Source organism: Streptomyces aureus (genome assembly GCF_000725495.1).
GTDB classification, from domain to species: Bacteria; Actinomycetota; Actinomycetes; order Streptomycetales; family Streptomycetaceae; genus Streptomyces; species Streptomyces aureus_B.
Window position 1 is genome coordinate 1 of record NZ_JNZD01000021.1, and the last position, 56730, is coordinate 56730.

General features: G+C 73.1%; 48 protein-coding genes and 1 pseudogene (1 of these 49 only partly in view). 33 read left to right on the top strand and 16 right to left on the bottom strand.

All coding sequences use genetic code 11. From position 1 onward, the window contains the following. Positions 1-104: 104 nt before the first annotated feature. Complete coding sequence (locus IO36_RS46930) at positions 105-461, bottom strand: YciI family protein (protein WP_051900889.1); 357 nt, start codon at positions 459-461, stop codon at positions 105-107. Positions 462-713: 252 nt separating this feature from the next. Here IO36_RS46930 and IO36_RS24145 point away from each other — a divergent pair, with 252 nt between their 5' ends. From IO36_RS24145 to IO36_RS24155, 3 genes are all read left to right on the top strand, one after another. Next, on the top strand, positions 714-1787 hold the full coding sequence (locus IO36_RS24145; RefSeq protein WP_051900890.1) for an enoyl-CoA hydratase/isomerase family protein: 1074 nt from the start codon (positions 714-716) through the stop codon (positions 1785-1787). Between the two features lie 251 nt (positions 1788-2038). Next, entirely contained in the window at positions 2039-2260 is a 222-nt protein-coding gene (locus tag IO36_RS24150; RefSeq protein ID WP_037622919.1) for a CbtB domain-containing protein, read from the top strand. A gap of 21 nt (positions 2261-2281) precedes the next feature. Further along, on the top strand, positions 2282-3040 hold the full coding sequence (locus tag IO36_RS24155; RefSeq protein WP_037622921.1) for a CbtA family protein: 759 nt from the start codon (positions 2282-2284) through the stop codon (positions 3038-3040). Between the two features lie 200 nt (positions 3041-3240). On the opposite strand, the gene meaB is transcribed toward IO36_RS24155, so the two are convergent. Genes meaB through IO36_RS24170 form a run of 3 tightly spaced genes read right to left on the bottom strand, consistent with a single transcriptional unit; the run spans position 3241 to position 8206 of the window. After that, complete coding sequence (gene meaB / locus IO36_RS24160) at positions 3241-4224, bottom strand: methylmalonyl Co-A mutase-associated GTPase MeaB (protein ID WP_037622922.1); 984 nt, start codon at positions 4222-4224, stop codon at positions 3241-3243. Beyond that, positions 4221-6395 carry a methylmalonyl-CoA mutase gene (scpA, locus tag IO36_RS24165; protein WP_037622923.1) on the bottom strand — a complete coding sequence of 725 codons (2175 nt, stop codon included), beginning with the start codon at positions 6393-6395 and terminating at the stop codon, positions 4221-4223. The genes meaB and scpA overlap by 4 nt, the downstream gene beginning before the upstream one ends. Next, positions 6395-8206, bottom strand: coding sequence for a methylmalonyl-CoA mutase family protein (locus IO36_RS24170; RefSeq protein WP_037622924.1), 1812 nt, complete (start codon positions 8204-8206; stop codon positions 6395-6397). Before IO36_RS24170 ends, scpA begins: the two co-directional genes overlap by 1 nt. Before the next feature lie 102 nt (positions 8207-8308). Here IO36_RS24170 and IO36_RS24175 point away from each other — a divergent pair, with 102 nt between their 5' ends. Further along, complete coding sequence (locus IO36_RS24175; protein ID WP_037622925.1) at positions 8309-8806, top strand: NUDIX hydrolase; 498 nt, start codon at positions 8309-8311, stop codon at positions 8804-8806. 126 nt (positions 8807-8932) lie between these two features. Here the strand turns inward: IO36_RS24175 and IO36_RS24180 are convergent, their stop codons facing one another. Both IO36_RS24180 and IO36_RS24185 read right to left on the bottom strand, forming a co-directional pair. Next, entirely contained in the window at positions 8933-13024 is a 4092-nt protein-coding gene (locus tag IO36_RS24180) for a bifunctional nitrate reductase/sulfite reductase flavoprotein subunit alpha (protein ID WP_107065798.1), read from the bottom strand. Positions 13025-13322: 298 nt separating this feature from the next. Continuing rightward, a complete protein-coding gene (locus IO36_RS24185; RefSeq protein ID WP_037622927.1) occupies positions 13323-14882 on the bottom strand; it encodes a hypothetical protein in 1560 nt (519 codons plus the stop codon). A 496-nt stretch (positions 14883-15378) separates the two neighbouring features. Here IO36_RS24185 and IO36_RS24190 point away from each other — a divergent pair, with 496 nt between their 5' ends. Continuing rightward, positions 15379-15582: a cold-shock protein gene (locus IO36_RS24190; protein ID WP_037622929.1), complete on the top strand. Its 204-nt coding sequence runs from the start codon at positions 15379-15381 to the stop codon at positions 15580-15582. Between the two features lie 816 nt (positions 15583-16398). Then, positions 16399-16956, top strand: coding sequence for a lamin tail domain-containing protein (locus tag IO36_RS24195; RefSeq protein WP_037622931.1), 558 nt, complete (start codon positions 16399-16401; stop codon positions 16954-16956). A 192-nt stretch (positions 16957-17148) separates the two neighbouring features. On the opposite strand, the gene IO36_RS24200 is transcribed toward IO36_RS24195, so the two are convergent. After that, positions 17149-18021 (bottom strand): UbiA family prenyltransferase, encoded by an 873-nt coding sequence (locus tag IO36_RS24200; RefSeq protein WP_037622933.1) that lies wholly within the window; start codon positions 18019-18021, stop codon positions 17149-17151. Between the two features lie 231 nt (positions 18022-18252). Between IO36_RS24200 and IO36_RS24205 the strand changes: the two genes are divergently transcribed. From IO36_RS24205 to IO36_RS24215, 3 genes are read left to right on the top strand one after another with little or no spacing between them, the layout of a single operon-like run. Then, complete coding sequence (locus IO36_RS24205) at positions 18253-19311, top strand: type III polyketide synthase (protein WP_037622934.1); 1059 nt, start codon at positions 18253-18255, stop codon at positions 19309-19311. Between the two features lie 40 nt (positions 19312-19351). Beyond that, complete coding sequence (locus IO36_RS24210; protein ID WP_037622935.1) at positions 19352-19885, top strand: isoprenylcysteine carboxyl methyltransferase family protein; 534 nt, start codon at positions 19352-19354, stop codon at positions 19883-19885. Then, on the top strand, positions 19882-20895 hold the full coding sequence (locus tag IO36_RS24215; protein ID WP_037622936.1) for an NAD(P)/FAD-dependent oxidoreductase: 1014 nt from the start codon (positions 19882-19884) through the stop codon (positions 20893-20895). Before IO36_RS24210 ends, IO36_RS24215 begins: the two co-directional genes overlap by 4 nt. Here IO36_RS24215 and IO36_RS46935 read toward each other — a convergent pair. Beyond that, positions 20867-21334 carry a hypothetical protein gene (locus tag IO36_RS46935; RefSeq protein ID WP_158997464.1) on the bottom strand — a complete coding sequence of 156 codons (468 nt, stop codon included), beginning with the start codon at positions 21332-21334 and terminating at the stop codon, positions 20867-20869. The genes IO36_RS24215 and IO36_RS46935 overlap by 29 nt on opposite strands. Positions 21335-22019: 685 nt before the next feature. Here IO36_RS46935 and IO36_RS24225 point away from each other — a divergent pair. The 6 genes and pseudogenes from IO36_RS24225 (at position 22020) to IO36_RS24245 (ending at position 24848) form a co-directional block, all read left to right on the top strand. Next, positions 22020-22364, top strand: coding sequence for a hypothetical protein (locus IO36_RS24225; RefSeq protein ID WP_037622939.1), 345 nt, complete (start codon positions 22020-22022; stop codon positions 22362-22364). Between the two features lie 50 nt (positions 22365-22414). Continuing rightward, positions 22415-22678: pseudogene (locus IO36_RS44800) on the top strand (LLM class F420-dependent oxidoreductase); the annotation flags it as partial. Between the two features lie 150 nt (positions 22679-22828). Next, the gene (locus IO36_RS24230; protein ID WP_051900935.1) at positions 22829-23257 is read left to right on the top strand and encodes a phage holin family protein; all 429 of its coding nucleotides are present in this window, start codon (positions 22829-22831) and stop codon (positions 23255-23257) included. Further along, positions 23254-23757 (top strand): DUF3618 domain-containing protein, encoded by a 504-nt coding sequence (locus IO36_RS24235; protein ID WP_037622940.1) that lies wholly within the window; start codon positions 23254-23256, stop codon positions 23755-23757. Before IO36_RS24230 ends, IO36_RS24235 begins: the two co-directional genes overlap by 4 nt. Before the next feature lie 207 nt (positions 23758-23964). After that, positions 23965-24291: a hypothetical protein gene (locus IO36_RS24240; RefSeq protein ID WP_037622941.1), complete on the top strand. Its 327-nt coding sequence runs from the start codon at positions 23965-23967 to the stop codon at positions 24289-24291. A 5-nt stretch (positions 24292-24296) separates the two neighbouring features. Then, entirely contained in the window at positions 24297-24848 is a 552-nt protein-coding gene (locus IO36_RS24245; RefSeq protein ID WP_051900892.1) for a DUF6328 family protein, read from the top strand. Between the two features lie 302 nt (positions 24849-25150). Here the strand turns inward: IO36_RS24245 and IO36_RS24250 are convergent, their stop codons facing one another. Further along, positions 25151-25939: an SAM-dependent methyltransferase gene (locus tag IO36_RS24250; protein ID WP_037622942.1), complete on the bottom strand. Its 789-nt coding sequence runs from the start codon at positions 25937-25939 to the stop codon at positions 25151-25153. 258 nt (positions 25940-26197) lie between these two features. Between IO36_RS24250 and IO36_RS24255 the strand changes: the two genes are divergently transcribed. From IO36_RS24255 to IO36_RS24265, 3 genes are all read left to right on the top strand, one after another. Continuing rightward, the gene (locus IO36_RS24255; protein ID WP_158997466.1) at positions 26198-27655 is read left to right on the top strand and encodes an MFS transporter; all 1458 of its coding nucleotides are present in this window, start codon (positions 26198-26200) and stop codon (positions 27653-27655) included. A gap of 207 nt (positions 27656-27862) precedes the next feature. After that, positions 27863-28630, top strand: a complete 768-nt coding sequence (locus tag IO36_RS24260) for an alpha/beta fold hydrolase (protein WP_037622943.1) — start codon at positions 27863-27865, stop codon at positions 28628-28630. Positions 28631-28856: 226 nt separating this feature from the next. After that, positions 28857-29813 (top strand): L,D-transpeptidase, encoded by a 957-nt coding sequence (locus tag IO36_RS24265; protein ID WP_037622944.1) that lies wholly within the window; start codon positions 28857-28859, stop codon positions 29811-29813. A gap of 99 nt (positions 29814-29912) precedes the next feature. On the opposite strand, the gene IO36_RS24270 is transcribed toward IO36_RS24265, so the two are convergent. After that, on the bottom strand, positions 29913-30794 hold the full coding sequence (locus tag IO36_RS24270) for a diacylglycerol kinase family protein (RefSeq protein WP_037622945.1): 882 nt from the start codon (positions 30792-30794) through the stop codon (positions 29913-29915). 258 nt (positions 30795-31052) lie between these two features. Continuing rightward, complete coding sequence (locus IO36_RS24275; RefSeq protein WP_037622948.1) at positions 31053-32642, bottom strand: FAD-binding oxidoreductase; 1590 nt, start codon at positions 32640-32642, stop codon at positions 31053-31055. A 74-nt stretch (positions 32643-32716) separates the two neighbouring features. Here IO36_RS24275 and IO36_RS24280 point away from each other — a divergent pair, with 74 nt between their 5' ends. The 4 genes from IO36_RS24280 to IO36_RS24300 all read left to right on the top strand — a co-directional run bounded on the left by IO36_RS24280 (position 32717) and on the right by IO36_RS24300 (position 37398). Then, the gene (locus tag IO36_RS24280; RefSeq protein WP_037622951.1) at positions 32717-33316 is read left to right on the top strand and encodes a TetR/AcrR family transcriptional regulator; all 600 of its coding nucleotides are present in this window, start codon (positions 32717-32719) and stop codon (positions 33314-33316) included. Then, a complete protein-coding gene (locus IO36_RS24285; protein WP_037622952.1) occupies positions 33313-34911 on the top strand; it encodes a glycerol-3-phosphate dehydrogenase/oxidase in 1599 nt (532 codons plus the stop codon). Before IO36_RS24280 ends, IO36_RS24285 begins: the two co-directional genes overlap by 4 nt. 790 nt (positions 34912-35701) lie before the next feature. Next, the gene (locus IO36_RS24295; RefSeq protein ID WP_078943404.1) at positions 35702-36454 is read left to right on the top strand and encodes a YoaK family protein; all 753 of its coding nucleotides are present in this window, start codon (positions 35702-35704) and stop codon (positions 36452-36454) included. 137 nt (positions 36455-36591) lie between these two features. After that, positions 36592-37398 carry a hypothetical protein gene (locus tag IO36_RS24300; RefSeq protein ID WP_158997468.1) on the top strand — a complete coding sequence of 269 codons (807 nt, stop codon included), beginning with the start codon at positions 36592-36594 and terminating at the stop codon, positions 37396-37398. 39 nt (positions 37399-37437) lie between these two features. Here the strand turns inward: IO36_RS24300 and IO36_RS24305 are convergent, their stop codons facing one another. Beyond that, positions 37438-38286, bottom strand: a complete 849-nt coding sequence (locus IO36_RS24305; RefSeq protein ID WP_051900895.1) for a YhjD/YihY/BrkB family envelope integrity protein — start codon at positions 38284-38286, stop codon at positions 37438-37440. 301 nt (positions 38287-38587) lie between these two features. After that, complete coding sequence (locus IO36_RS24310) at positions 38588-40345, bottom strand: arabinofuranosidase catalytic domain-containing protein (RefSeq protein ID WP_245173459.1); 1758 nt, start codon at positions 40343-40345, stop codon at positions 38588-38590. A gap of 628 nt (positions 40346-40973) precedes the next feature. Between IO36_RS24310 and IO36_RS24315 the strand changes: the two genes are divergently transcribed. From IO36_RS24315 to IO36_RS24345, 7 genes are read left to right on the top strand one after another with little or no spacing between them, the layout of a single operon-like run. Continuing rightward, the gene (locus IO36_RS24315; RefSeq protein ID WP_245173460.1) at positions 40974-43790 is read left to right on the top strand and encodes a phosphoenolpyruvate synthase; all 2817 of its coding nucleotides are present in this window, start codon (positions 40974-40976) and stop codon (positions 43788-43790) included. After that, positions 43787-45439 (top strand): nucleotidyltransferase family protein, encoded by a 1653-nt coding sequence (locus IO36_RS24320; RefSeq protein ID WP_037622960.1) that lies wholly within the window; start codon positions 43787-43789, stop codon positions 45437-45439. Before IO36_RS24315 ends, IO36_RS24320 begins: the two co-directional genes overlap by 4 nt. 53 nt (positions 45440-45492) lie before the next feature. Continuing rightward, positions 45493-46719 carry an SDR family oxidoreductase gene (locus IO36_RS24325; protein ID WP_078943406.1) on the top strand — a complete coding sequence of 409 codons (1227 nt, stop codon included), beginning with the start codon at positions 45493-45495 and terminating at the stop codon, positions 46717-46719. Further along, a complete protein-coding gene (locus tag IO36_RS24330; protein ID WP_037622961.1) occupies positions 46716-47660 on the top strand; it encodes a nucleoside-diphosphate kinase in 945 nt (314 codons plus the stop codon). The genes IO36_RS24325 and IO36_RS24330 overlap by 4 nt, the downstream gene beginning before the upstream one ends. 11 nt (positions 47661-47671) lie before the next feature. After that, a complete protein-coding gene (locus tag IO36_RS24335) occupies positions 47672-48652 on the top strand; it encodes a ScbA/BarX family gamma-butyrolactone biosynthesis protein (protein ID WP_051900896.1) in 981 nt (326 codons plus the stop codon). A 46-nt stretch (positions 48653-48698) separates the two neighbouring features. Further along, a complete protein-coding gene (locus tag IO36_RS24340; protein WP_037622962.1) occupies positions 48699-49601 on the top strand; it encodes a hypothetical protein in 903 nt (300 codons plus the stop codon). Then, complete coding sequence (locus tag IO36_RS24345; RefSeq protein WP_037622963.1) at positions 49598-50254, top strand: nitroreductase family protein; 657 nt, start codon at positions 49598-49600, stop codon at positions 50252-50254. The genes IO36_RS24340 and IO36_RS24345 overlap by 4 nt, the downstream gene beginning before the upstream one ends. Before the next feature lie 67 nt (positions 50255-50321). Here the strand turns inward: IO36_RS24345 and IO36_RS24350 are convergent, their stop codons facing one another. Then, positions 50322-51062 (bottom strand): DUF4142 domain-containing protein, encoded by a 741-nt coding sequence (locus IO36_RS24350; protein WP_037622965.1) that lies wholly within the window; start codon positions 51060-51062, stop codon positions 50322-50324. Positions 51063-51354: 292 nt separating this feature from the next. Between IO36_RS24350 and IO36_RS24355 the strand changes: the two genes are divergently transcribed. From IO36_RS24355 to IO36_RS24365, 3 genes are read left to right on the top strand one after another with little or no spacing between them, the layout of a single operon-like run. Next, positions 51355-52008: a TetR/AcrR family transcriptional regulator gene (locus IO36_RS24355; RefSeq protein WP_051900897.1), complete on the top strand. Its 654-nt coding sequence runs from the start codon at positions 51355-51357 to the stop codon at positions 52006-52008. After that, positions 52005-53372, top strand: a complete 1368-nt coding sequence (locus tag IO36_RS24360; RefSeq protein ID WP_037622966.1) for an MFS transporter — start codon at positions 52005-52007, stop codon at positions 53370-53372. The genes IO36_RS24355 and IO36_RS24360 overlap by 4 nt, the downstream gene beginning before the upstream one ends. After that, on the top strand, positions 53369-54871 hold the full coding sequence (locus IO36_RS24365; protein ID WP_051900898.1) for a pyridoxal phosphate-dependent decarboxylase family protein: 1503 nt from the start codon (positions 53369-53371) through the stop codon (positions 54869-54871). The genes IO36_RS24360 and IO36_RS24365 overlap by 4 nt, the downstream gene beginning before the upstream one ends. Positions 54872-55127: 256 nt before the next feature. Here IO36_RS24365 and IO36_RS47435 read toward each other — a convergent pair whose 3' ends face one another. Both IO36_RS47435 and IO36_RS24370 read right to left on the bottom strand, forming a co-directional pair. Next, the gene (locus IO36_RS47435) at positions 55128-55301 is read right to left on the bottom strand and encodes a hypothetical protein (protein WP_167347417.1); all 174 of its coding nucleotides are present in this window, start codon (positions 55299-55301) and stop codon (positions 55128-55130) included. Positions 55302-55330: 29 nt separating this feature from the next. Then, positions 55331-55687, bottom strand: coding sequence for a PRC-barrel domain-containing protein (locus IO36_RS24370; RefSeq protein ID WP_037623166.1), 357 nt, complete (start codon positions 55685-55687; stop codon positions 55331-55333). A gap of 119 nt (positions 55688-55806) precedes the next feature. On the opposite strand from IO36_RS24370, the gene IO36_RS46940 reads away from it, so the two are divergent. Further along, positions 55807-56730 carry the 5' portion of a hypothetical protein gene (locus IO36_RS46940; protein ID WP_037623167.1) on the top strand. Its footprint extends 348 nt past the window's final position, so 924 of the gene's 1272 nt are visible here — the first part of the coding sequence; it begins with the start codon at positions 55807-55809; the stop codon falls past the right edge of the window.

A 56730-nucleotide genomic window follows, 5' to 3' on the forward strand; every position in this document is an offset into this window, starting at 1 on the left:
TCCCCCGAGCTCTCGGCTCCGCTCGAGCAGGGGGCACCCCCATGACGCCGCGCGGCCCGCCCTTCGGGCGAACGACGGGACTTTCGCAACACGCCCTAGCCGCGCTACCGGGCGTCCATCCCGAAGACGTCGTGGATCGGACGCACCTCTGCCGCCACCACATGGAAGTCGATCACACGCTCGGCGATGGCGCGGGCCCGCTCGGGGCTCGCGCACTCGAGCACGTAGTAGGCGGTGAGGTGTTCGGTGGATCCGAGGAACGGCCCGTCGGCCGCGGCCGGTCCGTCCTCGCTCCGTCGCAGGGTCGTGGTGTCCCGCGGGTAGGCCAGCCCCGCCCCGTTCAGCAGCTCGCCCGAGCCCTCCAGATCCCGGTGGAGGTCCTCGTGCCGGCGGAACACCTCGGCACGCTGCTCCGCCGTCATCGACTCGGTCGCCGCGGGGTCGGCGTACATCAGCACCATGTATTTCACGGTTCCACCCTGGCACCGGCCACTGACATCCACACCGCCCGGGCGAGGCGCGCGGACCGATTCAGCCGTTCGACCGCCGCGGCCGTCGCCCCGCGGCCCGCCGAGGAGGCCTGACGCCGGTCCCCGGCCGCCCGGTGGGTACGGTGGCGGGGAGATCGCCGCGAGCGGCGGACACCTGACCGTGGAAGGAACCCCCGAGATCATGCGCGTCATCGTGGCCCGTCGGCGGACGGAGGCGTTCGGATGAACGGCACCGAGGCGACCGGCGCGGAGGAATCCGTCCTGCTGCGCACCGAAGGGCGGGCCGCCCACCTCGTCCTCAACCGGCCCAGGGCCCTGAACGCCCTGAACCACGCGATGGTGCGCCGGATCGACGAGGCCCTCACCGCCTGGGAGCACGACCCCGCCGTCGAGACCGTCGTCATCACCGGCGCCGGGGAGCGCGGACTGTGCGCGGGCGGCGACATCCGGGTCGTCCACGACGACGCGCGCGACGGCGACGGGACCGCGTCCGCCGCCTTCTGGCGCGACGAGTACCACCTCAACGCCCGGATCGCCCGCTACCCCAAGCCGTACGTGGCGGTCATGGACGGCATCGTGATGGGCGGCGGCGTCGGGATCTCCGCGCACGGCAGCGTCCGTGTCGTCACCGAACGCTCGCGCGTCGCCATGCCCGAGACCGGCATCGGCTTCGTCCCCGACGTCGGCGGCACGCGTCTGCTCGGCCTCGCCCCGGGCGAGCTCGGCACCCATCTCGCCCTCACGGGTGCCTCGATCGGCGCCGGGGACGCGCTGCTGTGCGGCCTCGCCGACCACTACGTGCCCTCGACCTCGCTGCCGCGGCTGCTGGCGGACCTCGCCGACCGGCCCGTGGCCGAGGCCCTGGCTGCGCACGCCCGGCCCGCGCCCCCGGCGGAGCTCGCGGAGCGGCGCGCGTGGATCGACGCCTGCTACGGCGCCGACACCGTCGAGGAGATCGTCCGGCTCCTGCTCGCGGCCGACGACCCGGCCGCCAAGGAGACGGCGGAGATCCTCCTCGGCAACTCGCCCACCGCCCTGAAGGTCACCCTGGCCTCCGTCCGTCGCGCCCGGCGGCTCGGCTCGCTGGAGCGGGTGCTGGACCAGGAGTACCGCGTGTCCTGCGCGGCCCTGTCCGCCCCCGACCTGGTGGAGGGCGTCCGCGCCCAGATCATCGACAAGGACCGGACCCCGCGCTGGTCCCCGGCCACGCTCGCCGAGGTCACCGACGCCGACGTCGAGCGCTTCTTCACCCCCCTCGGGACGCGTGAACTCGGCCTGTCCGACGGCACCTTCTGACCGACGCCGGGACCCGCCACCAGGGACGAGAGGAAGATCACCCCGGTCGGCGCGGTCTTGGCCAGGTACGCGGCACGCGGTACGGTCGGTCCGATATCGATGACGTCCAAACGGAAGCCGGCGGAAATCCGGCACGGTCGCGCCACTGTGAGCGGGACGCCCAGGACACCCCGGGCGCCCGTGAGTCAGACCCGTAGACGCCATCCTGTGCACCACCGAGATGGGACGCGAACTCCCGAGGAGGTCCTGCCATGGCGCAGACCGTCGCCCAGCCGACAGCCAACACCCCCGCCGTTCCCGCCACGCTGCCGCTGAAGGCGATCGCTCCGTGGGCGGTCTTCTTCGGCATCCTGATGCTCGTCCTGCTGTACTTCGTCGGCGCCGAACAGGGCGCCACCTCCGTCGTCTCCGGCGAGGACGTCCACGAGTGGGTGCACGACGCCCGCCACCTGCTCGGCTTCCCCTGCCACTGACCCGAGGGGACCGCGCACATCATGAACTCCGCAACGGTGAGAAACCTGCTCGTGCGGGGCATGCTCGCCGGCCTCGCGGCCGGTGTACTCGCCCTCGTCGTCGCCTACTTCCTCGGTGAACCGAGCGTCGACAGCGCCATCGGCTTCGAGGAGGCCCACGCCCACGCACACGGGCACGAGGTCGAACTCGTCTCCCGCAGCCTCCAGTCCACCGCCGGTCTCGCCACCGGCGTCCTGGTCTACGGCGTCTCGTTCGGCGGCATCGCCGCGCTCGCGTACTGCTTCGCGCTCGGCCGCGTGGGCCGCTTCGGCCCCCGCGCGACCGCGCTCCTGCTGTCCGGGACCGCGCTCGTGGCCGTGTACGTCGTGCCGTTCCTGAAGTACCCGGCCAACCCGCCGTCGGTCGGGGACCCCGACACCATCGGCAAGCGGACCGCCCTGTACTTCCTGATGATGGTCCTCAGCGTGCTGCTGGCCGTCGGCGCCACCATCCTCGGCAAGCGTCTCGCGGGGAGCCTCGGTACCTGGTACGCCACCGTCACCGCGGTGGCCGCCTTCGTCGTGGTCATCGGGGTGGCCTACCAGTTCCTGCCCGTCGTCAACGAGGTGCCCCGGGACTTCCCGGCCGCCCTGCTGTGGCGGTTCCGGCTCTCGGCCCTGGCCATCCAGACCGTCCTGTGGGCCGGATTCGGCCTGGTCTTCGGCGAGTTGGCCGAGCGCATGCTCAACCCCCGTCCCGCGAAGGCCCCTTCGGGCCGGTCGGTCCCGGCCGCGAACTGACCCTCGCGGCACGCGCACACGGCGAAGGGCCCCCGGACGATTCCGGGGGCCCTTCGCCGTACGCGGGGTTGACCGGGGTGGAGCTGTGGCCGCCCGAGCGTCGGCCGCCCGAGCGTCGGCCGCCCGAGCGTCGGCCGCCCGAATGCCGGCCGGACTGAGCGGTGGCCGGGCTCCGACCAGCCCTGCCACCGCCGTTCGCGTCAGCGGCTCTCGCCGCCGAAGACCTTCAGAATGCGCTCCGCCGCGAGCGTGGCCGTCAACGCGCCCTCGCGGACCTGCCGTTCGAGCTCGGGGGTGACGTCTCGTACCGCCCGGTCGGAGTGCAGCCGGCCGAGCAGCTCGTCCCGGACCATGTTCCAGGTCCAGTCCACCTGCTGGTCGCGGCGCTTCTCGGCGAGAGCGCCGGTCGAGTCGAGCAGCGTCCGGTGCTGTTCCAGACGCTCCCACACGGTGTCCAGACCGGCCGACTCGCGGGCGCTGCAACTGAGCACCGGCGGCGTCCAGACGGCGTCCTTGCCGTGCATCAGCCGCAGCGCGCCGGACAGTTCACGCGCCGCCGACTGCGCGTCGCGCTCGTGCGGGCCGTCCGCCTTGTTGACCGCGATCACGTCCGCGAGCTCCAGGACGCCCTTCTTGATGCCCTGCAACTGGTCCCCGGTACGGGCCAGCGTGAGCAGCAGGAAGGAATCGACCATGTTGGCGACCGCCGTCTCGGACTGGCCGACGCCGACCGTCTCCACCAGCACCACGTCGTAGCCGGCCGCCTCCATCACCACGATCGACTCGCGGGTCGCCTTCGCCACCCCGCCGAGCGTGCCGGCGGTGGGGGAGGGGCGGATGAACGCGGCCGGGTCCACCGCGAGCCGCTCCATCCGGGTCTTGTCCCCGAGGATGGAGCCGCCCGTACGGCTGGACGACGGGTCGACGGCGAGCACCGCGACCCGGTGCCCGAGCGAGGTCAGCATCGTGCCGAACGCGTCGATGAAGGTCGACTTGCCCACGCCCGGCACCCCGCTGACGCCGATCCGCCGGGCCTTCCCGCTGTGCGGGAGCAGCTCGGTCAGCAACTCCTGCGCCAGCGCCCGGTGCTGGGGCCGGGTGGACTCGACGAGCGTGATGGCGCGGGCGATCAGCGCGCGCTTCCCGTCGAGCACACCCTTGACATAGGTGTCGAGCTGGATCACAGGTCGTGCCCGAGGTCGGCAGAGAGCCGCTGGACGAGGTCGTACGCCGCGTCCGGGATCACCGTCCCCGGCGGGAAGACCGCGGCCGCGCCCATCTCCAGCAGCGTCGGCACGTCCTGCGGCGGGATGACCCCGCCGACCACGATCATGATGTCCTCACGCCCCTCCGCCGCCAGCTCCTCGCGCAGCGCCGGTACGAGGGTGAGGTGTCCGGCGGCCAGCGACGAGACGCCCACGATGTGCACGTCCGCCTCGACCGCCTGCCGGGCGACCTCGCCCGGCGTCTGGAACAGCGGGCCCACGTCGACGTCGAAGCCCAGGTCGGCGAAGGCGGTCGCGATCACCTTCTGGCCGCGGTCGTGACCGTCCTGGCCCATCTTGGCCACCAGGATGCGCGGGCGCCGGCCCTCGGCCTCCTCGAACGCGTCCACCAGCGCGCGGGTGCGGTCCACGGACGGGGACTCCCCTGCCTCGTTGCGGTACACCCCGGAGATCGTACGGATCTGGCCCGCGTGGCGGCCGTAGACCTTCTCCAGGGCGTCGGAGATCTCGCCGACGGTGGCCTTCGCGCGGGCCGCGCGCACCGCCAGCTCCAGCAGGTTGCCCTCACCGGCCGCTGCCCGCGTCAGGTCCTCCAGCGCGGCCCGGACCTCCTGGCCGTCGCGCTCGGCCCGCAGCCGGCGCAGCTTCTCGATCTGCTGCGCGCGCACCGAGGAGTTGTCGACCTTGAGCACGTCGATCTGCTCGTCGGACTCCACGCGGTACTTGTTGACGCCGATGACCGGCTGGCGGCCGGAGTCGATACGGGCCTGGGTGCGGGCCGCCGCCTCCTCGATCCGCAGCTTCGGGATGCCGGCGTCGATGGCCTGCGCCATGCCGCCCGCCGCCTCGACCTCCTCGATGTGCTGCCAGGCACGCCGGGCGAGGTCGTAGGTCAGCTTCTCCAGGTACGCGCTGCCGCCCCAGGGGTCGATGACCCGGGTCGTACCCGACTCCTGCTGGATCAGCAGCTGCGTGTTGCGGGCGATCCGCGCGGAGAAGTCGGTGGGCAGGGCGAGCGCCTCGTCCAGCGCGTTGGTGTGCAGCGACTGGGTGTGGCCCTGCGTGGCGGCCATGGCCTCCACACAGGTGCGCGTGACGTTGTTGAACACGTCCTGCGCGGTCAGCGACCAGCCCGACGTCTGCGAATGCGTGCGCAGGGAAAGGGACTTGGAGTTCTTCGGGTCGAACTGCTTCACCATCTTCGCCCACAGCAGGCGCGCCGCCCGCATCTTGGCGATCTCCATGAAGAAGTTCATGCCGATCGCCCAGAAGAACGAGAGCCGGGGCGCGAACGCGTCCACGTCCAGGCCCGCCTCGCGGCCCGCCCGGATGTACTCCACACCGTCCGCGAGGGTGTACGCCAGTTCCAGGTCGGCCGTCGCGCCCGCCTCCTGGATGTGGTAGCCGGAGATGGAGATGGAGTTGTACCGCGGCATCCGCTGCGAGGTGTACGCGAAGATGTCGGAGATGATCCGCATCGACGGCTTCGGCGGATAGATGTAGGTGTTGCGGACCATGAACTCCTTCAGAATGTCGTTCTGAATGGTTCCGGCCAGCTTCTCCGGCGGTACGCCCTGCTCCTCGGCCGCCACGATGTACAGCGCGAGGACGGGCAGCACGGCGCCGTTCATCGTCATCGACACGGTCATCTTGTCCAGCGGGATGCCGTCGAACAGCTGCCGCATGTCGTAGATGGAGTCGATGGCCACGCCCGCCATGCCGACGTCGCCGGTCACCCGGGGGTGGTCGCTGTCGTAGCCGCGGTGCGTGGGCAGGTCGAAGGCGATCGACAGACCCTTCTGGCCCGCGGCGAGGTTGCGGCGGTAGAAGGCGTTGGACTCCTCGGCCGTGGAGAAGCCCGCGTACTGGCGGATGGTCCAGGGCTGGTTGACGTACATCGTCGGGTACGGGCCGCGAAGGTACGGCGCCACGCCCGGGTACGTCTCCAGGAAGTCCAGGCCCTCCGTGTCACGGCCGGTGTACAGCGGCTTGACCGCGATGCCCTCCGGGGTCTCCCAGAACGTGTCGCCGGTGCCCGTCGCCCGTGCGGCGGCGGCCTTCCACGCGTCGGCACTGCCTTCGGCGGTGGGTGTCCCCAGGTCGATCCCGGAGAAGTCGGGGATTCCCATCAGGAGGACACTCCCATGCGGTCGAGGGTGGCGGAGAGGACGGCGACGGCGTCGCAGCCCGCGAAGACGTAGGAGTCGACCCCGGCGTACTGCGCGGGGCGGCCGGCCAGGAACACGTGCCGGGCGCCGGCCGCCGCGAGGGCCTCGGCCGTGCTCACGGCCTGCTCCTCGTACAGCGCGTCGCTGGAGCACAGGACGGCCTCGGTGGCCCCGCTGTCCTCGAACGAGCCCTCCGTGACCGGCTCGATGCCGCCGGCCTGGAACAGGTTCGCGACGAAGGTGCTGCGCGCGGTGTGCGCGGCGGCGGAGCCGATCGTGGCCAGGTAGATCCGGGGGCGGGCTCCGGTGGCGGCGAGATGCGCGTCGGAACGGGCCCGCAGCGCCTCGTACGCCTCGTCGCGGCGCACCCGCGGCAGTCCGCCGGACGGTGCCTCGGGAGCGGGCTCGCGCTCCACCGGACGCTCCGCCAGGTGCGGGAACTCGCTGACGCCGGTGATCGGTTCGCGCCGCTTGGCGAGCTTCACCGAGCGGGCCGCCCAGGTGCCCGCGAGGTCGCGCGCCAGCCGGCCCGAGCGCAGGACCGCGGCCTGGCCGCCGTCCCGCTCGATGCCCTGGAAGAACTCCCAGCCCGCGTGGGCGAGTTCGTCGGTCAGCCGCTCCACGTACCAGGAGCCGCCCGCCGGGTCGATCACCCGGGACAGGTGCGACTCCTCGATGAGGATCGTCGAGGTGTTGCGGGCGATGCGCCGTGCGAAGGCGTCCGGCAGACCGAGGGCGTGGTCGAAGGGCAGGACGGTGACGGAGTCGGCGCCGCCGACCCCGGCCGCGAGCGTCGCGATGGTCGCGCGGAGCATGTTCACCCACGGGTCGCGGCGCGACATCATCACCGGCGAGGTCACCGCGTGCTGCACCTGCGCACCGGCACCCGGCGCGCCGCACACCTCGGCGACCCGCGCCCACAGCCGGCGCGCGGCGCGCAGCTTGGCGATCGTCAGGAACTGGTCGGCGGTCGCCGCGTAGCGGAACTCCAGCTGCGCGCAGGCCTGTTCGACGGACAGTCCGGCCTCGGTCAGCTCGCGCAGATAGGCGACACCGGTCGCCAGGGAGGCGCCCAGCTCCTGCGCGGCCGATCCGCCGGCCTCGTGGTACGGGAGCGCGTCGACGGTCAGCGCCCGCAGTCCGGGGTACTCGGCGGCGCACCGCAGGGCGAGCGGGACGACCGTCGCGACGTCCGTCGCGGTGCCGGTCCGGGCCTCGTGGCCGAGCGGGTCCGCGCCCAGGTTGCCTCGTACGGCCTCGGCCGCGACGCCGCGCGCCGCGTACAGCCGCAGCAGTTCCTCCGCGGCCGCCTCGACGTCACGTCCCGCGTCTAGCACGACGGGGGCCAGATCGAGGTAGACGCCGTCCAGGACCTTTTCGAGCGAGGAGAGCGGGATGCCGCCCTCGCCGACACCGAGCCACAGCGACGTGACGCCGTTCTCCAGGTCGCCGAGGACCAGGGCGTTGTCCGCCGCCGTGTGCCGCTGCCGTACGTCCCAGCCGCCCGTGGTGTTGCCCTCGGGCCTGCTGCCCCGGACGAAGGGGGCGAAGCCGGGGAAACCGGTCTCGGCGGCCGCGTCGCTCACGGTGTACAGGGGCCTGGTGGCGAGCCCGTCCTCGAGCACCGTGGAGAGCGCGTCCTCGGCGGCGGCGCCGGAGGCGTCCTTGCCCGATTTGCGCAGCACGCCTTCTACCAGGAGCTGCCACTGGTCATGGGTCGCGGAAGGGAACTCGGCGGCCAGCGCGAGCCCGTCGTTGGGCAGGACTGTCATGCTCGGATGCTAGGTCAGAGTGACGGGGCGACAGCAGGGGAACCGCCTGTGACCTTGACCTCTATGCAGCGGTGATCCAGATCTCTCTGCCAGTCTGACCTCATGCGGATACCCAGGCAGGCAGCGAGAGTCGCGGTGCTGGACCCGGACGGCGCCGTCTTCATGTTCCGGTACGACAACGAGGAGGTCGGCGTCCACTGGGCGCTGCCCGGCGGCGGACTGGACCCGGGCGAGACCCCGTACCGGGCGGCGTTGCGCGAGGTGCGCGAGGAAACCGGCTGGACGGACATCGAACCCGGCGGCACCGCCCTGTGCTTCTGGGAGCACGACTTCACCCGCGCCGGGGTCCCGGTGCGACAGTACGAGCACATCTTCCTCGCGTACGGGCCGCGCCGGGTGCCCGCCGGCGAACTGGGCGCGTTCCAGGCGGCCGAAGGCATTCTCGGGGGCCGGTGGTGGTCGCCGGGCGATCTGGCGGACGCGGCGGAGCCGCTGTGGCCGCCCCGGCTTCCGGAACTGCTGGCCGCCGTACGGCGGGACGGCCCGCCCACGACACCCGTCGACCTCGGCTTCACCCCGAACGGCGGCCTCGCGCCCTGATCGGCAGCAGGCAGCAGGCAGCAGGCAGCAGGCAGCAGGCAGCAGGGAGGGGGGCCGGGGAGCTGCGATCCGGGCGGCGGGCGCTCGCCCCGGGATCCCCGCTCCCGGGGCGGCGGCCCGGCCGGCTCAGTACACGTCGCGGACGTACCGCCGCTCGGCCGTGAGCTGCTTGAGGAAGGCGGTCGCGCTGTCCGGGCTGTGGCCGCCATGGGTGACGGCGATGTCCCGCAGCGCCTGGTCGACGTCCTTGGCCATACGGGACGCGTCGCCGCACACGTAGAAGTGCGCGCCGTCCCTGAGCCAGGACCACAGCTGGGGGCCGTGCTCACGCATCCGGTCCTGGACGTAGACCTTGGCCCGCTGGTCGCGGGAGAAGGCCGTGTCCAGGCGGCTGAGGGTGCCGTCGGCGAGGTAGGCGTCCAGTTCGTCCTCGTAGTAGAAGTCGGTGGCCCGGTGCTGTTCGCCGAAGAACAGCCAGTTGGGCGCCCGGTGGCCGAGCGCGCGCCGCTCGTCCAGGAACCCGATGAAGGGCGCGATCCCCGTGCCCGGTCCCACCATCACCATGGGTGTGGCGGGGTCGGCCGGCGGCCGGAACCGCGGGGCGGACTGGACGAAGACCGGTACCGGGGTGCCCAGGGGCGCGTCCGCGAGGAACGGCGAGCAGACGCCCTGGCGCGGGCGTCCGCCGGGGTTCTCGTAGCGGACGACGGAGACCGTCAGCGAGACGAGCCCGGGGTCGGTCAGCGGGCTGGACGATATGGAGTACAGCCGGGGCTGGAGCGGCCTCAGCACCTCGGCCCACTCCTGGGCGCCGGCCCGGACCGGGTGCTCGGCGAGGAGGTCGACCGCCTGGCGGCCCCAGGACCAGCGGGCCAGTTCGTCCTTGTTGTCGGGGCGCAGGAGCTTCTTCAGCACCCGGTCGTGGGTGCGTTCGGCGACGAAGCGCAGCAGCGCGGGCGTGATCCGGGTGATGTCCAGATGCCGGTGCAGGGCGTCGTGGAAGGTCACCTCCCCGCCCCCGTCCAGGAGGACGGTGCCGTCCGGCGCGAGCCCGGTCGTGGCCAGCCATTCCGTCACGAGCCCGGGGGAGTTGACAGGGCGTACGCCGAGGGCGTCGCCGGCCTGGTAGACGAGCGGGGTCTCGCTGTCCCGGGCGTCGAAGGTGAAGCGCCGGACCTCCTTGCCCGCGCCGGGCAGGCTGAGCAGCTGGTTCCCGGCCAGCGTGGCGGCGACCGGGCCCGGCTTCTTCGGCGACGCGATGGCCGGGGACACCGGGGGAGCGGACGTGGGCGGCTCAGCGGGCCCCGTCGACGCGGCCGCTTCTTCGCCATCGGTCAGCGAGGCGAGGACCTGGTCCAGCCAGGCCGTCGCGGAGGGCTCGTAGTCGGGTTCGCAGTCCGCGCGCGGGGCGAGCCGTACGCCGCCCAGTTCCCCGAGACGCTGGTCGAGGCGGCGGCCGTGACCGCAGAAGTCGTCGTACGAGGAGTCGCCGAACGCCAGGACCGCATAGCGGAGCCCGTCCAGGCGGGGTGTGTCGGGCGCGGCCAGGGCGTCCCAGAATCCGGAGCCGTTGTCGGGGGATTCGCCGTCGCCGAAGGTGCTGGTGATCAGCAGGACGTCGGCGCCCGCGGGCAGTTCCCCCGGGTGGGCGTCGTGCATGCCGACCAGGGTGGCCCGGTGCCCCGTGGTGGTGAGCCGGTCGGCGGCGGCCGTGGCGAACTCCTCGGCGTTGCCCGTCTGCGAGGCCCACAGGACGACGACCTCGCGGACCGGACCGGCGGGTGCCGGGGCCGGGAGGGGCGCTCCGGGAACCGTTCGGGAGTACAGGCCGGCGAGCACCCCGTTCACCCACAGGGCGTGCTCGGGGCTGAAGGGGGCGCCCGGCGGCAGCACCGGCACGCCCGGAGCGCCCGGTTCGATGCCGGCCAGGAAGCCGACCAGGTACTGGCGCTCGTGCTCGGCCAGCACCGGCGGCGGTGCCGGCCGGAGCCCGAAGACATCGGCGGCGCCCGCCGGCACGGCGGCGGCCAGGGCCGGCTCCCCGGACACGACGGCCACCGGGACGGCGGCACCCGCGCCGGACCCGGTCCCGGAGGCCGCCCCGGCCGTGGCCGGTGCCGTGACGGACACCGCGGTCGTCACCCGGGTCAGGGACACCGCGCAGACCTTGAACTCCGGCTGGAAGGACAGCGGGTCGACGGCGTCACTGGTGACCGCGTTGACACTCAGGTACTCGCCGAACAGGTCGTTCCAGTGGAAGGGCGCGAAACAGCAGCCCGGCCGCACCCGGTCGGTCACCACCGCGGGCAGCACCGCCCGGCCGCGCCGCGAGGCCACCTCCACCGAGTCGCCCTCGGCGATCCCGAGCGCGGCCGCGTCCTCGGGGTGCAGTTCCACGAACGGCCCCGGGTTGAGCTTGTTGAGCTTGGCGACCCTGCCCGTCTTGGTGAGGGTGTGCCACTGGTGCTGCACCCGCCCGGTGTTGAGGACGTACGGGTAGTCGTCGTCCGGCATCTCGGAGGGAGGCAGGTGCGGGCGGGCGTGGAACACCGCGCGGCCGCTCGCCGTGGGGAAGACCGGACCCGCGCCGCTCTCGTCCACATACCGGATCGGGTTGCGGTCGGGGCCGTCCTCGCTCGCGGACGGCCACTGCACCGGGGTCGAGCGCAGCCTCTCGTAGCTGACGCCCCGCAGGTCGTAGCCGGTCCTCGGGTTGTGGGCGCGCTTGATCTCCTCGAAGACGTCCTCCGCGCTGTCGTACGAGAAGCCCTGCTCGTAGCCCATGGCGCGGGCGACGGCGGCGATGATCCGCCAGTCGGCCGTCGCCTCCCCCGGCGGGTCCACCGCGGGCCGGGCGAGGGTCACGTTGCGCTCGCTGTTGACGAGCACGCCCTCGGTCTCGGTCCACAGCGCGCCCGGCAGGACGACGTCCGCGTACGCGTTGGTCTCCGTCTCGGCGAACACGTCCTGGGCGACGACGAACTCGGCCCGTTCCAGCCCCTCGATCACGGTCCTGCGGTTCGCCACGGAGGCGACCGGGTTGGTGCAGATGATCCAGCAGGCCTTGATGTCCCCGTCGGCCATCCTGCGGAACATCTCGACCGTGCCCTGGCCGGACCCGTCCTCGCGCAGGGTCCCCGGGGCCAGCTCCCACAGGTCCTCGACGAAGGCGCGGTCCTCGGCGGCCAGCACGGACCGCTGGCCGGGCAGCCCCGGGCCCATGTACCCCATCTCCCGGCCGCCCATGGCGTTCGGCTGGCCGGTCAGCGAGAACGGACCGCTGCCGGTCCGGCAGATCGCCCCGGTCGCCAGGTGCAGGTTGACGAGCGCGTTGGTGTTCCAGGTGCCGTGCGTGGACTGGTTGAGGCCCATCGTCCAGGAGCTCATCCACTCCCCGGCCTCGCCGATGAGCCGGGCGGCCTCGCGCAGGTCCTCCTCCGGGACGCCCGTGATGCCGGCGACCGCTGCGGGCGCGTAGTCGGCCAGGAACTCCGGCATCGCCTCCCAGCCCTCGGTGTGCGCGGCGATGAACGCGGGGTCGGTGTGACCGTTCTCGTGCAGCAGGTGCAGCAGGCCGTTGAGGAGCGCCAGGTCCGTTCCCGGCCGGACCGGCAGGAACAGGTCGGCCTTGTCGGCGGTCGCGGTGCGCCGCGGGTCGACGACGATCAGCTTGGCGCCGCCCGACTTGACCCGGTCCATCATCCGCAGGAACAGGATGGGATGGCAGTCGGCCATGTTGGAGCCGATCACCAGGAAGACGTCGGCGTGCTCGAAGTCCTGGTACGAGCCGGGCGGGCCGTCCGCGCCGAGGGACAGCTTGTATCCGGTGCCCGCGCTGGCCATGCACAGCCGGGAGTTCGACTCGATCTGGTTGGTGCCGACGAACCCCTTGGCCAGCTTGTTCGCCAGGTACTGGGCCTCCAGGCTCATCTGGCCGGACACGTAGAACGCGAACGCGTCCGGACCGTGCTCGTCGATGACCGCCCGCAGCCGCCGGGCCGTCTCGGCGATCGCGGTGTCCAGCGGGGCCGGCCCGGCCTCCGCTCCCCGTTCGGTCCGCACCAGGGCCGAGGTCAGCCGGCCGGGGGCGGCGAGCATGTCGGCCGTCGTCGCGCCCTTGGTGCACAGGCGCCCGAAGTTGGCGGGGTGCGCCTTGTCGCCGGACGCCTTCAGGACCGTACGCCGTCCGTCGGGCCCCATGCCGATGTCGAGGACCATCCCGCAACCGACACCGCAGTACGAGCAGACCGTCCGCACCTGCTGGGTGGTCGTGGTCACGAGCGGCCCTCCGTGTGATCGGTACCTTTCCCCACCGACGCTACGGAGGCCCGATTACGCGGTTGTCACGCCCCTCGATCACCGGGGGTTACGCGCTCCACACACCGCCGCCCCGAGCCCTGTGAGGTGCGGCCGCCGCGGCCTGGCCTGCGCCGATGGCACGGAACGCCGACACCCGCGGTGCCGGGGCACCGCGGGTGTCGTGTCGCGGACGGTGACGGGCCGCCCCGTCTTCGCCTCAGTACCCGAGGCTCGACGTCGTGTAGGCGCACTCGGTGTAGATGTAGCCCGGCGACAGCTTGGCGGTGTCAGAGGCCGGGGTCTTCCCGAGGCCGGACTGGGACTTGTGCACGAAGTAGGTCGTGCCGACCGGCAGGTGGATGGTCCGCTGCGGGTAGTGCTTGCCGCTGTCGCTGCACGGCTTGAAGCCGATCCCGAGGGTGCTGCCGAGCGAGTACGAGGTGCACTTCGCGCAGCCCTTGAGGGTGAAGCTCCCGGTCACCGGTCCGGTGTACATCACCGTGATGTCGTCCGGGCTGTCGTTCTTGACCGTGACGGCGATGCTGCCGCCCGAGGCCGTGGTCGGCAGGTGCTTGCCGGCCGCGGGCACGGTCTGCGCGACCTCCGCGGCGATGGCGATCTTCTGGGCGCGGGCCCGGTTCTTGTGGTGCGGGTTGTTCTTGGCGAAGTCGGTCATGGTGGTGACGGCGTCGCTGAACTTCTTGTCCTTGTACTGGTCGACACCGCAGTCGTAGGCACCCGAACGCGCGTTGTCCGAGGCCCGGTCGGCGTCCTTGCCGAGGGCGTCGGCCACCCCGGCCTGTTCCCCGGGCAGTCCGCGGACCTGGGTCTCGAGACCGTCGAGCCGCTGCACGGCGGTACAGGGGTCGTCGCCGCGCACGGACTTGACCGCCTTGTCGACCGCGCTCTTGACCGCGGGCTCGACCTTCCCCGTCTGCGGGGACTCGGGGAACGTGGACAGGAGCTCGCCGAACTGCGCGGACCACCCCGCGCTTCCTTCGCTCAGCGAGTCCGCTCCGCAGGAGTAGAGCGACGTCGCCAGCCGGTCGTCCGGCCAGCCGACGAGGTCCCCGAGCTCCTTCTTGCCGATCGTGCCCGGCACCGTGCGCAGGTAGGTCAGGGGCGGTACGGCGGCGCAGTAGTCCTTGCGGGCGTAGGGAGCGGCGACGGTCTCGTAGTAGGTCCTGAGCCGGTCGGGCACCTGGCGTGCGGCGCGGGAGCCCGGGTGGTCGTCGGCGAGGGCGTCGTAGGCGGTCAGGGCGCGGCGGTAGCCGGCCTCGGCCGCGGTGAAGTCCTGCTTCCCGGACGTCGCGACCAGCTTGTCGGCGCGGTCGAGCCGGTCCAGGAGCATCTGTTCCGTGGCCTCGTCGCGCGCTCCGTCGTAGAGCACGACTCCCGCGGCGGGCACGGCCAGCAGGACGACGCCGAGCACGGCCGCGATCAAGGCGCTCGGGAGCCAGGACAGGCTGGTGCGCAGGCCCACGGACGCGCCGTGCGCGGCGGTGAGCGCCACGAACACCAGGTAGAGCACCACCGCGGTACCGGGAACCCCGTCGGGGTCCGCCGGAAGGGCCACCACGAGCAGGATCGCCGTCGCCACCCAGCACAGGGCCATGAGCCCCCAGCGGCGCACGACGGCGTAACCGAGCCCGAGCCCGCTGAGGTTCAGCAGGGCCACCGCGAGGGCCCGCCATCCATTGGCGGGCGCGGGTGGCGGAGCGCTCGGCATCGGCGGCACGGCGAAGCCGTCAGGTGCGCGTTGTGGATCCCAGGACATGACGGTTCCCCCCGTCGATCACGCCCGAACTGGTTCAGGTTGTCAGCGTACGGACAGTCAGCTGCCTGCGACAGTCGGATTGTCGACCGACTGTGTTTCCCCGATCACATCGGCCACAGAAACACCGCAGGCAGCACCGGCGGGGAACTGGGCGACCGTCAGGTGTCGTCCGTGGTCCGTTCCGGTGGCGTCCTGACGGGTGGTTCGTGACGGTGAGCCAGGGTACGGCCATGCCTCGAACACCGCGCGGTTACGGGGGCCACGCCCCGATCCCGGTGGGTCCTGGGGCGTGTGTGCCGGAAGTGCCGCTCCACCTGTCGGCCCTCGCTCTCTGGTGAGAGGCGCTCTCGGCGTGTAACGTCGCCGACAGATGTCGTGGTTCGCAGTACCTGCCCGCGCCGTGGTGCGGGCGTTTTGCTGTGCAGTGCCCGAGGACCAGGACGACTACCTCCGGGTTCGCGCGGTGCGGACCCGTCATCGAGTGAGAGGCACTGGCATGGCCAGCGGAACTGTCAAGTGGTTCAACGCCGAAAAGGGCTTCGGTTTCATCGCGCAGGACGGCGGCGGCCCCGACGTCTTCGCCCACTACTCCAACATCAACGCCACTGGCTTCCGTGAGCTCCAGGAGGGCCAGGCCGTGACGTTCGACATCACCCAGGGGCAGAAGGGCCCGCAGGCGGAGAACATCACCCCCGCCTGACCTTCGCGTCACGTCCGTACGGCGCCTCGACGACCTTTCGTCGTCGTGGCGCCGTGCGGGACGGTGGACCGAGCGTCCGCCGACGTCCCAAGAGCGTTCCAGGGGACTGTTGCTGACGGTGCGTCAGTGCTGTTTCCTCGCCCCTGACGGGGTGCGTACCTTCCTTCCGGCGTCACCCGCGCCGATGTCTCCGGCGGCCGAGTGCCGCCGTTCTTCGTTGATGGCACCCGGTCTTCCCTGTGGCGCCTCGTCGATGCGTCCGAGCCCCTTTGGTTCGTTGCTGTGTACCGGCACGGCCCCTCGCGCCGGATCCCGACTGCGGGTGCGTCGTGGTGGCGAGGGCATGTGATGTACCGGCACGGCCCCTCGCGCCGGATCTCGGGTGCCGGTGAATCGTGGTGCCCGCCTCTCGTTGATTCCGTGGCCCGTGTCCCCTTGCCGCTCCGTCGGGAACGGCCCTCTGCATCGGCCGTTTTGGAGCGGAGGGGCGTTACTCACTTTCGGGTGACCCGCCGTTGCGCTGCATTGACGCGCGAGATGACCTCGTATGCCCAGAATCCTTGTGGAGTACGGGAGTTGGTGATCGTGATCCATCGATCATCATCTTTGGGTGATTAAAGGGCTGATACAAGCATCCGTAACCGACATGTCCGTAATTGGTAACAGCGGGCTGGTGTCGCCCGTCATGGGTGGGGATGTGCGGCAAGTTATGAGTCCTCGGCCACCGGGCCGGGACTCGCACAGGGTCGCACCGTGCGGGCTCCCCGAAAGGGGCGCCCACGGGGTGTGCCGGCTCTCGAACCTTGAGGAGCTTTCATGTCCGTTTCCACGTCTGTCACTGCCCGCCGCCTGGTGGCCGCCGCCCTCGCGGCCGGCGCCCTGGTCGGCTCGGCGTCCGTGTCCGCCTCGGCCGCGGAGCCCCGCTTCGAGCGCTCCCACGTCGAGATCAGCCGGGTCCAGGCCGACGCGCCGGGCTTTGACGACCGCTCCGCCCGTTCCCTGAACGCGGAGTGGGTGGAAATCACCAACTCGGGCCGTCGTGGTCTCAACCTGGACGGCTGGACGCTGTCGGACCGGCAGGGCAACCACTACACCTTCAACCACTACCGCCTGGCCGGCCGTTCCACCGTCCGCGTGCACACCGGCTTCGGCCGCGACACCAGCCGTGACCTCTACCAGGACCGTCGCAACGAGGTGTGGGACAACCGCTCCGACGAGGCCACCCTGCGTACCGAGCGCGGCCGCTACGTGGACAGCGTCTCCTGGGGCCGGCGTCACGACCGTGGCGACCACCGCCGTGACGACAACCGTCGTGGCGACCACCGCCGTGACGACCACCGCCGTGACGACCACCGCGGTCACATCGGCGGCTGAACTGCCCCTGAAGGCACGTTGGTTCAGGGCCGGATGACGGCGGATGCCCTGCCGAGGGCCGGGCACCGCCGAACCCTGTGATCACTCGGTTCACCGGACAACCACGCCGAGAAGGGCCCGCACCGCACGGTGCGGGTCCTTCGTGTGTGCGGGCCCACCTCACGCGGCGGGCCCGCGCCGTCTCCGGGGGTCTCAGCCGAGGTTCGACAAGGTGCCGCCCAGCAGCAGGGTCACGTCCACCACGGCCACGACGACGGCCGTGGCGAACGCCAGCCGCTCCCTGCGCCGCCCCAGCACCGCCCCGGTCACCGCCACCAGGAGGGCCAGGGCCAGCGCCGTCGTCCCGCGCCGGTCGGGAGGCCCCGGGGGACCGAGCGTCAACAGCGCGGACGCCAGCACCAGGGGCACCGGCAGCAGCAGCCGCGTACGGTCCGGGCCCAGCCGCTGCGGCCACCCTCGTACCCCTGTCGCCAGATCACCGCGGATGTCCGGGAGCACATCGCCGAGATGGGCTCCGACCCCCAGCAGTGCCCCGGCGCCGAGCACCCACCAGTGCGGCCAGGGACTTCCGGGCAGCCCGAGCGTCACGAACGCGGGGAGCGCGGCGAACCCGATCGCGTAGGGCGCCCAGGACCACCGTGTGGCCTTGAGCTTCAGGTTGTACGCCCAGCCCGCGCCGACCGCGGCCAGGTGGACGGCGCCGGCCGCCAGGCCGTTGAGGAGCGAGAGGGGCACACACAGGGCCAGGGCCGTATACGCGGCGGTCCACACCTGACCCGCCCCGACCAGGCCGTCGACGACCGGCTTGCCGGGGCGGCCCAGCGCGATGTCCCGCCCCGCGTCGAACGCGTCGTTGCACCAGCCGACCGACAACTGCCCGGTGAGCACGGCGGCCCAGGCCAGGACGCATCCACCGGTGCCGCGGCCGCCGATCACGGCCAGCGCCGCCGTCAGCGTCGTGACGGCCACGACCGGCCCCGGATGGCACGACCGGGCGAGACCGGCCACCGCACCGCTGCCACGCCCAGCCGGTTCACCGGCCGTCGTGTGCTCGGGGATACCCACCCGGCGATGGTAGGAGGCCCCGGCCCACCGGCGCGGGCGCGCCACGGGCCGGACCGCCGGACGGGGTAACCCGCCGCCACGTACCGCCGGACGACGATCCCCGCCGCACGGGCCGCCGGACGTGCGCAGCCGCTGCCTCAGGCCGCCGGACGGGGGATCCCTGGTGGCGGAGTGCCGGTGCGGGGAAGGGCTGTGGGGCAGCCCACCCCAGTCGGTTCGGACGGGAGCCCTATGACGCGGATCGCCGCCGTTCACGGAACCCTCGCGCCGCACCGCTACGACCAGTCCGCCATCACGGACATGGTGGCCCGCAGATGTCTGCCCCGGGGCGCCGACCGCCACGCCCTCGACCGGCTGCACCGCGCCGCGACGGTCCGCGCCCGCCATCTGACGCTGCCGCTCGACCAGTACGAGGCCCTGGACGGGTTCGGCGCAGCGAACGACGTGTTCGTCCGTACCGCGACGGACATGGGCGCGAAGGCCGTCCGGGAGGCGCTGCGTCTCGCCGGACTCACCCCGGCCGACGTGGACCTGCTCGTCTTCACCTCCGTCACCGGCATCGCCGCGCCCTCCGTCGACGCCCGGGTCGCCGGGCGTCTCGGACTGCGGCCCGACGTCCGGCGCGTGCCGATGTTCGGCCTGGGCTGTGCCGGGGGAGCCGCGGGCCTGTCCCGCGTCCACGACTATCTGCTGGGCCGGCCCGATCAGGTGGCGGTGCTGCTGTCGGTGGAGCTGTGCTCGCTCACCTTCCAGCGCGACGACCCCTCCCCGGCCAACCTCGTCGCCACCGGCCTGTTCGGCGACGGCGCCGCCGCGGTCGTGGTCCGTGGATCCGCCCGCCCCGGCGACATCCCGGGCCCCACCATCGTGGACACGCGCAGCCGGCTGTACCCCGGCACCGGACGCATCCTCGGCTGGGAGATCGGGGACTCGGGCTTCCAGGTCGTACTGGATCCCGGCATCCCGGACGTCGTGCGCCGTCATCTCGCCGACGACGTAAGGGGGTTCCTGGACGGACACGGGCTGAAGCCGAAGGACGTGAGCGCGTGGGTGTGCCACCCCGGCGGGCCCCAGATCCTGGACGCCGTCGGCGAGGCGCTCGAGCTGCCGGACGCGGCCCTCGACATCAGCCGGCGTCATCTGGCCGAGGTGGGCAACCTCTCCTCGTCGTCCGTGCTGCACCTGCTGCGGGACACCCTCGCCGACCGCCGCCCGCCCGGCGGCACCCCGGGCCTGCTCCTCGCGATGGGGCCCGGCTTCGCCTGCGAACTGGTGCTGCTGCGCTGGTAGGCGGTCCGGCGCACGACATGGAACGGTGGGAGCGGGACACATGGACTGGTACGCACTGCTGGTGGCCGCCGTCGCCGCCGAACGGGTGGGGGAACTCGTCGTCGCCCGCCGCAACGAACGGTGGAGCCGGGCGCGCGGCGCGACCGAGGCGGGCCGGGGCCACTACCCGGTCATGGTCGCCCTGCACACCGCTCTGCTGGTCGGCTGTCTGGCCGAGGTCCGGCTGGCCGACCGGCCCTTCCTGCCCGTGCTCGGCTGGTCGATGCTGGCCGTGCTCGCGGGCGCCCAGGCGCTGCGCTGGTGGTGCATCACCACCCTCGGGCACCGCTGGAACACCCGGGTGATCGTCGTACCCGGTCTGCCCCTGGTGGCCCGGGGCCCCTACAGGCTGCTGCGCCATCCCAACTACGTGGCTGTCGTCGCCGAGGGCTTGGCCCTCCCGCTCGTGCACACCGCCTGGGTCACGGCGGCGCTGTTCACGCTCGCCGACGCCGCCCTGCTCACCGTCCGGATCCGGTGCGAGAACCGGGCGCTCGCGGGTGCCGCGTCCTCGCTCGGGTCCGTCCCGGCGTGATCGACGTCCTGGTGGCCGGTGGCGGCCCGGCCGGTCTGGCCGCCGCGATCCACAGCACGCTGGCCGGCCTCGAGGCGGTGGTCGTCGAGCCGCGGACCGCGCCCGTGGACAAGGCCTGCGGCGAGGGCGTCATGCCCAGCGGCGTCGCCGGGCTGCGGGCCCTCGGCGTCGAGGCCGCGGGCAGGGAACTGCGGGGCATCCGGTACGTGGACGGCACCGCCCGCGCCGAGGCGTCCTTCCGCGGCCCCCGCGGCCTGGGCATCCGCCGCACCGAGCTGCACCGCGCCCTGCACGAGCGCGCGCTCGGCCTCGGCGTACGGATCGTGCCGGGCAAGGTGGGGGAGGTGCGCCAGACCGCCGGGTCGGTCACTGCGGCGGGCATCACGGCACGCTGGCTGATCGCCGCCGACGGCCTGCACTCCGCCGTCCGCCGGGGCCTCGGCCTCGAACGGCCCGGAGCCGCGCACCGGCGTTACGGACTGCGCCGCCACTACCGGGTCGAGCCCTGGACGGACTTCGTCGAGGTCCACTGGTCCGGGCACGGCGAGGCCTATGTGACACCCGTCGCCGACGACCTGGTCGGGGTGGCGGTCCTCAGCCGGGTGCGCCGGGGATACGACGAGCACCTGGACGCCTTCCCGGACCTCACTGCCCGGCTGCGCGGGGCCGGGGCCACGGAGGTGCGCGGCGCCGGACCGCTGCTCCAGCGGGCGCGGCGCAGGGTCGCCGGACGCGTCCTGCTCGTCGGTGACGCCGCGGGCTATGTCGACGCCCTCACCGGAGAGGGGATCGCGCTCGGGCTGGCGACGGCGGAGGCGGCGGTGCGGTGTCTCGCGGCGGGGCGGGCGCCGGAGTACGAACGGGCCTGGGCCCGTCTGACCCGGCGTCACCGGCTGCTGACCGGAACCCTGCTCGCCGCGAGCCGCCGCCCCGCCACCGCCCGCCTGATCGTCCCGGCGGCCTCCCGACTGCCCCCGGTGTTCACGGCGGCGGTACGGGCGCTGCAGTAGCGGAGGGGACGGCTGGTGTCGGTGAAGGGGTGGTCAGGCGCACGGGTGCCGGCGAAGCGGCGGTCGGGAGCGGTGGGACCGCTGACGTGGTGATCGGGACCGCTGGTGCCGGTGAAGTGGCCGACGGGAACGCCGGAACAGGCGACCCGGTGGCCGGGACCACCCGCCGTGCCGCCACCGCCGCGCCCGCGACCGCGACCGCGCCCGCCAGGGTGCAGCCCAGCCCGACGAACAGTTTCAGCGGGTCGACGGTGCTGATGAGCACGAGCCACAGCGCCGACAGGGACACCTGCCACACGAGGATCTCGGCGACCGTCGTGCCCAGCCGTCGCGCTCTCATTCCGGCGTCACGGCGCTGTCCGCCGAAGGGGATGGAGTCGTCGCCCGCAAGGTGGCCTCCGCGTGCTCGTCGTGGTCGTGGGGGCAGGGCCAGGCTCATCCAGGGCCCTGCGCGGCTGCGGGCATGCACCACCCGGAAGGAGGCGTGCCCCCTGGGAACCGGCGGTGGAGGAGCCCGCACGCGACCGCCGGGGCCGGGGAGGACGCGGGGCGGGTCCCGTGATCACCTGCATCATCACGAACGAGAGGGGTACTTGCGCGTCACGCCACACCCGCGCGAGGAAATGAGGTCGCCGTGAGCGAGCCGCGCCCGCACGGCCCCGGGACCGGAGCAGGGCCGATGCCCAAACCCATACCGAGGGATCCGCCCGATCAGCAGGCGACGCCGGACGAGGACCCCTGGGACGTCGTCGCTGTACCCGGGCAGTCGCCCACGGGCTCCGCACCGGGACCGAAGCGCCCTGGCGCGGACGGCGAGGCCGGGGAACCGGATGAGCCCGACGCGGAAGCCCTCGATACGGAGGCGCCCGACGGGGAGGTCCCCGATGCGGAGGCCCCGGACACGGAGGCCCCGGACACGGAGGTCCCCGACACCGACGAGGCCGGCACCGGCCGCAGAAGCGCCCCGCACTCCGGAAGCCCCCGTCCTGAGGACCCTGTGCCGGACGAACCGACGGCCTGACCCCGGGCCGCGCCGTGCGCGCCCCGGCCGGTGGTGGCCCCCCGCCGCCTCCCCGCGGGACGCGAAGTACACCGTCGTACCTCAGCGGAATGGAGAGTGACCCGTGGTCACCGTGTCCCTCACCGGAACGTCCCGGCAGGACGCCGCCACCGTGTTCGGCGTCCTGAGGACGGCGTTCCCCACCGACCCGCCCTTCGAGGACGTGCCACAGGAGCCGCCGGGCGGCCGCGCCCCGGTCTGGACGGCGGAGATCGCGCCCGCCGACGACCGCATCCCGACCGGTCCGGCACCGCTGGCGGGCCCGGTGAGCGCGACGCTCCAGGGCGGCTGTCTGGCCGTCGACCTCCTGCGCGCGGCCCTGAACGGCGCGTTCGCGGTGCAGGAGCGGGGCACGGCCACGGGAGACCGGGAGAAGGAGGTCGACCTGCGGCTCGGGGCCAAGCGATAGCCGGGACGAAGGGTGGAAGGAGAGCGACATGGTGCGGATCGGGTACACGCCGCTGGTTCGGCGGCGGCCGGCCGGTCAACTCCGAACTGCCGGGCCCCGCCGCCTTCGAGAGCGCCACCCGGTTCGTGCGCCCCGAGGACGTGGCCGCCTCCATCCCCTGCGGCGACGACGTGGAGAGCGTCGTCGAGGCCGTACGGGCCTTCACCGACGCCGGGTTCACCGAGGTCGCGCTCGTCCAGATCGGCGGCGACCACCAGGAACCCTTCACGGACTGGGCCGAGAAGGAGCTGCTTCCCGCCCTGCGTGAGCTGTGAGAGGGCGATGTCGTCGGCGTCGGCCGCTCCGGAACATGAACCGCCCTGGAACGCCCGGTTCGGGGTACCCGGTCCACAGTGATGGCCGGAGCACACCGAAGTGCCCGGCCCGACGCGGAACACGGGCAGGAGGTGATCACCGTGTCGGAAGTGCGGACCCGGTCCGACGGATCGGCCGGGCGGACGCGGGAGACCGGGCCGGATCAGGTAGGTGAGCTGGTCCAGCGGGCCTCGCAGCAGCTGACCGAGCTGGTCAGGGCCGAACTCCGGCTGGCACAGGCGGAGATGAGGGAGAAGGGCAGGCGCTACGGCAAGAGCGGCGGCCTGTTCGGCGGCGCGGGACTGGTCGGCTTCCTGATGCTCCAGGCGCTCGTGGCCACCGCGATCGCCGCGCTGGCCGTGGCGCTGCCGGTGTGGGCCGCGGCGCTGATCGTCACGGTGGCGCTGGGCGCGGTCGCGGCGGTCATGGCGCTGACCGGGAAGAGGCAGGCCGGCCGCGCCGCCCCGCCCAAGCCGGAGCAGGCGATCGAGAACGTGAAGGCCGATGTCGCCGAGATCAAGAGGAGTGCCCACCGATGAGCGAGCCGTCCGACGCCGGTCACACGGCCCCGACGCCCGGCGAGATGCGCGAACAGGTCGAGCGGACCCGCGCCGAGCTGGGGGAGACCGTCCAGGCACTGGCGGACAAGGCCGATGTGAAGGCACGCGCCAAGGAAAAGGGCGCCGAGGTGAAGGAGAGGACCGTGGAGGTCACCGAGCAGGCCAGGGAGAAGACCGCCGACGTGGCCGGGCAGGCCGCGGCCAAGGCGGGGGAACTGAAGGACAGGGCCGCCAAGGCGGCGCACGCGGTCCAGGGCAAGGTGCCCGACCCGGTCAAGGACAGGGCGGCCCAGGCCGCGCAGCAGGTGCGGGGCAAGGCCGCGCAGGCCGGTGACCTGTGGCAGGAGAAGGCACCGGAGCCCCTGCGGCAGCAGGCGGCCCACGGGGCGCGCCTGGCACGCGAGAACCGGTCGCTGGTCCTGGTCGCCGCGGGTACGGCCGCCGTGATCTGGCTGGCGGTCCGCCACCGCAAGGGGTGAACGGGCGCCGGGTGCGGCACCGCCGGCCCTTCAGGGACGGCGGTGCCGCGCGAAGGCCGTGAGGCAGGACCGCAGGGCGCGTCATGGTGCCGGCCTCGACGGACCACCGGCCGTAGGGGGCGTAATTCCGGGCGAACCGTGAGCTCGTGGAGCATCGGGGGTACTCGATGTCCCACGGACCGGCCACGACCCGAAGGAGGTCGCACCATGCCCGCAGGATCGAACGAGAAGCGCGAGCGGCAGTACGAGCACATCAAGGAGAGCGCGCGGGACCGGGGCGAGTCCGTGAAGCGTGCCGAGGAGATCGCGGCGCGCACCGTGAACAAGGAACGGGCCAGGGCGGGGGAGTCCGAGACGGCGAGCAAGGCGTCCCTGCGGGACCCCAAGTCGGCCTCGCAGCGGGGCGGCGAACGCTCGCACTCGGGGGCCCAGGGTCCCACCAAGGACCAGTTGTACGAAGAAGCCAGGAAGCGCGACATCCACGGCCGCTCGTCCATGAGCAAGCAGCAGCTGAAGAACGCGCTGGACCGCTGAGCGCCGTGCCGTCCGAAGAGGGACCGCCGAAGCGGGGCGGCAGCGCGGCCGACGGCCGGGACGAGTCGCCCGAGGAGCGGGCCGACCGCAAGTGGGGCGACCTGCTCCAGGAGATCCGCGTGGCCCAGACGGGCGTGCAGATCCTGTTCGGGTTCCTGCTGACCGTCGTCTTCCAGCCGTCCTACCGCCGCCTGTCCGAGGCGGACCAGACGCTGTACATGGTGACGATCGTCCTCGGGGCCACGGCCATCGGCGCACTGGTCGCCCCCGTGGCGTTCCACCGCATCGTGACCGGCCGCTACATCAAGCCGGAGGCCGTCGTGTGGGCGTCCCGGCTGACCTTGCTGGGACTGCTGCTCCTGCTGCTCACGATGACCTCCTCCCTGCTGCTGGTGCTGCGCACGGCCACCCACGACGACTCCTACGTGCCCTGGATCGTCGCGGGCGTGGCCGGGCTGTACATCCTGTTCTGGCTCGTCATCCCGGCGGCGCTGCGGATGCGGGCGGCGGGCCGCACGGGACGCGGCTCCGCCGCGGACGACGGCGGAGCGGACTGACCGGACCGGGACGCCTTGGTCTCAGCGGTTGCGGATGGCGCTGGTGGTGAAGAAGCCGGTGGCTGCGGCGGCGACGAGGGCACAGACGGAAAACAGCATGGTTCGACGCACGGGACGTCCTCTCTGACGGAGCGTGAGCTGGTGTCCTGCACAACGCCGCTCATGCCGTCGGGGGCTCGCCGCCGCCCGATACGCCACCCGCATGGACGCGAAACGCCTACGCGATACGCGGCGCCGGGACGTACCGTCCGTACGCCGGTGGCGCGGCGCGGAGACGCCCGCGCCGCGTTCTCCGGCGCGTGTCAGCGCACGCGTGCCACCGCCGCGTAGATGCCGCTGTCCTCCTGCGCCGGGGCCGGTGCCCCCTGGAACCACTCCGTCGCCGTGACCAGGCCGGGGGAGACGAGGTCGAGGCCGTCGAAGAAGCGCTCCACCTCCGCCCGGGCGCGGAAGCCGAGCTGGATGCCCCCCTTCGCGTACTCGGCGGTGACCTGCGCGGACAGCTCCGGGAAGAGGTCGGAGGAGGCGTGCGACAGCACCAGGTAGCTGCCCGAGGGCAGCGTCTCGACCAGGTTCGCCACGATGGAGTGGGCGTCCTGCTCGTCGGGGATGAAGTGCATCAGGGCGATCAGCGACAGGGCGATGGGACGGCCGAAGTCCAGTACGTGCCGGGCGTGTTCGACGATCTCCTGCGGCCGGCGCACATCGGCCTGGATGTAGTCGGTGACGCCCTCCGGCCGGCTGACCAGGAGCGCCTCGGCGTGACGGAGCACGATCGGGTCGTTGTCGGTGTAGACGACCTTCGCCGAGGGCGTGATGCCCTGGACGATCTGGTGCAGGTTGGGCTGGGTCGGGATGCCGGTGCCTATGTCCAGGAACTGGTCGATGCCCTGCTCGGCGAGCCAGGCGGACGCCCGGTGCATGAACTCGCGGTTCTGCCGGGCCGCGTCCCGGGCCTCGGGCGGCAGCTTCTCCGCGACCGCCTCGTCGACCGGGTAGTTGTCCTTGCCGCCCAGCAGCCAGTCGTAGACCCGCGCGGGGTGCGCCTTGCTGGTGTCGAGCGGCGGAAACGACTGTCGGTCGATCGTCATGCTAGCTCCCATCGCACCACGCGAACGCGGGCAGGCCAAATGTTCGATCATCCTACTCGGGCAGGTCATGTGGTGGGCGCGGTACGGGAGTTGAGGAGCGCGTCGATGCCCCCGCGCGGCCGTCCCGAGGGCGCTGACGTGCGAAGGCGGGCCCGGGGCCGTTTCCGGGGCCGAGCGGCCGGGCGGGTTCCGGTTGCGGGCCTCCCCGGGCGCACGCACGCTGGCTGGAGGGGTGACCCGTGGCAGGGGATGGTCGTGGTGAGCGGATCCGCAGGCCGGACGACCCCCCTGTTCTCGCGCCGGGACCGCGCCGTCATCGCCGCCGCCTCGATCGCCGTGCTGCTGGTCGAGCTGGACTGGTTCGCGCTGAATCTGATGCTGCCCGTGATCGCCCGCGATTTCGGCACCCCCGCCACCGACCTGCAGTGGCTGGTGAGCGGCTACATGCTCACCCTGGGCGCCCTGATGATCGTCGGCGGGAGGGCCGCCGACCTCTACGGCCGAAGACGGGTCATCGTCGTCGGACTGACCGGCTTCGCCGTGATGTCGGTGGTGTGCAGCGCCGCGCAGAACGCGGCCTGGCTCACCGTGGGACGGGTGGTCCAGGGCATGACCGCCGCCCTGGTCCTGCCGATCGCGGTGGCCGTGGTGACCGCGCACTTCCGTGACGCCCGGCAGGGCAGGGCCGTCGGAACGGTCCTCGCCTTCAGCGCGGTCGGCACCGCGCTCGGCCCCTTCGTCGGCGGCTCGTTCGCCGAGCTCGTCAGCTGGCGCGCGGTCTTCCTGCTGAACGTGCCCTTCTGTCTGCTGGCCGTCGTCCTGACCCTGCGGTACGTGACGGAATCGCGGGACGAGACCGCAGCGCGCGGCATGGACCTGCCCGGTGCCGTCACCCTGGCCGTCGCCCTGACCGCCGTGATGCTCGGCGTCGACCAGGGATCGGACTGGGGCTGGGACTCGGCGGCCACCGTGGCGTGCTTCACCGTGGGCGTGGTGATGCTGGGCCTGTTCGTCCTGGTCGAGCGGCGGGCGGCGGAACCCCTGATCGATCTGTCCCTGCTGCACAACCGGCCGTTCGTGACCGTGACCGTGGCCGGGACGGTGTCGAACATCGTGTACTGCCTGGTCGCGGTGCTCGCGGCGCTGTATCTGGAGCAGGCGCGCGGACTGTCGCCGCTGGAGTCGGGCGTGGTGTTCCTGGCGCTGTCGGCGGGCGTCGGCGCGGCGAGCTACTGGTCGGGGCACCTGGCGCACCGGTGGCGGGCGGAGGTGCTGATGGCGGTGGGCCTGCTGCTGAGCGGGGTGGCGCTCGCCGCGCTGACCTGGGCGCGCCCGCTGCCGCTCTACGCCGCCGTGTTCGCCGTGGTGGGAGCGGGCGTCGGGCTGGGCTGGGCGCTCACCAACGCGGCGACCCAGTCGTACGTGTCCGCCGGGCGGCTGGCGGCGGCCTCGGGACTGGTGCTGACCTCGCTGGTGCTGTGGGGCGCGGTCGCCGTGACGGTGGCCGCCACCGTGCTGGAGGAGATCAGCGGCTCCACCGGCGCCGCCGCGTCCGACGGCTCGGCGATCGACGGGGTGCTGCGGGTGGCCGCCGCGCTCGCCGTGGCCGGTGCCGTCGCCCTCGTGCCGCTCGTCCGCTCGGGCCGGGGCACTCTTGTACGAGGACCCGCGAGGGCCCCGGAGGAGGTCGACGTGGCTCCCCGCGGCCGCTCGTAGCACCGTCGTGGCGAGGCCGCGGAAAACCGGCGGCGGTCCGCGGCGGGCGCTGATAGCTTTCTCGCGTCCGTGACACCGCCCGAGGAGGTGAGACCCGTGAACGCTGTACCGACGTGGGTGCTCCCCCTTGTGATCACGGCCGGACGACCGACATAGGTGTCGCCGGGAGCGCCTCGACCATCAGGCACTCCCGAAGGGCAACACCTCATGCACTCTCTTCAGTTCACCCACCGCTCGTCCTCGGACGGCGTCACCGAACGCGACTTCGTCGTGGACGGTGTCCCCGGCGTCCTCTGGTCGCCCTCCTCCGGCGCGGACCGTGCGCCGCTCGTGCTGATGGGGCACGGCGGCGGCAACCACAAGAAGCATCCGGCGATGGCCGGCCGCGCGCGCCTGCTGGTGACCGGCTGCGGCTTCCACGTCGCCGTCCTCGACGCCCCCGGCCACGGTGACCGGCCCCGCTCGGAGCACGACGAGCGCGAGATCGCCGAACTGTTCCGGGCCAGGGAGGCGGGCGAGCCCGAGGGCCCGGTCGTCGTCCGCTACAACGACCATCTGGCGCGTATCGCCGTACCCGAGCTGCGGGCGGCCCTGGACGCGCTCCAGGAGCTCCCGGAGATCGGCCCGGACGGGCCGGTCGGGTACTTCGGCCTCAACATGGGCACCGCGATCGGTGTCCCGTTCGTGGCCGCCGAACCCAGGATCACCGCGGCCGTCCTCGGACAGCACTGGCCCGACCGGCTGGCCGAGAAGGCGAAGGAGATCACCGTCCCGGTCGAGTACGCCATGCAGTGGGACGACGAGCACATCCCCCGCGAGGCCGCGCTCGCCCTGTTCGACGCCTTCGCCTCGAAGGAGAAGACGCTGCACGCCAACTCCGGCCGGCACAAGGAACTGCCCCGGTTCGAGGCCGACAGCGCGGTCCGCTTCCTCGCCCGGCATCTGGTCCGGCCCGGCGAGACCTCCGGCGCCTGAGGCGGCCTGATGTGACGGGGTGTCGGCGCCCGGCCCGGACGCCGGGCGCGGGCACCCCGGCGTGTAATCCCGCTCCGAACGGGCAGACGACGTCTCCCGAGTCGGGTTTTGAACTGCGCTTTACACATCCGCTGCAACCGTGCGGCGGCGCCCGCAGTCCAAAAGAGAAGTGAGGCAGGCACGATTGTGAGCCGGGGTAAAAGTGAAGCGACGTAGCGGGATATCGATGGCACTCGTCATGACGGCGGTGCTGGCGGGGGCCAGTGCCTGTGGCGGGGGTACGACGCCTAAGGCGAGTTCGGACGACGGGAAGGGCGGGTCGAAGAAGCCGGCGGCCAGCGCCAAGCCGACTCCGACGAAGCCCGCCGGGCCGCCGATGCTGTTGGAGACGATCACGCCGCAGACCGGCGCCACGGTCGGCGTCGCGATGCCGATCTCGGTGATCTTCACCAACCCGGTGGGGCAGAAGGCCCGTGCCGACGTCGAGAAGCACATGAAGGTCACCAGCTCCCAGCCGATGACGGGGGCCTGGCACTGGTTCGGTGACCGGCGCGCCGACTGGCGGCCCAAGTCGTACTGGGCGACCGGCACCAAGGTGAAGATCACCGCCGACCTGAAGGGTGTCTCCAACGGCAACGGCCGTTACGGCACCCGGTCCTACGTGCACGACTTCACCGTCGGTGACGACGTCCGCGCGGACGTGTCCGTCACCGGTCACACGATGAAGGTCACGAAGAACGGCGCGCCCGTGAAGACGCTGTCGATCAACGCGGGCAGCGCCGAATACCCGACGTGGAACGGCGTGATGGCGGTGATCGACAAGCAGGAGAAGGTCCACATGACCTCGTGCAGCGTCGGCATCAGCTGCAACAAGGGCGACGCGAACTACTACGACCTGACCCTTCCCTGGGACGTGCACCTGACCCAGTCCGGGACCTACGTCCACTACTCGACCGGTGACCCGAACCCGGGCAGCGGCAGCGCCCGTGGCTCGCACGGCTGTGTCCACCTGTCGATGTCCGACGCCAAGTGGTTCTACGGCCAGGTCAAGCAGGGCGACCCGGTGTCCGTCACCGGCTCCCCGCGCGCGAAGGCCTCGGCCGACAACGGCTACGCCTCGTTCAACCTGAGCTGGGACCAGTGGCTGGCGGGCAGCGCGAGCGGCGAGACCACCGCGGGCTGACCGGCGGCGGTACGCCGGGGACGGGCTGTCCAGGGCCTGTCCGGCACTCCGCGTCGTCGCCCGATGGGCGGACGGGAGTGGTCGGACAGGCCCTTCGGCTCAGCAGAGCATGGACAGATCGCCCGGCCGTACCCGGGCCGTGACGGGGAGGGTGGCCTCGACCTCCCCGTCGGCCCCGTAGGGCACGGGCCGGTCCGCCTCGATGCGGATCTCCCGGCCCCGCAGGATGACCACTTCCGGCCGGGCGGTGTGCGCTCCGGTCTTGAGCTCGTTCATGAGGGTGAAGAACAGCCGGCGCGGGGCCTCGCGGATCATGACGACGTCCAGCAGGCCGTCGTCCGTCAGGGCCGCGGGCGCGATGATGCGCCCCGAGCCGTAGAACGCGGAGTTCGCGGCCACGACGGTGTAGCCCCGGTGCAGGTGCTCCTGCCCGTCGACCGTGACGCGGTAGGACACCGGACGCCAGCCGGTGACCGCGCGCAGACCTCCCGCGTAGTACGAGGCCGCACCGCGCAGCACGCGCGCCTGGTTGGCGTGCCGATTGGCGAGCGCGTCGACGCCCGCGTACACGCTGCCGAGCACCACGGTGCGCGGGTGGACCGCCGACTCGACCTCGATCGTGTCGACGCGGCGGGGCTCGTGGCGCAGCAGGACGCGGGTCAGGTCCTCGGGGGCGGTGGGCAGCCGCAGCGCGCGGGCGAAGTCGTTGCCGCGGCCGGCCGGGACCAGTCCCAGCACGGTGTCCGTGCCGCTGAGGGCGCCGCCGATCCCGCCCGCGATGCCGTCGCCGCCCACGGCCAGGACGATCCGGCCCCGCTCGCCGGCGCGGCGCGCCAGTTCCTGCGCGTGGGCCAGGCTGCGGCTGTACTCGGTCTCCAGCCCGGCTCCGGCCTCCCGCAGCAGCCGGGCGACGGGGAGCAGCGCGGCCGCCCCGGTGGAGCCGCCCGCGGTGGGATTGACGACGGCGGTGAACTGTCGCATCGGAGTGCCTCCGGGCAGTGACGGTGGGACGGAGCGGGACAGGACGGGGGCGGGGCGCCCGATCGGGGCGCCGCCCCGGGACGTGCGCGGCGGCGGACCGGCCCGCCGCCGCGGTGGAAGGTGCGGACCGAGCCGGGCCTCGGGAGGGGGTGCGGTTCGGACCTGCCTCGCGAGAGCGTGCGGTTCGGACCGGCCCCGCGGGTAGCGTGCGCGGCCACGGATCGGACCGGCCCCGCGGAGCGGCGTGCGCGGTCGGATTCAGTCGACCGGGAGCAGGATTCCGGGGTTGAGGACGCCGTCGGGGTCCAGGCGGCGCTTGACGGCCCGCAGGGCCTCGACGCCGAGCGGTCCCGCCTCGCGGAGATACCAGTCGCGGTGGTCCGTGCCCACGCCGTGGTGGTGGCTGATGGTCCCGCCCGCGTTCAGCACGGCCTCGTTGGCGGCTTCCTTGGCCGGTGTCCAGTGGGCCACGGCGTCCTCGCCCTGGGCGGAGACCACCGTGAAGTAGAGCGAGGCGCCGTTCTCGTAGACGTGCGAGATGTGGCACATGACCAGCGGCGGGGTTCCCGCGGCGGTCAGCGTGTCGGTCAGCGCGGTACGCACGGCGGCGTACAGCTCGGGGACGCGGGACCAGAAGGTCGCGGTCTCCAGGGTCTCCGCGAAAGCCCCGGCGTCGAGGAGCGCGTCGCGCAGATAGGGCGCCGAGTAGCGGCCGTGCGCCCAGCGTTCGCCGGGCTCGGCGCCCAGATACGTACCCCCGGCGGCGCGCAGCACCGCCGCCGCCTCCTCGCGGCGGCGCGCGGTCTCCTCCTCGGTCCCCTCGTACCCGGCGATCGCCGTGCAGCCGGCCGCCGCCGCGGCGTCGGCCGCGCCGATGGCGTCGGGCTGGGCGAGTCCGACGAACGTCTCGGTCTCGTCGGACAGCCGCAGCACCGTGGGGCGCGGGCCGTCCTGGGCGAGCCGGCGCAGTGCGGTCGCGCCCTCCTCGAACGAGGCGAACCGCCAGCCCTCGTAGACCCGTGTCCGGGGCAGCGGCCTGATCCGCACGGTGACGGAGGTGATGACGCCGAAGGCGCCCTCGGAGCCGAGGATCAGCTGCCGCAGGTCGGGGCCGGCCGCCGAGCGGGGGGCCCGGCCCGTGTCCAGGGTGCCCTCCGGGGTCGCGACCGTCAGACCGAGGACCATCTCGTCGAACCGGCCGTATCCGGCGGAGGCCTGGCCACTGGAACGGGCGGCGGCGAACCCGCCGATGGTGGCCCATTCGTAGGACTGCGGGAAGTGGCCGAGGGTGAAGCCGTACTCGGCCAGCAGGGCCTCCGCGTCGGGTGCGCGCAGGCCCGGCTGGAGCGTCGCGGTCCGCGAGACGGGGTCGATGGCGAGCATCGCGTTCATCCGGCGCAGATCGAGGGCGACGAAGGCGCTGCGCTCCGGGGCGAGGCCGCCGACGACGGAGGTGCCGCCCCCGAACGGGACGACGGCGAGGCCGTGTTCGGCGCACACGCGCAGGACGGCGAGCACCTCGTCGTGGGTCGCGGGCAGCACCACGGCCGCGGGGGCGTCCCCCGCGTCGCCGCCGCGGATCCGCAGCAGATCGGGTGTGGACTTCCCGCGGGTGTGCCGGATCCGGCTCTCCGCGTCGGTGCGCACGTGCGCCGCGTCGCCGACCGCGTCCGCGAGCGCGCGCAGGGCGTCGGCCGGCGCGGGCTCGGCGAGGGGGATCTCGTCGAGGGCGTGCGGGGCGGTGTCCAGCGGCTTCACCCCGAGCAGGTCCCGCAGCAGGCCGGTCACCGCGTCGGGCAGCGGTGCCGCCTTCGCCGGGTCGCCCCAGCCACTCCACAGCATGTCCATGAACGTAGTCCTCATCGGTCGGTTCGCGACGCGCCGGCTCCCGCACGGCCGCTCAGGGCGTTACACTGTGACACATGGTGCCCATTCGTCACAACCATCCGGACGGGGACCCCGTCCTCGACGCCGTACGCGACTGTGTCCTGGCGGTCGGAGTCCGGCGAACCACCCTGACCGACGTGGCCCGCCGCGCCGGTGTCTCCCGCATGACGCTCTACCGGCGCTGGCCCGACGTGCGCTCGCTGGTCGGCGACCTGATGACCCGTGAATGGATCGACGTGGCGACCCGCGCCATGCCGGAGCCGCAGCCGGACGGGCACGCGCGGACCCTGATCGTGGACGGACTCGTGGCCGGGGTGGAGGGCTTCAGGGCCCACCCCCTCTTCCGCAAGATCATCGACGTCGACCCCGAACTCCTGCTCCCCTACGTCCTCGACCGCCGCGGAGCCAGCCAGGAAGCCCTCCTGGAACTCCTCGCCGACGCCCTCGAGCAGGGGCACACCGACGGCTCGGTGCGGCTCGCCCCCACGCGCCGCCAGGCCCGCTCCGTGCTGCTCGTGGTGCAGTCGTTCACCCTGTCGCTGCGCACCATGACCGACGAGGACGACCCCGAACTGACCAGCACCGCCTTTCTCGACGAGCTGCGCACCCTTCTGGAGAGGACCCTCACGCCATGAGTCCCACGAGCAGTCCGTCCGGCCCGGCCGCCCCGGCGCCCGGATCCTCGCTCTCCGCCGCCCGCCGCCGCCGTGAACTCGCCGAGGCGATCGGCGGCGACACCGTGGACGTGCTGGTCGTCGGACTCGGCGCCACCGGTGCCGGCGTCGCCCTGGACGCCGCCGCGCGCGGACTGAGCGTCGTCGCCGTCGACGCCCACGACCTCGCCTTCGGCACCTCGCGCTGGAGTTCCAAGCTGATCCACGGCGGACTGCGCTACCTCGCCTCCGGGCAGCTCGACGTCGCCCACGAGAGCGCGGTCGAACGCGGTGTCCTCATGGAGCGCACCGCCCCCCACCTCGTACGGGCCCAGCCCTTCGTGCTGCCGCTGACCCCGCTCGTCTCCCGCGGTCAGGCATCCCTGGCCTGGGCCGGATTCCGGGCCGGGGACACCCTGCGGCTCGCCGCCCGCACTTCCCGCGCCACCCTGCCCGCGCCGCGCCGCCTCTCCGCGGTGGAGGCCCGGCACCTGGCGCCCTCGGTGCGTCCCGCGGGGCTGCGCGGCGGACTGCTGTCCTGGGACGGCAAGGTGACCGACGACGCCCGGCTCGTCACCGCGCTCGCCCGCACCGCCGCCGCCCACGGCGCGAAGATCCTCACCCGGGTCAGGGTGCTCGGGACCGGCGGGGCCGTCGCCCGCGTACGCGACGAGCTCACCGGGGAACAGGGCGAGATCAGGGCCCGCGCGGTCGTCAACGCCACCGGGGTGTGGGCGGGCGACCTGGTCGACGGCATCCGCATCCGCCCCTCGCGCGGAACCCATCTGGTGCTGCGCTCCGACCTGTTCGGGCCGCTGCCCGCCGGACTGCACATCCCGATCCCGGGCGAGACCAACCGGTTCGTCCTCGTCCTCCCGCAGGACGACGGCCGCGTGTACGTCGGACTGACCGACGAACCCGTCGACGGGGACCTGCCGGACGTGCCCGAGGCGCCCGAGTCGGACATCGGCTTCCTGCTGGACGTCGTCGGCTCGGCCCTGGACACCCCGGTCCGGCGCCACGACGTGGTGGGTGCCTTCGCCGGGCTGCGCCCCCTGCTCGACGCGGCGCCCGCCCGCTCCGGAGAGGCCGCCCGCACCTCCGACATCTCGCGCCGGCACGCCGTCCTCACCTCCGACGACGGGGTGACCACCGTGGTCGGCGGCAAGCTCACCACCTACCGGCGGATGGCCCAGGACGCCGTCGACGCGGCGGTCGACGCCAGGGGGCTGCGGGCCGGCCCCTCCACCACCGCCTCGCTGCCGCTCGTCGGCGCGGCGGCCCCGCACCGGCTCGGAGCACTCGCCGCCCCCGCCCGTCTGATCCGCCGGTACGGCGCCGAGGCCCCGGCCGTCCACGCCCTCGCCGCCCGCGATCCGCGGCTCGCCGAGCCCGTGGTGCCCGGACACCCCGTCACCCGGGCCGCGCTGCTGTGGGCCGTGCTGCACGAGGGCGCCCTCGACGAGGCCGACCTCCTGGACCGCCGCACGCGCATCGGCCTGATACCCGAGGACCGGGCCGAGGCGCTGTCCGCGGCCCGCGAGGCCCTGGACACGGCCGCGACCCGGCTGACGTGACCTGCGCGACAGGGGCACCCAGTCGGCCTGCGTCGCGGGGTACGGGCACCTGGCCGGCCTGAGCTGCGGGGTACGCGGCGCCCGGTTGGTCTGAGTGGCGGGGTACAGGCACGTGGCCGGCCTGACGTGCCGGGTACGGGCACCCAGTCGGCCTGAGTCGCGGGGTACGGGCGCCCGGCCGGCCTGACGTGCGGAGGACAGGGCCCCGGCTGGTCCGACCCGCGCGGCACGGCCACCCGGTTGCCCATGCCCCGCGCGGCACCGGCATCGGGTCGTCGTGCCGCCGCCGGCCACCGCGCCGCACGGCCACCGCGCCGGAGGACCACGGCGGGTGCTGCGGTGCCGAGCTCTCCCGGACACCGTGCCGTACGGCCGTCGCGGCGTGCGGGCACGGTGCCCTGGCTCCACGGCGACGCTCGGCCTCCGCGGGCGGTGCGGCACCGGGCTGTCAACGGCCTGCTTCGCCGTCCGCCGGCCGTACGTCCCGAAGGTGGGTCGGGCCGTGGCCGACGCCGGACCGCGCTGGGCAAGTGGCTGACCGCGCCGAGTCGACGCCCGACCGCGCTGACGCCGAACCTCGCCCAGCCGATGGTCGGCCGCGCCCAGCCGAACGTCGACCGCGCCGAGCCGACGCCCGACCGGCTCCAGCCGCCGCCCGAACACACCGTCCCCGCGATCCGGACCCGGACCCTGGCCCGGACCGAGACCGGGACCGTCCATTGGCGGCACGTGCCGTGTGTGTCGGCCCCGTCGGCGGGGCCGTGCGGGCCGCGTTCCCGAGACTGGCCCCATGAGTGAACAAGTCGGTCCGTCGGCGTCCGCGTCGGCGGCGCGACGGGAACGTCAGCAGACCGTGGTCATGGCGACCCTCACTGTCCTGGCCGGCGCGGTCGACGCGATCAGCTTCCTGACCATGGGACACGTCTTCACCGCGCTGGCCACCGGCAATCTGCTCTTCCTGTCCTTCGCCGTCGCCGGTGAGGGCGAGCTGCCGGTGGCCCGCCCCGCGATCGCCCTCGGCGCCTTCGTCCTGGGAGCCGCCGCCGGGGCCCTCGCCACCGGTGGCCTCGTCGCACGGCACCGGCACTGGTTCGCGGCCGCGCTGGCCGTGGAAGGGGCGCTGCTGGCCCTCGCCGGGGGTACGGCACTGTGGCGGCACGGCACCGGCTCGCTCACCGCGCACCCGGACAACCTGGTCATCGCCGTCGTCGGGTTCGCGATGGGCCTGCGCGCGGACACCGCCCTGCGCGCGGCGGTTCCCGGAATGCCGACCCTGCTGATCCAGGTGTCCCTGGTCCGTCTCGTCCACGGACTCACGGGTGCCACCGGGGCCGGTGTGGCGGCCGGCCCGCACCCCTTGCCCCGGGTGCGGCTCGTCGCGACCGTCGCCGGCATCTTCGCGGGCGGTGTCCTCGGCACCCTCATCACCCAGTGGGGCACGGGCCGGGCGCTGCTCGCCGTCGCGGCCGCCGTCCTGGTCACCGCCGCGACCAACGTCGTCCTGGCCCGGTACCACCTCCTCTCACCCGAACTCATCGGCTGAGCCGCACCGTTCGCGCGCGAGGTGCCGTGATTGCCGGGAACCGGCAGTCCAGCGGGGTCCGGATGTTTCCGGGACCCGGCGTGTCGGCCGGTCGGGCACGTATGACCTAATGCTCCCGGAGCGAAGGAGCGACGGGAGTGGCTGTGCAGTCGGTGGACCGGTCGGTGTCGGAGCGGATCCGGCGGGGGTGGTGGCACGCGGCCGCCTGGACGCTGCTCGGACTGGTGCTGTCGGCGGTGGCAGCGGTGCCGGGCTTCCTCGTGCCCGAGCGGGTGGCCACGGAGGCGGCCTTCCGGCACGCCCGTCCCTGCGCCGCCGACCTCGTGGAGAGCGGCACGGGGATGAGCTGCCTGCGCACGGTCCGGGGCACGGTCCTCTCGGCCGGGATCGCCAAGAGCGGCAGGACCAAGGTCTTCCGTGTGCGGCTGCGGCCGCCGGTTCCGGCTCCCGCCGATCAGTCCATGGACCTCGACGCGCACGGCGACCTGTCCGAACTCATCCGGCCGGGCGAGCGGGTGAACGTCACCACCTGGCGCGGGGACGTGGTCGCGGTCAGCCAGGACGGCGTCCGCGAGCAGCTCCCGGGGCTGCCGGACGAGGCCCCCACCGTCTTCACCGGGGCCGCGCTGGCCGCTGCCTGGCCGGCCGCACTGGCCTTCGTCGCCGCCTTCGGCAGCGCCCGGCGGGCCCGCTGCCTAGCCACCGGACGACCCGTCGTCCCCCGGGTCCCCTTCAACGGGGTGAAGTTCGTGGCGGTCGTGGCCGTGCCGCTCTTCGCGGCCTTCTGCGGCGGTCACTTCTGGGACCTGTGGACGGCCGTGGTGATGACCGTGGTCATCTGGGGTCTGATCGCCGTGCCGGCCACGATCCTCGCGCTGCGCTGGGACCGCGAGCCGTCCTCGACGCCCCCGCCGGCCGTCGCCCCGGCGCCGCGCTCGGCGTGAGCCGCTGAACCGACGCGAGGCAGGCGTGCCGCCCCGGACTCAGGGCTCGCGCCGACGGATCCACCGCGGCGGGCGCAGCTTGGCGGAGAGCTCCTCGTGCGCCAGCCGTCCGAGCAACGCGCCGCCGAACACGACGACTCCGACACCGACGAGCCAGGACTGCACGACCAGGACGGTGCCGAAAGGCCCGTAGGTCACGGTGCCCGAGGCGATCAGGGGCGAGAACACGCGACGGGAGAAGACCCGCAGGCCCAGCAGGCCGAGCGCGGTGAGCACCGCGCCGGGCAGCGCGGCCCGGCCGCGGATCCTGCCGCCGAGCAGCATCCACTGCGACCACCAGAAGAAGAGCACGGCGCTCAGTGCCGCGGCCAGTGTTCCGGCGGTCGAGTGGCGCCACAGGGTCGTGGTCGCGGTGACGTAGAGGGTGCCGATCAGCACGGCGAGCCAGAGGACCTGGCGCCATCGGGCGTACCAGCGGCCCGGCGGCAGGTCCCAGACCTTCTCGTAACCGGTCTGCACCGCCGCGCCGAAGCTCAGGCCGAAGACGGCGAGGGCGGCGAGACCGAAGGCCGTCGTGGTCCGCCGTACCTGCGCGGGCCCCGCGAACAGCCGCGCGACTTCGTCCCGGGCGGCCCGCGAGACCCCGAGTCCGTCGCCCAGCCACTGGGCGAACCCCCGCCCGTTCTCCGGATCGGCGGCCGAGACGACGATCAGCAGCGGTACGAGCGTGAGGAAGCCGAGGGCCGCGAAGCCCAGCGACCGCTGCCCGAGCTCGATGGCCCGCCCGTGCCGCCATCCCCGGGCGACGGCGGAGTCGCGCAGCGCGGCGGAGCGCCGTTCCCGCGGGGTGGGACGGTCGTCGTCGGATGAGGAAGCCCTGTTCGGCATGCAGGTCGATTACCACACACGAGGTCGGCGCCGACAGCATCAGGACACCCAGGACACCCGTGTCCACCCGCGCCGCACCGGAGGGACGGCAGGGGCGAGCCCTTCGCACCGGCCCTTCGCACCGGCCCTTCGCACTGGGCCCTTCACACCGGGCCGGACGCCCGCTCCCTGTCTGACGCCCATTCCCAGGCCGGTGCCGAATGCCCGGGCCGCACACCCAGGCCGGTGCCGAACGCCCGTGCCGGACGCGGAGGCCCGGCCGGACGTCGGGTCCGGCCGGGCCGAGGGCGGTGACGCGGGGTCAGCCCAGTGCGAACTTCTGGGCGGCCGCTCCGTTGCAGTCCCAGATCTGCAGCCGCGTCCCGTTGGCCGTCGCCCCGTCGGGGGAGTCGAGGCAGCGGCCCGACTGCGGGTTGAGCAGCGAGCCGTCGGCCTGCTGCTGCCAGACCTGGCCGCCGGCCCCGTTGCAGTCCCACAGCTCGACCTGGGTGCCGCCCGCGGTGCCGTTTCCGTTGATGTCGAGGCAGCGGCCCAGTGCGTGCAGCCGGCCGTCCGAGCTGTGGAACCAGTGCTGGTCGACCGCGTACGACTGGCAGTTCCAGAGCTGGACGGCGGTCCCGTTGGAGCCGTTGTCGTCACCCGCCACGTCCGCGCAGGTGCCGCCGGGAGCCGCGATCGGAGCGCCGGCGTTGACCGAGAACCGCTGGGCGGCGGAGCCGTTGCAGTCCCAGATCCTCAGCCGGGTGCCGTTGGCCGTGGCACCGTTGGGGGAGTCGAGGCAGCGGCCGGACTGCGGGTTGAACAGCGAGCCGTCGGCGCGCTGCACCCACTTCTGGCCGCCGACCCCGTTGCAGTCCCAGAGCTCGACGTTCGTGCCGTTGGCGGTGCCGTTCCCGACGATGTCCAGACAGCGGCCGATGGTGCCCAGCGATCCGTTCGCGTTGTGCGTCCAGAACTGGTCCTCGGCGTACGACTGGCAGTTCCACAGCTGTACGGCTGCGCCGTTCACCCCGGTGTCGTCGGCGGCGACGTCGACGCACTGGCCGCCGGGGCCGCCGATGGTGGCCTGTGGACCGTTGGGCACGTTGGTCTGGCCCGCGTAGCCCACGGAGACGATGTTCGCCTGGACGGCGTTCTCGGCCGCGTCGGTCGGATAGCCCGCGACCATGACGCCCTCGAAGAAGGTCCCCATGTTCCAGTTGCTGTTGTCACCGCCGGTGCCGAGGATGATGCCGCCCTCCTGGTGCATCGGCCGGTAGCCGCCCCGGCTGGGCAGGGCTCCGTCCCACCAGGTCGTCAGGCCCCCCGACTGGGAGTTCCCTCCCTTCAGTGCGTACGTGGTCTGCCCGTTGTTCTTGAGCACGGCCGTGACGTACGTGCTGTTGTTGCCCTTGTTCGCGGTGTTGGAGCCGTTGTCGCCCTGGAACATGCCGTTCTCCAGGTCGGCCTCGATCCAGGGGCCCGAGCCGCTGCACGGTGCGAAGTAGCAGGTGGTGGCGATGGAGACCGCGTCCATGTGACCGTTGCCGGTGTCGGCGGGGGTGGCCTCGGCGTTGCCGTAGTCGAAGCAGCAGGCGGAGCCGACGTGGGTGCCGCTGGCGACCATGTAGGCGCCCTCGGGCCGGCCGTTCACCGCGACGCCGGACGCGGCGCCGTGCGAGCGATAGCCCACCCCGGGCGAGATCCAGATCCCGTACACCTTGTGGCCGCCCGCCGTCACGGACAGTTCGGCGGCGTCCGCGCCCCGGTCGGCACCCATGCCGGCCGTGCCCGCGGGCCCGGGGAACAGGTCGTTGTGGCGGGACGTCTGGTCGTACACCTTGGAGATGCTGCAGGTGGTGTTCGCGCAGAAGGCGTCCTGCTGCCCGGCGTTGGCGTAGCCGCCGGCGGCCAGCAGCCCGATGTCCGAGGTCGCGCCGTCCGAGACGCGGGTGACCTGGTACAGCGGCCCGTTGTACGCCGCGAACAGCGCGCGGGTCGTGCTGTGGGCGGCGACGCACGGGGTGCCCGCGGCACCGTAAGATGTCGCAGGGCTGGGACGTCGCGGCCCGGGCGACACCCGGCATCCCCGCCAGGACGGTCACCAGGAGGCCCAGGACGGCCGCGACGGACAGCAGGGCACGGCGCAGCCGGGACGCCGGGTCTGCCGCTGGGGACGGGAAGAGACGCGAGGAGGCAGATCTTCTTCTGCGCATGTGTGCTCCCGGAGTGGAGGGTGGAGCTACAACTCGCCCTCGGGACAGCCGAGTTCAGGCTGCCTGGCGACTGAGACGGAAGTTACAAGCGCTGGTTGATTGCGTCAATATTTGTTGCTTTCCTTTCTGCTCGCCCCGGTAGCCGTGTCCGAACGTGTGGCTTTGTGGCGGGCGTTGGTCCACGCGGCGCTCCGCCGGGGCCCGGGCCCGCGATCCGCGAGGCGGCGGCGTGGCGCGACGTACACGGTGTTACCGCCGGGTATGACCGCTCGGCCCCGGCCCGCCGACGGAGCCCGGCCGATCCACTTCGGCCGGATCGTCCCGTTTCCCCGCGCGGCGGCGCCATCCGTCCTGAACAGCGGCGCGCGATCGGAATTTGAATGGGATACGACGACCGAAAAGCGCCTACGACGGCCAGGGGGAGTTTTTTCGACCGGCCCTGCTGTGCAACATTCGGGCGAGGCCGAGCACCACCCTTGGAGGGGAAGCGCATTGTCGCCCACCACGGGATCCGAGCACGGGTCCCCGCACGTCCTCACGCCGTCAAGTGACGCATCCATTGCCGCCGAATGGGCCGGTGGAAAAGGGAAGAACCTGCACGCCCTGACCGCGTCCGGATTTCAAGTACCGCGTTGGTCGATCATCGGCCTGGACGTTTTCGGCGAATTCTGCCGCGACGGCGGCCTGGACGGGCAGTTGAGGCGCCTGCTCGCCGGCGACCTGGAGGCGCGGGCGGGCCGGATCGCCGCCGAGATCGCCCGGCTGATCGAGGACGCGCCGCTCGGCGACCGGCTCACCGACGCCATCGGACTGGCCTACGGTCTGGCCGGCGGCGGCGCGGTCGCCGTGCGCTCCTCGGGCCCGCAGGAGGACGGCGAACGGCACTCCTTCGCCGGCCAGTTCGACACCTTCCTCAACGTCCGTGGACTCGACGAGGTCGTCGCCCACGTCCGCCGCTGCTGGGCCTCGGCGTTCTCCGAACGCTCCCTGCGCTACCGGGCGCAGCACCGGCTGCCGGTGGACACCGGCGGTGTCGCCGTCGTCCTGCAGCACATGGTGGCCGCCGAACTCAGCGGGGTGCTGTTCACCACGGACCCGGTCACCGGACGCACCGACCGCTACGTCGTGAGCGCCGTCCACGGACTGGGGGAGGGGCTCGTGTCCGGCGCCGTCGACGCCGACACCGTCGTCCTGGACGCCACCACCGGCGAGCCGCTGACCACGGTGATCGGCGAGAAGAAGGAGCGGTACGACGCCGGCCCCGGGCCCGGCTGCCAGGTGTCGCGGGTCGCCGACGAGGACCGTGCCGCGCTGTCCCTGACCTCCGACAGGCTGGAGCTGCTGCACACGGCCGGCTCCCGGCTGACCGCCCTGTTCGGCACCGCCCAGGACATCGAATGGGCCTTCGCCGAGGACGTGCTGTGGATCCTGCAGAGCCGGCCCGTCACGACCCCCGCCCCCGCCGCCGAGGCCGCGCCGGAACCCGGGCGGGATCTGCGGCTCTGGGACAACTCCAACATCATCGAGAGCTTCAGCGGTGTCGTGTCCCCGCTGACCTACAGCTTCGCCGCCGACACCTACGCGAAGGTGTACGACAGCTACGCCCGCGCCCTCGGGGTCCGCGGGGAGCGGCTGCGCGAGGCGCAGGAGTGGACCCCGCACCTGCTCGGCCACATCCACGGACGGGTCTACTACAACCTGTTCCACTGGTACCGGATGGTGCGCCTGGCTCCGTTCTACCCGCTCAACCGGCGTGTCCTGGAGAAATCCCTGGGCGTCGCCGAGAGCATTTCCGACGAAGTCGCGGACTCGCTCCATCCGTTCACGCCCCGGACCGGACTGCGCGGTCAGGTTTCGCGTCTGACACGTACGGTCATCTTTGCCGGAAGATTTCTCAGCATCCGGAAATCGGTCGCCACGTTTCATCGAGATTTCTATCGCGCGTACACGGTATTCAACAATGTCGACTACGACGCCCTGCCGGGAGACGAGACCTACCGCCGATTCCGGCGACTGCAACGGGAACTCATCGAGAAATGGGGCCCGATGCAGACCCTCGACGCGACGATCCTGCTCTCCGTCGGACTGCTGGCCCTGCTCACCCGCCGCTGGCTGCCGGAGGCACCCGAGTGGTTCACCTGGGCGGCGGCCGCCCCCGGCAAGGCCGTCGAGTCCGCCGAACCCGTCTGGGCCCTGCGCGAGCTGGCCGCCCAGGCGCGCGCCGACAGCGAGGTCCTGGCACTCCTGGAGCGCACCCCGGACGCCGACGCCCACCAAGCGCTGCACGAGGCCGGTCACACCCGGTTCCTGCGCGCCGTCGACGCCTACATCGCCGACTACGGCTACCGCAGCCCCGACGAACTCAAGCTGGAGGTCCCCGACCTGCGGGAGAACCCGGCGGGACTCTTCACCCTGCTCCGCGAGACCCTGCCGGAGACCGGCACCGCAACCGGCACCGGGGACGCAGCCGGTACCGACACCAGTGACAGCGACGGCCGGGTCCTGGCGGACCGCGGTTCCGAGGCCGACGCCTACCTCGACGAGCACCTGAGCCGGCCGCGGCGCTGGGTGTACGAACGGGTGCGGGGCAAGGCCCGCGCCGCGCTCGCCGACCGGGAACGGCTCAGGTTCTGCCGCACCCGCGCCTTCGGAGCGGCCAAACGGATGCTGCGCGCCCTCGGCCGCGACCTCGCGCGCGCCGGCGCCATCGACTCCTGGGACGACATCTTCTTCCTGCGCCTGGACGAGGTCCGGGGCGCCTACGAGGGCATGATCGACCACACCGAACTGCGGGACCTGGTCGCGCTGCGGCGCCGGCAGCAGGCCGCCGACGCCGCCCTGCACGCCCCGTCCCGCTTCACCACCCGCGGCGCGCCGTACTGGTCGGGCAACCTCGAACGCGCCGGCTGGAGCGGCGGCCCGGCCGTCACCGGCGGCGCCCGCGAACTGAGCGGAGTCCCCTGCTGCCCCGGTGTCGCCGAAGGCCCCGCCGTGGTCACCGACACCCCGCGCGACATCGGCGGCGGCGTCCTGATCACATATCGCACCGACCCGGGCTGGGTGACCGCGCTGTCCTCGGCCGCCGCCCTGGTCATCGAGCGCGGCAGTCCCCTGACCCATGTGGCCGTCGTGGCCCGGGAGCTGGGCATCCCGACCGTCGTCCAGGTCGAGGGCGCCACCACCGGGATCCGCTCCGGCACCCGGCTGCGGGTCGACGGCGCCGCCGGGACGGTCACCGTGGTCGAGGCCCCGCCCCGGGACGGCACGGACGCCGCCCCGGACAGCCCCCGAACGGAGACACGTCAGTGATCCTCACCGAGGAACGGCTGCAGGACCTGCTCGACAAGTCGCTCGCCGAACTGCCCCCGGACACCGAGTGGGCCGTGACCCTGGAGGGCTCCATCGCCGAGGGGTTCGGCAACCCCTCCTCCGACATCGACTTCCTGCTCGTGAGCCGCCGCGCCGACGACCTCCCGACCATGCCGTCGCTGCTGTTCGTGGACGGCAGAAGGGTGGAGATCCGCACCCGGTCGGTGCGTCAACTGGCCGAACAGTTCCGGGAGGTGGAGCGCTCGGCCGGGCGCCCGGCGGGGATCTCCGAGGACCTCCTCAACCGCTGCCAGCGCGTCCTGCACAGCCATCCGCTGCGCGGCCACGCCCTCGTCGAGGAGGTGAAAGCGCTCCTGCCCGGGGAGCGGTTCCGCCGGATCACCGCCCACTGGTGGGCGCACCGGGCCCGGCAGTCGCTGCGGCACGCGCTGGCCCTGCAGTGCCTCGGCGAGAGCGACGAGGCGGTCGACTGGACCCGCGCCGCGCTCGTCCAGAGCGTCAAGTCCTGGGCGGCGGACCTCGGTGAGACCTATCTCGAACCCAAGTGGCTGTCCATGCAGCTGGACCGGGCGGGACGGACCGACGTCCGCGACCGCTACTGGGAGCTGGAGTCGGCCGCCGTGCCACCCGGCGACGCCGGAGCCGCCCACTTCCATCTGACCGCCTGCCTCGACTTCGCCGAGGACCTCGGGCTCACCGACCTCCCCCGGCGGCCCGAACGCCTCACCGTCGCCCGGGTGGCGGGGGTGACCACCTGGCAGACCGGTGAACGGGTCCACGTCGTCCGCGGCCGGCGTGACGTGTTCGCCCTCGGCGCCGACGCCGGCGGCGTGTGGCGCTCCCTCGTCCTCGGCCGGCCCCTGCCCCGCGTCCTGGCCGACAGCGCCGTCACCGGCGTCACCGACCCCGGCCGGATCGTCGCCGCGTTCCTGCGCCACGGACTGGTCCGCCTCGCCTGGAAGGGCGGCGGGACGGTCACCCCCGCCCTTCCGCTCGCCGCGCCACCCGGCCACGTGACCCCGCCGCCCTCCACCCTCCAGCCCCTGCTGTCGGTGGGCGGCGCGGCCGTCACCGGATCCCGCGCGGTCGACCTGATGCCCCTGCCCGCCGACCGGTTCGCCGCCGCCGCTATGGCCCTCGTGTGGTCCAACGTGGTGGTCGAGAACGCCGTCGAGGACCTGACCGGTGCCCTGCGGCGGGGTCAGCACCGGGTCGCCGAACTCACCGCGCGCCGCGCCGTGCACGCCGCGCTGCGCGGGCTGTTCAGTGCCCACGGGGTCAACCCGCTGCCCGCGGACACCGACCTCGTACGCCGCATGGAGCTGCTGCCCGAGGGCACCGTGCCGATCGGCGTGCGTGCCCGGGAACTCCTGGCGCGGGGCGTGCGGTCGGCGGAGGACGGCGACGCCCTCCGCGCGGAGCTGCGCCGCTTCATCGCGCTGGTCCGCGGTGCCGTCGGCGCCGACTCCTTCCCCCTGTCCTTCGACTCCGCGTACACCTGGCGGGCGACGCTCCAACTCGGCCACGACTGGCTGCGCATGGGCGCCCACCTCGGCGCGGAGCTGCCCATCGAGGAGGCCCGCGACCTGCTGGCCGGCAACGGGGCCCAGCCCCACCCGGCTCGCTGACGCCCCAGGACTCCCGAGCACCCGACTCGACGTTCCGCGCGGAGGATCCACCGATGTCCGATCAGACGCCTTCCGGTCCGACCGTTCCCGAGCCGAGGACCCCGGAGCCGCGGATCCCCGATCCGAGGACCCCCGATCCGAAGGTCCCTGAGTTGAAGACCCCCGATCCGAAGCCTCTCGATCCGGGGACCCGCGAGCGGCTGACGGTGCTGGTGACCGGCGCCAGCGGTTTCGTGGGGACCGAGGTGACCGCCCGGCTCACCGCCGCCGGCCACACCGTGCTCGCCGTGCTGCACCACAACGGCGACCTCGTCCGCAACAACGGCCGCGGACTCGCCCCCGGTCCGGGCACCCTCACCCGGATCGCCGGCGACGTCACCCGCCCCGGCCTCGGGCTGAGCGGAGACGACCGCCGTCTCGCCGCCGACGCCGACCGCATCGTGCACTGCGCCGCCGTCACCGACTTCGGGCTGCCCGGGGGCCGCTACGAGCGCGTCAACGTCGAGGGCACCCGGCACGTCCTGGGCCTCGCCCTGGCCGGCCGCACGCCCCTGGTGCACGTCAGCACCGCCTATGTGTGCGGCGAACGCGACGGCATCGCGTACGAGGACGAGCTCGAGGTCGGCCAGCGCCCGGGCAACGACTACGAGAAGAGCAAGCTGGCCGCCGAGACCCTGGTCCGCAAGGCCGCCGCGGACGGTCTGCCCGTGACCGTGGTGCGCCCGAGCATCGTCACCGGCGCCACCCGCACCGGCCGGGTCCGCGACCTCAAGACCGTCTACCCCGTCCTGCGGGTCCTGACCAGGGGCCTGCTCCGTACGGTCCCCGGCCACCTGGACGCCGTCCTCGACCTGGCCCCGGTCGACCGGGTCGCCGACCTGGTGACCGAGGCCGCCACCCGGTTCGAGGACGCGGAGGGCCGTACCCTGCACGCGGTCGGCCACGAGCTGACCCTGCGGGACATGTCCGACGTCCTCGCCGAGTACCCGTCCTTCCACGTACCGCGGTTCGTGCCGCCGTCCGCGTTCTCCGCCCGGGCCCTGCCGGGCCGCGAACGCCCGTACTACGACCGCGTCGTCTCCCTGTACGCCCCCTACTTCCGGCGCCGCGTCCGCTTCGACGCCACCCGTGCCGGGGCCTTCGGCCACCGTCCGCCCGCCAAGGGCGCGCACGCCTATCTGCGCCGCCTCCTCGACCACTGCCTCGCGACCGGCTATCTCGGCCCGCCGCCCCGCAAGGGGCCGCACGCCGCCCGACCCGACGGGAGCACCCACCGATGATCCCCGCCCACCTCGCCGAGCCCTCGTACGGCATACCCGTCTCACCGCTGCTCACCTGCCACCCCGACAAGCAGCGGCTCTACGGAGCCGACACCTACTACCAGGAGAGCCACGACCAGCTCGCCGCGCTCACCGCCGACGTCACCGGCTTCGCCCACCGGCACGCCATGCTGCTGCTCAAGCCCGACGCCGTCGTGGCCCGGCGGCTGGAGACCGCCGTGGACTGGCTGTCCGCGCGGGGCTTCAGGATCGTCGGCGCGGCCGTCACCCGGCTGACCCGCACCATGATCCGCTCCCTGTGGTACTTCCAGTGGAACCTCGCCACCCCGTACCGCAGGCGGCTGGCCGCCCTCTTCCTGGAGGACGCCGACGCCCTCGTCCTGCTCGTCCGCCCAGAGAACGACCTGGACGTGCCCGCCTCGGTCGAACTGACCCGGCTGAAGGGACCCACGGACCCGGACGCCCGCCGGCCCGGCCAGCTCCGCCATCTCCTGGGCCGCTACAGCTACTTGCTGAACCTGGTGCACACCCCCGACGAACCGGCCGACGTCCTGCGCGAGCTGGCCGTCCACTTCGACGACACCGGGCGCGACCGCCTCTTCCGCTCCGCCCTCGCCGACGAGGACCGTACCGAGGACGCGCTGGATCTGGCCGCCCGGCTGCACGCCGCCACCGAGCCCCGGGACCTCGACTTCGAGCCCGCCCTCGCCCGGCTGCGCGCCACCGTCTCCGAGTACGGGGGCGCCGATCCCCTCGCCCCTCCGCGCGCGTTGCTGGAGACCGCCTGGCGGCGGGGGACCGTCCTCGACCCGTGGGACACCGTCGTCGTCGGCTCGAAGGTCCTCCCGATGCGGCAGCCCGGCCGGGCGCCGGTGCTGGACGGGGCCGACGCCGACACCTGGCGCCGCCATCTGGACGCCGTCCGCGCCACCGCGAACTGAGGGGGCCGGCCGTGCAGTTCACCCGGAAGCTCCCCAAGGACCTGGTGCACCGCTCCGCGGTCGCGGAGGTGTTCCTGACCGACGCCGAGAGCCGCGGCGACGACGAGATGGTGCTGGCCGCGCGGTTCCCCCGGCGCCACGCCTTCTACGACGACGTCCTCGGCCCCGGCAGGCGCCTCGACCCCTTCCTGCTGCTCGAGGCGTGCCGCCAGGGCATCTTCGTGGTCGCCCACCGCCACCTCGGCGTCCGCCTGGGGCACAAGTTCCTGCTGCGGGCCATGGAGTTCGAGGTGCGGGACCCGTCCGCCCTCACCCGCCCCGAGGGACCCGCCGACGCGGTGATCACCAGCCGGATCGAGCGGCGGTTCCGCACCGGGGCCGGGATCAGGGGCCTGCGGCTCGCCTTCACGCTCGTCCTCGGCGACCGTGAGGCCCTGCGCGCCCGCATCGACTACTCCTGGATGACGCCCGAGGAATGGGCCGGTCTGCGGTCCGGGCAGCGCGGTGCCCTCGGCCTGCCCGCCGTCCCCGTCGCCCTGCGCGGACCCCACGTGGATCCCGCGCTCGTCGGCCGCCGCGCCCGCGCCAACACGGTGATCTCCCCGCCGCGCACCGCGGAGGACGGCACCCACACCGCACGCCTGGTGGCCGAGACCACCCACCCCACCCTCTACGACCACTGGGTGGACCATGTGCCCGGCATGCTGGAACTGGAGGCCTTCCGCCAACTCGCCCTGCGCGCGGCCGTGTCGGCCGGGACCGTCCGCACACCCAGCCCGCTGCCCGTGGCCCTGTCCGCGCACTTCCGGCGCTTCGCCGAGATGGACCTGCCGCTGGAGTGCCGGGCCGCCCCGCCCCTGCCGGGCACCGGCATCGAGTGCACTCTGCGCCAGCCCGGCGCGCTGGCCGCCGAGGGCGTCATCCGGCTCGCCGACGCGGACCCGGGACCGGCACGGGTCCTGCCGGCCCCGACCGCTCCCAGGGCCGCGTGAGCCCGTGCCGGCCCGTTCCCGAACCCCATCCGCCCGGACGGACGCCATGACCACCCTCACCGTCACCGCCCCGCGTGTCCCCGCCCGGCTGGGCCGCTTCCTGCTGGACAGGTTCCGGCCCCGGATCTACGTCACCTACGGACTGCTGTGGGTCCTCGCGCTCGAGGGCTCGGCGGTGTCCGCGGCCGGTACCGCCTGGCGTCCCTCGGCCGCCACCGGGATCCGGGTCGTCAGCGTCGTCCTGGCCCTGCTGTTCCTGCGCATACTGGACGAGCAGAAGGACCTCGCCCACGACCGGGTCCACCACCCGGAGCGGCCGCTGGTCACCGGCGCCGTCACCGCGGCCGAACTGCGCGGCGCCATGGCGGTGACCGCCGCCGTCGTGACCGGATTGAACGCGGCCCTCTCGACGGCGGCCGTCCTGCTGGTCCTCGCGGCCCTCGGCTACGCCCTGCTGCTCGTCCCGCTGGAGCGGCGGTGTCCCGCGCTCCGTGACCGGCCCCTGCTGGGCCTGGCGGTCACCTACCCGGTCCAACTGCTGCTCGGCGGCTATGTGTACGGCTCGCTCGTCGCCGCGGGCACCGTCACCGCCGGTCCGGGCGGCGCCCTGCTGCTCGTCCTGTGCGCCGGTGTCTTCCTGCACTTCGAGTTCGCCCGCAAGACCGCCTGGGAGGCGGCGCCGGGTGCCGGACTGTATTCGGCCGCCCTGGGCCCGAGGCGCGCCGCCGCGACGACCGTGGGCTTCGCGGCCGGCGCGGTCGTCTGCGAGATCCTGCTGTTCGCGCCGCGGGGCCCGCTCGCGCTGCTGCCCTGTGCGCCGGCCGTCCTCGCCGTGCACGGTGCCCGGCGGTTCCTGGCGGCGGGACGCGGCGGGTGGCCGATGCTCCCGGCGACCGTCTTCGTCGCGGGCACCCACCTGGCGCTCACCGCGCTGGCGGTGCTGCGATGACGACCGGCGAACCGCCTCTGTCCTGCGAGGAGTTGCTCACCACCACACGGTCCGTGCGGCACGGCCTCGACCTGGACCGTCCGGTGGACCCCGCCGTGGTCGAGGACTGTCTGCGCATCGCCCTGCAGGCGCCGAACGGCAACAACCGGCAGAACTGGCGATGGATCGTGCTCACCGACCCGGACGTCCGCGCGGCCGTCGCCGAGGTGTACCGGGCCGCGTTCCACGAACGCAACGCCGCCGGTCTCGGCCGGCTCGCGGAACTGCCCGGCCCCGCGCGTTCCGTGCTCACCGCCGCCCGGAGCCTCGCGGACCGGCTGCACCGGGTGCCGGTCCTCGTCATCCCCTGTCTCGAACTGGACGGCGGGCGGCTGCCCGAGGGCAACCAGGCCGGTGTGTGGGGGTCGTTGCTGCCGGCCGCCTGGAGCTACGCGCTCGCCGCCCGCAGCCGGGGCCTGGTCACCGCCTGGACGGCGGTCCACCTCGATCGCGAACGGGAGGTCGCCGACCTGCTGGGACTGCCGCCGACCGTCCGTCAGGGCGCACTCCTGCCGACGGCCCATCCGCTGCGGAGCACCTTCCGCCCCGGTCCGCGGCTGCCCCTGGACCGGGTCCTGCACCGCGACGGCTGGCAGGGCACGCGGCCGGACTGACGTCCGGGCTGCCGGCCCGCAAGGGCCGGCAGGCGCTCCCGGGGGCCGACGCGGCCGGCCCGGCCGGTCAGCCGACCGTCGGGCTGGGCGTCGGGGTGTCCGTGTGCACGTTCAGGTCGGGGCGGGGGGTGAGGACCACCGTCGGGGCGCCCGGCTGCGGCGGGGGCGGGGTGAGCTGGTCCTTGGGGAGCGTGGGCGGGGCGCTCTGCTGGGCGATGACCTGGTCGAAGTTGATCGTGCCGGTCTTCTCCATCATGGTGATGTGGTCGAGGACCGTGTCGTTGGCGAGGTTCGCGAGCTCGCGCACGAGGGAGTTGTTCGTGGTGGCGCGCACCTTGGCGATCACCGAGAAGATCGAACCGTGCGTGACGCGCAGGATGTTGGCGGCCGTCGTGTCGAACGCCTTCCCGCTCTGGGCGACGGAGGTGGCCACGAACTGCTGCTGCTGCGGGGACGCCTGGTTGGGCAGCGTGATGTTCAGCTGGGCGGCGACCTTGCGGTCCAGCTCGTCCAGCCGGGCGTGCCCGACGATCAGGTGCTTGCCGGCCTCCCGCATCGCCGGCGTCGAGCCCTTCTTCAGCGCGATCTCGCCCAGCGGGTACTCCCACAGGCCGGCCGCGCGGACCTTGACGACGAAGTCCCGGTCGGCCTCGGTGAGCGGACCCCACTGGGTGTCGGAGATGACACGCGTCTGGGCGCTGGACGCGGTCTGGTAGCCGAGCATGGTCGGATACACCAGCGCGGCCAGGGTCAGGGTCAGCGCGCCGCCCACGAAGACCGTTCCTGCCAATTTGCGTGAGACGGGCATGATGCCTCCTGACGAATTGATCAGATTTCACAGGGGGTACGGATGTCGACGCCCCATTGATCATTTTGAAGGGTAAAATCTGGGCCCCTCTCCGTGTTCTGCGTCACAGTCGGTGCGCAGGTGCACGGTGAGGCGCCCCGGCGCCCCGGGCCGCCGCCGGCCGGGCGGTCCTCCCGGCGGGGCGTCACCCGCAGGAGCGTACGGGCCGGACGGGGAGCGGCGCGGCGGGGTTCGCGAAATTCTCTCCATCAATCGATTGATCGGGATGCCGCGGCGGCATATCCTCCCCGCCATGTCCGACTCGCCACCCGACGCACCGGCTCCGGCACCCCTGCCACCCGATGCCAGCCGCGAACGCATCATCGCGGCCGCCACCTCCCTGTTCGCCGACCACGGCTACGACGGCACGAGCACCCGCCGGATCGCCGCCGAGGCCGGACTGAACATGGCCACCGTCGCCTACCACGTCGGCGGGAAGCCGGACCTCTACCGCGAGGTCATGCTGCGCGCCCACCTCGCCGAGCAGAAGGTGCTCACGGACGCGCTGGCCGCGTTCCGTGAGCTCGCGCCCGCCGACCCGGTCGCCGCCGTCACCGGACTGGTCGACCGGTACCTCGACTTCTGTCTCGACCAGCCGCACATCCCGGCCCTGTGGATGCGCCGCTGGCTCTCGGACGCCGCGGAGTTCGCCGACCTGGAGGCCGCGTACGCCCGGCCGCTCATCGAGGCGGTCACCGACACCGTGCGCGAGGTCGTCCCGGCCGGGCCGTCCGCCGCGCCCGCCGACGTGGAGATGACCGTCTGGACGGTGCTGTGGAGCACCCACGGCTTCTGCCGCTCGGGCATCCGCGCCGACGTCCCCCGCTTCCGCGCCCACCTGCGCTCCCTCGTCCTGCGCGATCTGGGGCTCGGCGCCCGGGACGCGCGCGACCAGGAGCGCGGATGACGACCGCCGTGGTCCCGCCGTCCGCCGTCGGGGACATCACCCGGCGCCGCCTGTTCGTCTACGGACTCGGCTCGGTCGGCACCGGCGTGTTCTCCACCGTCCCCGGTCTGCTGCTCCTCTACTTCATGACCGACGCCCTCGGTGTCCCCGCGGGCGTCGCCGGACTCGTCGTCACCCTGCCCAAGGCCTGGGACGCGGTGTTCAACCCCCTGGTCGGGGCCGCGAGCGACCGCGAGGCCGTCCGCACCGGCCGCCGGACCCGGCTCCTGGTCGCCGGCGCCCTCGCCCTGCCCGCCGCCTTCGCGGCGATGTTCCTGTCCCCGCTGACCGGCACTGGCGCGGCGGTGTGGGTGACGGTCACCTTCGTCCTGGCCGCCAGCGCCTTCTCCCTGTTCCAGGTGCCCTACGTCGCCCTGCCGGCCGAGATGTCGCCCGAGCCGGCCGTCCGCACCCGGATCATGGTCTGGCGGATCGTGTTCCTGACCCTCGGCATCCTCGTCGCGGGCGGCGCCGCACCCCTCGTCGTCGACATCGCGGGCGGCGGCCGCAAGGGGTACGGAACGATGGGGCTGGCCGTGGGCCTCGTCATCGCGGCGGTCCTGCTGGTCCCCGCGCTCGGCACCCGCTGGGTGCGCTCACGGCCCGGACCCGAACCCCTCGGACTGGTCGCCGCGTTCCGCACCGCACGAGGCAACCGCGCCTTCTTCGCGCTGCTGCTCTCCTTCGTGCTCCAGGCCGCGGCCGTCGCGATCATGCTCGCGGCCGCACCGTACGTCGCCACCTACCGGCTCGGCGGCTACGGCCTGACCTCGATGCTGTTCGTCTGTCTCGTCGCGCCCAGCGCCGTCGCCGTCCCGCTGTGGGCCAAGGCCGCGGGACGATGGGGACGGCTGCGCTGCCTCACGGTCGCGACCTGCGGCTACGCCCTCGGCTCGGCGGCCCTGCTCCCGGCCGCGGGCAGCGGCGACGGCACCGCCGCGGTCGCCGCGACGCTCGCGCTGTGCGGGCTGCTCGGCGTCTGCTACGCGGCCCTCCAGGTCCTGCCGCTCGCCCTGCTGCCCGACACCGTGCACGCCGACACGGCCAGGACCGGACAGGTCCAGTCCGGCGCGTTCACCGGCCTGTGGACGGCCGGCGAGACCGTCGGACTCGCGGCCGGACCCGGCGCCTACTCGATCGCCCTGGCCGCCACCGGTTTCGTCTCCTCCACCCTGGACCACCCCGTCGCCCAGACCGCCACCGCCCGCACCGGCATCCTCCTGGGCTTCAGCCTCGTCCCCGCCCTGCTCATGCTGCTCTCCCTCCCCGCCCTGCGCGCCTACGGCCACCGCCGCGCCGTGCGAGAAACGGAATCCACCCGATGACGACGTACCAGCAGACCGCCGCCGACGCCCGCGCCGCCCACCCGGGCCTGCCCGAGACCGGCCGCTCCGGCGCCGACCTCCTGGCCGAACTCGCCGCCCTCACGGCCGCCGACCTGCCCACCCGGGGCGGGAACACCACCGCCTACGTCTACGACAGCGGCCGTCCCGAGGTGCGCGAGGCCGCCGAACGCGCCTACGTGACGATGATGGAGGTCAACGGGCTGGACCCGACCGCCTTCCCGAGCATCGTCGCCCTCGAACGCCAGGTCGTCGGCGCGACCGCCGCCCGCCTCGGCGGCGACGACACCACCCCGGGCATCTTCACCAGCGGCGGTACCGAGTCGATCATCCTCGCGGTCAAGGCCGCCCGGGACGCCCGCCCGGACGTCCTGGCCCCGGAGATCGTCGTCCCCGTCACCGCCCACGCCGCCTTTCATAAGGCCGGCAGCTATCTGCGGGTCACCGTGCGCAGCGCGCCCGTCGACCCCGAGACGTACCGCGCCGACCCCGCCGCGATCGCCGAACTCTGCAACGAGAACACGGTCCTGGTCGTCGCCTCCGCCCCGTCCTACGCCCACGGCGTCATCGACCCCGTCGCGGAGATAGCCGCCGACGCCGCCGCCCGCGGCATCCCCTGCCATGTCGACGCGTGCGTCGGGGGCTGGCTGCTCCCCTGGCTCGCCGAGGCCGGCGCGCCCGTCCCGGCCTTCGACCTCTCCGTCCCCGGCGTCACGTCCCTCTCCTGCGACCTGCACAAGTTCGGCTACGCCCCCAAGGGCGCCTCGGTCCTGCTGTTCCGCGACGAGGCGCTGCGCCTCGACGCCTACTACGCCTGCGCGACCTGGCCCGGCTACACCGTCGTCAACTCCACGATCCAGAGCAGCAAGGGCGCAGGGCCCCTCGCCGGAGCCTGGGCCACGCTGCAGGCGCTCGGCGCCGACGGCTACCGCGAACTGGGCCGTGCCGCCCTCGCCGCGACCCGTGCCCTGATCGCCGGTGTGGAGGAGATCGACGGGCTCACCGTCCTCGGCAGCCCCGACGCCACCCTGGTCGCCCTCGGCGCCGACCCGGCGGCCGAGACCCCGCTTGACCTGTTCGCCCTCGCCGACGAGACCCGCGCCCGGGGCTTCTTCCTCCAGCCGCAGCTCAGCCTCGACGGCCTCCCGGCCAACCTGCACCTGACCCTCACCGGGGTCAGCGAGCGGGGGGTCGGCGAACTGCTCGCCGTTCTGCGCGAGTGCGTCGAGACCGTCCGTCCGCTCGGCCCTCCGACGCCGCCCGCGGACATCGTCGACCTGCTCACCCAGGTGGATCTGACCGAGCTCGACAACGCCTCCTTCGCGGCCCTGCTCCCGGCCGCGGGCGTCGACCTGAGCGGTGAGAACGCGGCCCGGATGGCCCCGGTCAACCGCCTCCTGGACGCCCTCCCGGCGGCCACCCGCGAGGTCATCGTCACCCGCTTCCTGTCCGCGCTCTACAGCCCCTACCTCGGAGGCTGAGGACGACGCTCCAAAGGCGGCGGCTCCGGCCTCGGTGCCGCCGCGTCCGCGACGGCCGGGTGGCGGGGTGGCCGGGTACGAGGATTCCGTACCCGGCCACCCCGCCACCCGGCCGTCCGGCGCGTGACCGCCGATCGCGGAAGCGCTCAGGCCCACCGGCCCGGGGGTCCCGCGGTCAACGGGCCACGCGGTGCCTGCGGCCGCCGCGGCGCAGACGCAGACCCCGCTCAGGCCCACCGGCCCGGGGGCCCGGCGGTCAACGGGCCACGCGGTGCCTGCGGCCGCCGCGGCGCAGACGCAGACCCACATAGGCGAGATCGGCGAGCAGGACGAGACAGCCGATGACCAGCAGGTAGAACAGTCCGTGGGCGGCGAACCCGATGATGCCGAGGACGACCGCCACGAGGAGCAGGAACAGGAACAGGCTCATCGGCTCTCCCGTCGGTGTTGCGGGGCGTGTCAGCGACGGGCGAGACGGCGCTCGCCCTTGAGACCCGGTGTGTAGGCGAGGTCGTAGTGCGCGAAGACCTCGGGTTCGTCCGTCGCGGGCAGCACGCCGTCCGTGTCGATGAACGGCGCCCTGCGCACCAGCCCTTTCTCGTGCGCGACCCGCAGATAACCCGGCCCGACGGTCGCCCGGTCCAGGGGGACGAACACCAGACGCCGGCGCGTGGGCAGGCCCACGGTCACGGTGGCGAAGGACGGATCGTCGGTGGCCGTGTCGACGTAGACGGACTCCAGGGTGCCGATCTTGTGGCCGCCGGGGTCCACCACGTCGTGACCACGCCATTCGCGGATGTCACCTGCCTCGAACATCATGTACCTCCCCTACGGGAGTACCCCCGATCCGGGGCCTGATGCCGGGGGCCACCGGCATCGTCCGAGGGCCGCTTGCGTTGTCGATCAAGAACGGAATACCTTCGCCTGCTGTGACCATGACACGCAGAGCGATCATCAAGGGAATGGCCGCCGCCCCGTTCATCGGAGCCGCCGGCAGCGTTCTCTCCGCCTCCCCGGCTCAGGCGGCCACCATCGACGCCGGGCAGTTCTCCCTCACCGCCCGCACCGCCAACAGCTACGGTGAGTTCGCCGATCTGACGGCGGGTCTGGCGACGAAGCTGCCCACGGTGGACGCGACGGCCGTCATCGCCGACGTGAACCGCAGCGCCACGCACCTCACCAGCGCCCCCAGCACCTCCGAGGCCTTCGAGACGGGCTTCGCCTGGGACGACGACGACCAGGCGGTCGACTACTGGATCCCGCAGGGCGTCACCACCAGCGCGGACGCCTACGGCGACGGCACCTACCCCGACGCCGGGACCAACCGTGTCGTCCTCGCCTCCTGGTACTTCGAGACCGACCCCGACGGTGACGGCGTCGACAACTACACGCTGGACAAGGGCCTGCGGCTCACCTTCGTCAACTACAACAACGCCTCGGCGCCCAAGTACCGGCACGTCCTGCTGGTCGAGCCGGTGAAGACCTCCACGGGCGAGTTCTCCTTCAACCCGATCCGCAAGCATGCCGGCGGCATCATGTGGTACGGGAACCTTCTCTATGTGGTCGACACCTACAAGGGCCTGCGGGTGTTCGATCTCAACACCCTCTTCAAGGTGCCGCTGACCGAGAAGGACGTGTGCGGTCTGCACACCGACGGTCAGTACTACGGCTACGGGTACCAGTACGTCCTGCCGCAGAGCCACGCCTACGACAACGCCGGCAAGTACCTGCGCTACACGGCCATCGGCCTGGACCGCGCCAGCAGCCCCGACAGCCTCGTCATCAGCGAGTACTCCCTGTCCGGGACAGTCAGCTACACAGACGGTTCGTTCAACGGCACCGGCGTCGCCACCACCACC

Bases quoted from the DNA above. Each gene is read 5' to 3' on its own strand.
- IO36_RS46930 (WP_051900889.1), bottom strand. From the start codon at position 461: ATGGTGCTGATGTACGCCGACCCCGCGGCGACCGAGTCGATGACGGCG.
- IO36_RS24145 (WP_051900890.1), top strand. From the start codon at position 714: ATGAACGGCACCGAGGCGACCGGCGCGGAGGAATCCGTCCTGCTGCGC.
- IO36_RS24150 (WP_037622919.1), top strand. From the start codon at position 2,039: ATGGCGCAGACCGTCGCCCAGCCGACAGCCAACACCCCCGCCGTTCCC.
- IO36_RS24155 (WP_037622921.1), top strand. From the start codon at position 2,282: ATGAACTCCGCAACGGTGAGAAACCTGCTCGTGCGGGGCATGCTCGCC.
- scpA (WP_037622923.1), bottom strand. From the start codon at position 6,395: ATGGGAATCCCCGACTTCTCCGGGATCGACCTGGGGACACCCACCGCC.
- IO36_RS24170 (WP_037622924.1), bottom strand. From the start codon at position 8,206: ATGACAGTCCTGCCCAACGACGGGCTCGCGCTGGCCGCCGAGTTCCCT.
- IO36_RS24175 (WP_037622925.1), top strand. From the start codon at position 8,309: ATGCGGATACCCAGGCAGGCAGCGAGAGTCGCGGTGCTGGACCCGGAC.
- IO36_RS24180 (WP_107065798.1), bottom strand. From the start codon at position 13,024: ATGGTCCTCGACATCGGCATGGGGCCCGACGGACGGCGTACGGTCCTG.
- IO36_RS24185 (WP_037622927.1), bottom strand. From the start codon at position 14,882: ATGTCCTGGGATCCACAACGCGCACCTGACGGCTTCGCCGTGCCGCCG.
- IO36_RS24190 (WP_037622929.1), top strand. From the start codon at position 15,379: ATGGCCAGCGGAACTGTCAAGTGGTTCAACGCCGAAAAGGGCTTCGGT.
- IO36_RS24195 (WP_037622931.1), top strand. From the start codon at position 16,399: ATGTCCGTTTCCACGTCTGTCACTGCCCGCCGCCTGGTGGCCGCCGCC.
- IO36_RS24205 (WP_037622934.1), top strand. From the start codon at position 18,253: ATGACGCGGATCGCCGCCGTTCACGGAACCCTCGCGCCGCACCGCTAC.
- IO36_RS24210 (WP_037622935.1), top strand. From the start codon at position 19,352: ATGGACTGGTACGCACTGCTGGTGGCCGCCGTCGCCGCCGAACGGGTG.
- IO36_RS46935 (WP_158997464.1), bottom strand. From the start codon at position 21,334: ATGAGCCTGGCCCTGCCCCCACGACCACGACGAGCACGCGGAGGCCAC.
- IO36_RS24235 (WP_037622940.1), top strand. From the start codon at position 23,254: ATGAGCGAGCCGTCCGACGCCGGTCACACGGCCCCGACGCCCGGCGAG.
- IO36_RS24240 (WP_037622941.1), top strand. From the start codon at position 23,965: ATGCCCGCAGGATCGAACGAGAAGCGCGAGCGGCAGTACGAGCACATC.
- IO36_RS24250 (WP_037622942.1), bottom strand. From the start codon at position 25,939: ATGACGATCGACCGACAGTCGTTTCCGCCGCTCGACACCAGCAAGGCG.
- IO36_RS24260 (WP_037622943.1), top strand. From the start codon at position 27,863: ATGCACTCTCTTCAGTTCACCCACCGCTCGTCCTCGGACGGCGTCACC.
- IO36_RS24265 (WP_037622944.1), top strand. From the start codon at position 28,857: ATGGCACTCGTCATGACGGCGGTGCTGGCGGGGGCCAGTGCCTGTGGC.
- IO36_RS24270 (WP_037622945.1), bottom strand. From the start codon at position 30,794: ATGCGACAGTTCACCGCCGTCGTCAATCCCACCGCGGGCGGCTCCACC.
- IO36_RS24275 (WP_037622948.1), bottom strand. From the start codon at position 32,642: ATGGACATGCTGTGGAGTGGCTGGGGCGACCCGGCGAAGGCGGCACCG.
- IO36_RS24280 (WP_037622951.1), top strand. From the start codon at position 32,717: ATGGTGCCCATTCGTCACAACCATCCGGACGGGGACCCCGTCCTCGAC.
- IO36_RS24285 (WP_037622952.1), top strand. From the start codon at position 33,313: ATGAGTCCCACGAGCAGTCCGTCCGGCCCGGCCGCCCCGGCGCCCGGA.
- IO36_RS24295 (WP_078943404.1), top strand. From the start codon at position 35,702: ATGAGTGAACAAGTCGGTCCGTCGGCGTCCGCGTCGGCGGCGCGACGG.
- IO36_RS24305 (WP_051900895.1), bottom strand. From the start codon at position 38,286: ATGCCGAACAGGGCTTCCTCATCCGACGACGACCGTCCCACCCCGCGG.
- IO36_RS24325 (WP_078943406.1), top strand. From the start codon at position 45,493: ATGTCCGATCAGACGCCTTCCGGTCCGACCGTTCCCGAGCCGAGGACC.
- IO36_RS24330 (WP_037622961.1), top strand. From the start codon at position 46,716: ATGATCCCCGCCCACCTCGCCGAGCCCTCGTACGGCATACCCGTCTCA.
- IO36_RS24340 (WP_037622962.1), top strand. From the start codon at position 48,699: ATGACCACCCTCACCGTCACCGCCCCGCGTGTCCCCGCCCGGCTGGGC.
- IO36_RS24345 (WP_037622963.1), top strand. From the start codon at position 49,598: ATGACGACCGGCGAACCGCCTCTGTCCTGCGAGGAGTTGCTCACCACC.
- IO36_RS24350 (WP_037622965.1), bottom strand. From the start codon at position 51,062: ATGCCCGTCTCACGCAAATTGGCAGGAACGGTCTTCGTGGGCGGCGCG.
- IO36_RS24355 (WP_051900897.1), top strand. From the start codon at position 51,355: ATGTCCGACTCGCCACCCGACGCACCGGCTCCGGCACCCCTGCCACCC.
- IO36_RS24360 (WP_037622966.1), top strand. From the start codon at position 52,005: ATGACGACCGCCGTGGTCCCGCCGTCCGCCGTCGGGGACATCACCCGG.
- IO36_RS24365 (WP_051900898.1), top strand. From the start codon at position 53,369: ATGACGACGTACCAGCAGACCGCCGCCGACGCCCGCGCCGCCCACCCG.
- IO36_RS47435 (WP_167347417.1), bottom strand. From the start codon at position 55,301: ATGAGCCTGTTCCTGTTCCTGCTCCTCGTGGCGGTCGTCCTCGGCATC.
- IO36_RS24370 (WP_037623166.1), bottom strand. From the start codon at position 55,687: ATGTTCGAGGCAGGTGACATCCGCGAATGGCGTGGTCACGACGTGGTG.